52 protein-coding genes (2 of these 52 cut by a window edge) are annotated in these 56,457 nt (G+C 62.4%); 24 read left to right on the top strand and 28 right to left on the bottom strand.

Features of this window, described 5'->3' with window-relative positions; genetic code table 11:
* Nucleotides 1-145, bottom strand: partial view of a sigma-54-dependent Fis family transcriptional regulator gene (locus tag P0D87_RS04145; RefSeq protein WP_053859262.1) — the 5' end (the start) only. The gene continues 1,844 nt to the left of window position 1, outside the view; the window shows 145 of its 1,989 coding nt (coding positions 1-145); it begins with the start codon at nt 143-145; its stop codon lies off the left edge, out of view.
* A 436-nt stretch (nt 146-581) separates the two neighbouring features.
* On the opposite strand from P0D87_RS04145, the gene P0D87_RS04150 reads away from it, so the two are divergent.
* Nucleotides 582-872: a DUF1488 family protein gene (locus tag P0D87_RS04150; protein ID WP_006046718.1), complete on the top strand. Its 291-nt coding sequence runs from the start codon at nt 582-584 to the stop codon at nt 870-872.
* 30 nt (nt 873-902) lie between these two features.
* Here P0D87_RS04150 and P0D87_RS04155 read toward each other — a convergent pair whose 3' ends face one another.
* The 4 genes from P0D87_RS04155 to P0D87_RS04170 all read right to left on the bottom strand — a co-directional run bounded on the left by P0D87_RS04155 (nt 903) and on the right by P0D87_RS04170 (nt 5,956).
* Entirely contained in the window at nt 903-2,204 is a 1,302-nt protein-coding gene (locus tag P0D87_RS04155; RefSeq protein ID WP_006046719.1) for an NCS2 family permease, read from the bottom strand.
* A gap of 101 nt (nt 2,205-2,305) precedes the next feature.
* Complete coding sequence (locus tag P0D87_RS04160; RefSeq protein WP_006046720.1) at nt 2,306-3,079, bottom strand: slipin family protein; 774 nt, start codon at nt 3,077-3,079, stop codon at nt 2,306-2,308.
* Nucleotides 3,076-4,830 carry an NfeD family protein gene (locus P0D87_RS04165; protein ID WP_053859261.1) on the bottom strand — a complete coding sequence of 585 codons (1,755 nt, stop codon included), beginning with the start codon at nt 4,828-4,830 and terminating at the stop codon, nt 3,076-3,078. The genes P0D87_RS04160 and P0D87_RS04165 overlap by 4 nt, the downstream gene beginning before the upstream one ends.
* An 88-nt stretch (nt 4,831-4,918) precedes the next feature.
* The gene (locus P0D87_RS04170) at nt 4,919-5,956 is read right to left on the bottom strand and encodes an AraC family transcriptional regulator (protein ID WP_053859260.1); all 1,038 of its coding nucleotides are present in this window, start codon (nt 5,954-5,956) and stop codon (nt 4,919-4,921) included.
* A gap of 210 nt (nt 5,957-6,166) precedes the next feature.
* Between P0D87_RS04170 and P0D87_RS04175 the strand changes: the two genes are divergently transcribed.
* The 6 genes from P0D87_RS04175 to P0D87_RS04200 all read left to right on the top strand — a co-directional run bounded on the left by P0D87_RS04175 (nt 6,167) and on the right by P0D87_RS04200 (nt 13,642).
* The gene (locus tag P0D87_RS04175; protein WP_053859259.1) at nt 6,167-7,300 is read left to right on the top strand and encodes an acyl-CoA dehydrogenase family protein; all 1,134 of its coding nucleotides are present in this window, start codon (nt 6,167-6,169) and stop codon (nt 7,298-7,300) included.
* A gap of 95 nt (nt 7,301-7,395) precedes the next feature.
* A complete protein-coding gene (locus tag P0D87_RS04180) occupies nt 7,396-9,099 on the top strand; it encodes an AMP-binding protein (RefSeq protein ID WP_053859258.1) in 1,704 nt (567 codons plus the stop codon).
* A 105-nt stretch (nt 9,100-9,204) separates the two neighbouring features.
* Nucleotides 9,205-10,713, top strand: a complete 1,509-nt coding sequence (locus tag P0D87_RS04185) for a CoA-acylating methylmalonate-semialdehyde dehydrogenase (protein ID WP_006046725.1) — start codon at nt 9,205-9,207, stop codon at nt 10,711-10,713.
* 27 nt (nt 10,714-10,740) lie between these two features.
* Nucleotides 10,741-11,667: a 3-hydroxyisobutyrate dehydrogenase gene (gene mmsB, locus P0D87_RS04190; protein WP_053859257.1), complete on the top strand. Its 927-nt coding sequence runs from the start codon at nt 10,741-10,743 to the stop codon at nt 11,665-11,667.
* Nucleotides 11,667-12,485 carry an enoyl-CoA hydratase gene (locus P0D87_RS04195; protein ID WP_029965826.1) on the top strand — a complete coding sequence of 273 codons (819 nt, stop codon included), beginning with the start codon at nt 11,667-11,669 and terminating at the stop codon, nt 12,483-12,485. Before mmsB ends, P0D87_RS04195 begins: the two co-directional genes overlap by 1 nt.
* A complete protein-coding gene (locus P0D87_RS04200) occupies nt 12,482-13,642 on the top strand; it encodes an enoyl-CoA hydratase/isomerase family protein (protein ID WP_053859256.1) in 1,161 nt (386 codons plus the stop codon). Before P0D87_RS04195 ends, P0D87_RS04200 begins: the two co-directional genes overlap by 4 nt.
* Nucleotides 13,643-13,722: 80 nt before the next feature.
* Here the strand turns inward: P0D87_RS04200 and P0D87_RS04205 are convergent, their stop codons facing one another.
* The 3 genes from P0D87_RS04205 to P0D87_RS04215 form a co-directional block, all read right to left on the bottom strand.
* Nucleotides 13,723-14,550 (bottom strand): hypothetical protein, encoded by an 828-nt coding sequence (locus P0D87_RS04205; protein ID WP_006046729.1) that lies wholly within the window; start codon nt 14,548-14,550, stop codon nt 13,723-13,725.
* Nucleotides 14,551-14,634: 84 nt separating this feature from the next.
* Nucleotides 14,635-15,231, bottom strand: coding sequence for a tetratricopeptide repeat protein (locus P0D87_RS04210; protein WP_006046730.1), 597 nt, complete (start codon nt 15,229-15,231; stop codon nt 14,635-14,637).
* A gap of 176 nt (nt 15,232-15,407) precedes the next feature.
* Nucleotides 15,408-16,376 carry a helix-turn-helix domain-containing protein gene (locus tag P0D87_RS04215; protein ID WP_310074973.1) on the bottom strand — a complete coding sequence of 323 codons (969 nt, stop codon included), beginning with the start codon at nt 16,374-16,376 and terminating at the stop codon, nt 15,408-15,410.
* Nucleotides 16,377-16,928: 552 nt separating this feature from the next.
* Here P0D87_RS04215 and P0D87_RS04220 point away from each other — a divergent pair.
* The 5 genes from P0D87_RS04220 to P0D87_RS04240 all read left to right on the top strand — a co-directional run bounded on the left by P0D87_RS04220 (nt 16,929) and on the right by P0D87_RS04240 (nt 22,092).
* A complete protein-coding gene (locus P0D87_RS04220) occupies nt 16,929-17,900 on the top strand; it encodes an ABC transporter substrate-binding protein (RefSeq protein ID WP_053859254.1) in 972 nt (323 codons plus the stop codon).
* A gap of 70 nt (nt 17,901-17,970) precedes the next feature.
* Nucleotides 17,971-19,005 carry an aromatic ring-hydroxylating dioxygenase subunit alpha gene (locus tag P0D87_RS04225; RefSeq protein WP_006046733.1) on the top strand — a complete coding sequence of 345 codons (1,035 nt, stop codon included), beginning with the start codon at nt 17,971-17,973 and terminating at the stop codon, nt 19,003-19,005.
* A 3-nt stretch (nt 19,006-19,008) separates the two neighbouring features.
* Entirely contained in the window at nt 19,009-19,806 is a 798-nt protein-coding gene (locus P0D87_RS04230) for an ABC transporter ATP-binding protein (protein ID WP_029965821.1), read from the top strand.
* A gap of 2 nt (nt 19,807-19,808) precedes the next feature.
* The gene (locus P0D87_RS04235; RefSeq protein ID WP_006046735.1) at nt 19,809-20,657 is read left to right on the top strand and encodes an ABC transporter permease; all 849 of its coding nucleotides are present in this window, start codon (nt 19,809-19,811) and stop codon (nt 20,655-20,657) included.
* A gap of 13 nt (nt 20,658-20,670) precedes the next feature.
* A complete protein-coding gene (locus tag P0D87_RS04240; protein WP_053859253.1) occupies nt 20,671-22,092 on the top strand; it encodes an amidohydrolase family protein in 1,422 nt (473 codons plus the stop codon).
* A gap of 92 nt (nt 22,093-22,184) precedes the next feature.
* Here the strand turns inward: P0D87_RS04240 and P0D87_RS04245 are convergent, their stop codons facing one another.
* The 4 genes from P0D87_RS04245 to P0D87_RS04260 all read right to left on the bottom strand — a co-directional run bounded on the left by P0D87_RS04245 (nt 22,185) and on the right by P0D87_RS04260 (nt 25,645).
* Nucleotides 22,185-22,760: a DUF308 domain-containing protein gene (locus tag P0D87_RS04245; RefSeq protein ID WP_053859252.1), complete on the bottom strand. Its 576-nt coding sequence runs from the start codon at nt 22,758-22,760 to the stop codon at nt 22,185-22,187.
* A 101-nt stretch (nt 22,761-22,861) separates the two neighbouring features.
* Nucleotides 22,862-23,476, bottom strand: coding sequence for a hypothetical protein (locus P0D87_RS04250; RefSeq protein WP_053859251.1), 615 nt, complete (start codon nt 23,474-23,476; stop codon nt 22,862-22,864).
* A 132-nt stretch (nt 23,477-23,608) separates the two neighbouring features.
* Nucleotides 23,609-24,724 carry an NADH:flavin oxidoreductase gene (locus P0D87_RS04255; protein WP_171799968.1) on the bottom strand — a complete coding sequence of 372 codons (1,116 nt, stop codon included), beginning with the start codon at nt 24,722-24,724 and terminating at the stop codon, nt 23,609-23,611.
* A 36-nt stretch (nt 24,725-24,760) separates the two neighbouring features.
* Entirely contained in the window at nt 24,761-25,645 is an 885-nt protein-coding gene (locus P0D87_RS04260; protein ID WP_053859249.1) for an alpha/beta fold hydrolase, read from the bottom strand.
* On the opposite strand from P0D87_RS04260, the gene P0D87_RS04265 reads away from it, so the two are divergent.
* The gene (locus P0D87_RS04265; protein WP_321175863.1) at nt 25,628-26,179 is read left to right on the top strand and encodes a winged helix-turn-helix transcriptional regulator; all 552 of its coding nucleotides are present in this window, start codon (nt 25,628-25,630) and stop codon (nt 26,177-26,179) included. The genes P0D87_RS04260 and P0D87_RS04265 overlap by 18 nt on opposite strands.
* Before the next feature lie 168 nt (nt 26,180-26,347).
* On the opposite strand, the gene P0D87_RS04270 is transcribed toward P0D87_RS04265, so the two are convergent.
* Both P0D87_RS04270 and P0D87_RS04275 read right to left on the bottom strand, forming a co-directional pair.
* Nucleotides 26,348-27,196, bottom strand: coding sequence for a siderophore-interacting protein (locus P0D87_RS04270; RefSeq protein ID WP_006046742.1), 849 nt, complete (start codon nt 27,194-27,196; stop codon nt 26,348-26,350).
* Between the two features lie 41 nt (nt 27,197-27,237).
* On the bottom strand, nt 27,238-28,059 hold the full coding sequence (locus P0D87_RS04275) for a PadR family transcriptional regulator (protein ID WP_029965811.1): 822 nt from the start codon (nt 28,057-28,059) through the stop codon (nt 27,238-27,240).
* A gap of 216 nt (nt 28,060-28,275) precedes the next feature.
* Here P0D87_RS04275 and P0D87_RS04280 point away from each other — a divergent pair, with 216 nt between their 5' ends.
* Nucleotides 28,276-28,545 carry a hypothetical protein gene (locus P0D87_RS04280; protein WP_006046744.1) on the top strand — a complete coding sequence of 90 codons (270 nt, stop codon included), beginning with the start codon at nt 28,276-28,278 and terminating at the stop codon, nt 28,543-28,545.
* Between the two features lie 86 nt (nt 28,546-28,631).
* Here P0D87_RS04280 and dld read toward each other — a convergent pair whose 3' ends face one another.
* The 5 genes from dld to P0D87_RS04305 form a co-directional block, all read right to left on the bottom strand.
* The gene (dld, locus tag P0D87_RS04285) at nt 28,632-30,371 is read right to left on the bottom strand and encodes a D-lactate dehydrogenase (protein WP_053859248.1); all 1,740 of its coding nucleotides are present in this window, start codon (nt 30,369-30,371) and stop codon (nt 28,632-28,634) included.
* A 361-nt stretch (nt 30,372-30,732) separates the two neighbouring features.
* Nucleotides 30,733-31,770 (bottom strand): porin, encoded by a 1,038-nt coding sequence (locus P0D87_RS04290; RefSeq protein ID WP_006046746.1) that lies wholly within the window; start codon nt 31,768-31,770, stop codon nt 30,733-30,735.
* 136 nt (nt 31,771-31,906) lie between these two features.
* Nucleotides 31,907-33,259 carry a C4-dicarboxylate transporter DctA gene (gene dctA, locus P0D87_RS04295; protein WP_053859247.1) on the bottom strand — a complete coding sequence of 451 codons (1,353 nt, stop codon included), beginning with the start codon at nt 33,257-33,259 and terminating at the stop codon, nt 31,907-31,909.
* Between the two features lie 90 nt (nt 33,260-33,349).
* Nucleotides 33,350-34,282 carry a substrate-binding domain-containing protein gene (locus P0D87_RS04300; protein ID WP_171799967.1) on the bottom strand — a complete coding sequence of 311 codons (933 nt, stop codon included), beginning with the start codon at nt 34,280-34,282 and terminating at the stop codon, nt 33,350-33,352.
* Nucleotides 34,283-34,293: 11 nt separating this feature from the next.
* Nucleotides 34,294-35,145, bottom strand: coding sequence for an amidohydrolase family protein (locus P0D87_RS04305; RefSeq protein WP_053859246.1), 852 nt, complete (start codon nt 35,143-35,145; stop codon nt 34,294-34,296).
* 140 nt (nt 35,146-35,285) lie between these two features.
* Here P0D87_RS04305 and P0D87_RS04310 point away from each other — a divergent pair, with 140 nt between their 5' ends.
* Nucleotides 35,286-36,545, top strand: a complete 1,260-nt coding sequence (locus tag P0D87_RS04310) for a LysR family transcriptional regulator (protein ID WP_053860722.1) — start codon at nt 35,286-35,288, stop codon at nt 36,543-36,545.
* 2 nt (nt 36,546-36,547) lie between these two features.
* Here P0D87_RS04310 and P0D87_RS04315 read toward each other — a convergent pair whose 3' ends face one another.
* Nucleotides 36,548-37,462: a LysR family transcriptional regulator gene (locus P0D87_RS04315; RefSeq protein ID WP_053859245.1), complete on the bottom strand. Its 915-nt coding sequence runs from the start codon at nt 37,460-37,462 to the stop codon at nt 36,548-36,550.
* A 130-nt stretch (nt 37,463-37,592) separates the two neighbouring features.
* Between P0D87_RS04315 and P0D87_RS04320 the strand changes: the two genes are divergently transcribed.
* The gene (locus P0D87_RS04320; protein WP_053859244.1) at nt 37,593-38,987 is read left to right on the top strand and encodes an MFS transporter; all 1,395 of its coding nucleotides are present in this window, start codon (nt 37,593-37,595) and stop codon (nt 38,985-38,987) included.
* Nucleotides 38,988-39,079: 92 nt separating this feature from the next.
* On the opposite strand, the gene argC is transcribed toward P0D87_RS04320, so the two are convergent.
* Nucleotides 39,080-39,808, bottom strand: a complete 729-nt coding sequence (gene argC / locus P0D87_RS04325; RefSeq protein ID WP_053859243.1) for an N-acetyl-gamma-glutamyl-phosphate reductase — start codon at nt 39,806-39,808, stop codon at nt 39,080-39,082.
* Between the two features lie 122 nt (nt 39,809-39,930).
* On the opposite strand from argC, the gene P0D87_RS04330 reads away from it, so the two are divergent.
* The 5 genes from P0D87_RS04330 (at nt 39,931) to P0D87_RS04350 (ending at nt 45,350) form a co-directional block, all read left to right on the top strand.
* Nucleotides 39,931-40,815, top strand: a complete 885-nt coding sequence (locus tag P0D87_RS04330; RefSeq protein ID WP_029965792.1) for a LysR family transcriptional regulator — start codon at nt 39,931-39,933, stop codon at nt 40,813-40,815.
* A gap of 364 nt (nt 40,816-41,179) precedes the next feature.
* Complete coding sequence (locus tag P0D87_RS04335) at nt 41,180-42,217, top strand: amino acid ABC transporter substrate-binding protein (RefSeq protein WP_053859242.1); 1,038 nt, start codon at nt 41,180-41,182, stop codon at nt 42,215-42,217.
* A gap of 17 nt (nt 42,218-42,234) precedes the next feature.
* Nucleotides 42,235-43,575, top strand: coding sequence for an ArsB/NhaD family transporter (locus P0D87_RS04340; RefSeq protein WP_006046761.1), 1,341 nt, complete (start codon nt 42,235-42,237; stop codon nt 43,573-43,575).
* Nucleotides 43,576-43,739: 164 nt separating this feature from the next.
* Nucleotides 43,740-44,012, top strand: coding sequence for a hypothetical protein (locus tag P0D87_RS04345; RefSeq protein WP_006046762.1), 273 nt, complete (start codon nt 43,740-43,742; stop codon nt 44,010-44,012).
* A gap of 192 nt (nt 44,013-44,204) precedes the next feature.
* Nucleotides 44,205-45,350 carry an AI-2E family transporter gene (locus P0D87_RS04350; RefSeq protein WP_053859241.1) on the top strand — a complete coding sequence of 382 codons (1,146 nt, stop codon included), beginning with the start codon at nt 44,205-44,207 and terminating at the stop codon, nt 45,348-45,350.
* Nucleotides 45,351-45,395: 45 nt separating this feature from the next.
* Here the strand turns inward: P0D87_RS04350 and gad are convergent, their stop codons facing one another.
* The 5 genes from gad to P0D87_RS04375 form a co-directional block, all read right to left on the bottom strand.
* Nucleotides 45,396-46,775 carry a glutamate decarboxylase gene (gene gad / locus P0D87_RS04355; RefSeq protein WP_006046764.1) on the bottom strand — a complete coding sequence of 460 codons (1,380 nt, stop codon included), beginning with the start codon at nt 46,773-46,775 and terminating at the stop codon, nt 45,396-45,398.
* 85 nt (nt 46,776-46,860) lie between these two features.
* A complete protein-coding gene (locus P0D87_RS04360; protein ID WP_006046765.1) occupies nt 46,861-48,516 on the bottom strand; it encodes a bifunctional aspartate transaminase/aspartate 4-decarboxylase in 1,656 nt (551 codons plus the stop codon).
* Nucleotides 48,517-48,572: 56 nt separating this feature from the next.
* Nucleotides 48,573-50,264 (bottom strand): aspartate-alanine antiporter, encoded by a 1,692-nt coding sequence (gene aspT / locus P0D87_RS04365; RefSeq protein ID WP_006046766.1) that lies wholly within the window; start codon nt 50,262-50,264, stop codon nt 48,573-48,575.
* Nucleotides 50,265-50,459: 195 nt separating this feature from the next.
* Nucleotides 50,460-51,047 (bottom strand): hypothetical protein, encoded by a 588-nt coding sequence (locus P0D87_RS04370; RefSeq protein ID WP_006046767.1) that lies wholly within the window; start codon nt 51,045-51,047, stop codon nt 50,460-50,462.
* A gap of 163 nt (nt 51,048-51,210) precedes the next feature.
* The gene (locus tag P0D87_RS04375) at nt 51,211-52,962 is read right to left on the bottom strand and encodes a SulP family inorganic anion transporter (protein ID WP_053859240.1); all 1,752 of its coding nucleotides are present in this window, start codon (nt 52,960-52,962) and stop codon (nt 51,211-51,213) included.
* Between the two features lie 522 nt (nt 52,963-53,484).
* Between P0D87_RS04375 and P0D87_RS04380 the strand changes: the two genes are divergently transcribed.
* Together P0D87_RS04380 and P0D87_RS04385 are read left to right on the top strand one after the other, a co-directional pair.
* A complete protein-coding gene (locus tag P0D87_RS04380) occupies nt 53,485-53,925 on the top strand; it encodes a glycine zipper family protein (protein WP_044020158.1) in 441 nt (146 codons plus the stop codon).
* A gap of 161 nt (nt 53,926-54,086) precedes the next feature.
* Nucleotides 54,087-54,674: a BPSL1445 family SYLF domain-containing lipoprotein gene (locus P0D87_RS04385; protein WP_006046770.1), complete on the top strand. Its 588-nt coding sequence runs from the start codon at nt 54,087-54,089 to the stop codon at nt 54,672-54,674.
* A gap of 28 nt (nt 54,675-54,702) precedes the next feature.
* Here the strand turns inward: P0D87_RS04385 and P0D87_RS04390 are convergent, their stop codons facing one another.
* Both P0D87_RS04390 and P0D87_RS04395 read right to left on the bottom strand, forming a co-directional pair.
* Nucleotides 54,703-54,960 (bottom strand): RNA recognition motif domain-containing protein, encoded by a 258-nt coding sequence (locus P0D87_RS04390; protein WP_006046771.1) that lies wholly within the window; start codon nt 54,958-54,960, stop codon nt 54,703-54,705.
* Between the two features lie 229 nt (nt 54,961-55,189).
* The gene (locus P0D87_RS04395; RefSeq protein WP_053859239.1) at nt 55,190-55,840 is read right to left on the bottom strand and encodes a VIT1/CCC1 transporter family protein; all 651 of its coding nucleotides are present in this window, start codon (nt 55,838-55,840) and stop codon (nt 55,190-55,192) included.
* Between the two features lie 227 nt (nt 55,841-56,067).
* On the opposite strand from P0D87_RS04395, the gene ppk2 reads away from it, so the two are divergent.
* On the top strand, nt 56,068-56,457 hold the start of the coding sequence (gene ppk2, locus P0D87_RS04400; protein WP_053859238.1) for a polyphosphate kinase 2. Its footprint extends 432 nt past the window's final position; only the first 390 of its 822 coding nucleotides appear in the window; it begins with the start codon at nt 56,068-56,070; its stop codon lies beyond the right edge, outside the window.

The raw sequence follows: 56,457 nt of genomic DNA on the forward strand, positions 1-56,457 counted from the left end.
CCAGTTCGCGCAGCGCAGGCCGGCGCAGCGGCTGAAAATCCGGCATTTCCGACGCGCGCAGCCCGAGTTCGAGCGAGCGCGCATGAGCTTGCGCGATGACATCGGGCCGACCGATGCGGGACGGCGTGGCGGGGCGATGGCTCAAGGCATGTCTCCGGTATTCGGATGCGGCGGATGCGTTGCCCGCCGTTCGATGCCGCAGCGCAGCATGCGCGCTTGCGGGCGAATACCGATATTACAGGAGCCGAAGCCGCGCGCGTCGCAGGGAAAACACCCGGCGCGGGTCGGTAGGAACGCAAGCGCCATGCACGCTTCGTGCGCAATCGCGTGCGCAATTCGCGGGCAACTTCGCACCTGGATCAAGCGGCGGAAAGGAAAACTTGCGCCGCGCACGAACTCGTCTAAAGTGAATCAAATCATCCTCGCGACGCGCGAATGGCGCGTTTCCGCATGCGACGGATGACGAGCCCGCGTCGCCGGCATTGGACAAGGAGGAGGCAGCCCGGGGCGCGATCAGATGTAACCGGCGTGCGCATTACCCATGCGAATCATGCGCGGCGCCTAACTTCCAGGTGATTCCCATGCAGATCCTTTTCCCGAATGAAAATCCTGAGTATTCAGGTCGCGAACTCACCCTGGCGTTTCCGGCGCTGGTCGATGGGCAGAGGGTGGAGTGCATGATCACCGCGGAAGCGCTCGAAGATCATTTCGGCGCCGCGTCGCCGCGTCTGGAAGACATGGTCGGCGCGTTCGACACGCACCGCGAGCGCATCGAAGCCGCCACGCGTCGTCTGCTCTCTGAGACGAGCGCGCAATGCGTTGTGCTGCGCAGCGGCTATGTGCGCTTTTATGAAGCGAACTGGCGTGCCTGAGCGCATCGGCACGCCGCGACTCGCAAGAACTTACTCGCTGCCGAGGTAGAAATAGCGGAACAGGAAGATCGCCGCGATGATCCATACGACGAGCTTCACCTGGCGCGCGCGGCCGGTCAGCAACTTCAGTCCCGCATACGAGATGAAGCCGAACGCGACGCCATTCGCGATCGAGTAAGTGAACGGCATCAGCAGAGCCGTGAGCGCGGCCGGCACGACTTCGGTTGCGTCGTCCCACGGCAGGTCGAGCATTTCGCGCAGCATCAGGCACGACACGTAGAGCAGCGCCGGCGCCGTCGCGTAGCCGGGCACCACACCCGCGAGCGGCGCGAAGAACAGCGCGGCAAGGAACAGCACGGCCACCGTGACCGCCGTCACGCCGGTGCGCCCGCCTGCCTGCACGCCCGACGCGCTTTCGATATACGCGGTCGTCGACGACGTCCCGAGCATCGAGCCCGCCAGAATGGCGGTGCTGTCCGCAAGCAGCGCGCGGTTCAGCCGATGCATCTTGCCTTCCACCAGCAGACCCGCGCGATTGGCCACGCCCATCAGCGTGCCCGTTGCATCGAACAGTTCAACGAGGAAGAACACCAGGATCACGTTCAGCACGCCGGTGGACAGCGCGCCGCGAATGTCGAGCTGGAACAGCGTCGGCGAAATCGACGGCGGCGCGGACACGATGCCGTGGAACTGATTGCCGCCGAAGAAAAAGCTCAATACGGTCACGCCGACAATGCCGATCAGGATCGCGCCGCGCACGCGCAGATAGTCGAGCGTGACGATCGCGAAAAAGCCGATGATCGCGAGCACCACATGCGGGTTATGCAGATCGCCGAGCGTGACGAGCGTAGCCGGATTGCCGACCACGACGCCCGCCGTCTTCAGCGAAATGATCGCGAGAAAGAGGCCGATGCCGCCGGTGATGGCGATGCGTATCGAGTGCGGAATGCCGGTGACAATGACCTCGCGCACGCGAAACAGCGTAACGACGAGAAACAGGCACCCGGAGATGAACACCGCGCCGAGCGCGGCTTGCCACGTAAAGCCCATGCCCTTGACGACCGTGTACGCGAAGTACGCGTTCAGGCCCATGCCCGGCGCAAGCGCGATCGGATAGTTCGCATACAGACCCATGATCAGCGAGGCCAGCGCGGCGACGAGGCAGGTCGCGACGAACACGGCGTCTTTCGGCATCCCCGCGTCGCCCAGAATCGCCGGGTTCACGAAGATGATGTAGGCCATCGTCAGAAAAGTGGTCAGGCCGGCCAGCACTTCCGTGCGCAGATTGGTGCCGGCGGCGTCGAGGCCGAAATAGCGTTTTATGGAATCCATATGGCGGGTCTCTCGTCGTAGGGGCGAGATGATACCTTGCCAGCGCGTGGGGCGCAGCCGCAAGCGAATTTACGATGTCGCCAGGCAACGGTGCGCGCGGCTTACGGCTCGCGTGGCTTCGTCAGACGGTCCACCACGGCGTTCAGCATATCGACCGGCAGCGGAAACACGATGGTCGAGTTCTTGTCGGCGGCAATCGTCGTCAGCGTTTGCAGGTAGCGCAACTGCATGGCTTGCGGCTCGCGCGCGAGCGTCTGCGCGGCCTGCAGCAATTGCTGCGACGCCTGCAATTCGCCTTCCGCATGAATCACCTTCGCGCGACGTTCGCGCTCGGCTTCGGCCTGACGGGCAATCGCGCGGATCATCGTTTCGTTGATGTCCACATGCTTGATCTCGACGATGGCGACCTTGATGCCCCACGCATCGGTCTGCGCATCGAGCACTTTCTGGATGTCGGCGTTGAGCTGTTCGCGATCGGCGAGCAGTTCATCGAGTTCATGCTTGCCGAGCACCGCGCGCAGCGTGGTCTGCGATAGCTGGCTGGTCGCCTCGAAATAGCGCGCCACCTGGATCACGGCCTTCTCCGGATCGACCACGCGAAAGTACACCACCGCGTTGACCTTGACCGAAACGTTGTCGCGCGTGATTACGTCCTGCGGCGGCACGTCGAACACGACCGTGCGCAGGTCGATGCGCACCACCTGCTGCACGACCGGAATAATCAGCACGAGCCCAGGCCCCTTGACCTTCCAGAAGCGCCCGAGCATGAACACGACGCCGCGTTCGTACTCGCGAAAGATCTTTATCGACGATGCAATCAGCGCGGCGATGAGCAGAATCAGAATGCTGCTGAAGCCGAATGTGAAACCGATCATGAGGTTTTTCCTCCGAGAGAGGGGTGTTGTTGCTGTGGTTGCTGTGCTTGCTGTTGTTGCAGCGCCTGGGCGGCGGCGATGGGCTCGACCGTGAGCGTCAGCCCCTGGCGCGCGGTCACGCGAACCGCGTCGCCGGCCGCGAGCGGAACCGCGCTCGACACCTGCCAGCGCTCGCCGTTGATCCGCGCCCAGCCGGCCAGGCTGCTGTTTGCCGCGCCTGGGTCCGCGGCCGCGTCTGAGGCGGCGACGAGACCGCCTTCGAGCACCACGCCGACGCTGCCGATCAACCCTTCGGAACCGGTCACGACCGGCCTGCGCCGCGCCCGCAGCGCGAGCTGCGATACGCCCAGCACGAACAGCACGCTGAATACGGTGACGGCGGCGATCATCGGCAGCGGGATGCCGTAGCCGGGCACGTCCGTGTCGATCAGCATCAACGCGCCGATCACGAACGCGACAATGCCGCCGAAGCCGAGCGAACCGAAGGTCGGCAGAAACGCCTCGCCGATCAGAAACGCGATGCCGAGAAAGATCAGGCCGAGGCCGACGTAGTTGACCGGCAGCATCTGCATGGCGAACAGCCCGATAAGCAGACTGATCGCGCCGACCACGCCGGGCAGCACGAAACCGGGGTTCGCGAATTCGAAAAAGAGGCCGTACATGCCGAGCATCAGCAGCATCAGCGCGACGTTCGGGTCGGTGATGACCGCGAGGAAGTGGCTGCGCCAGTCGGCTTCGAGCGTGACGACGGGCGCATGCGCCGTCGCGAGCTTGACGTTGCCCGCGCTGGTCGCGACGGTGCGGCCGTCGAGCTGACGCAGCAGATCGGGCACGTCGCGCGCGTTGAGGTCGACGACGTGCTGCGCGAGCGCGTCGGCGGCGGTGAGGCTCACTGCCTCGCGCACCGCGCGCTCGGCCCAGTCGGCGTTGCGCCCGCGCATTTGCGCGAGGCCGCGGATATAGGCGGCGGCGTCGTGAACCTGCTTGCGCAGTTCCGTCGATTGGGTGTCGAGCGGGAGTGTGGTGGGGGAGCTGGTTGATGCGGCGCTTGTTGCGTTGCCTGATGCCGCGCTTGTTGCACCTCTGGCGCCACCAACGCCACTAGCCGAACCGCCGGCCCCCGGCGCCGGCGCTTGCGGCGTGCGATCGCCCGTGCCCGGCAGGCGCGGCGTGCCGCCTCCCGGAGGCTCCGTGCCGCCGATGCCCATCTGGATCGGCGTGGCCGCGCCGAGGTTGGTGCCCGGCGCCATCGCCGCAATATGACTCGCGTAGACGATGTAGGTCCCCGCGCTCGCGGCCCGCGCGCCGCTCGGGGCGATGAACGTCGCGACCGGCACCGGCGAGCCGAGGATCGCCTTGATGATCTGCCGCATCGACGTATCGAGCCCGCCCGGCGTGTCCAGTTGCAGCACCGCGAGTTGCGCGTGACTGTCGGCGGCGCGTTGCAGACTGCGCGCGATGAAGTCGGCGCTCGCCGGTCCGATCGCGCCGCTGACGGGAATCACGACCACGCTGTTGAGCGCTTGCGCAACGGCGTTCTGTCCACCGACGGGCGCGGCCTGAGCCACAGCCGCATCTTCGCCCGACGCGAAGCCAGGTACGAACCCAGGCCCAAACAGACCCCCAACCGCGAACGTCAAAAGCATCCCGAACGCGGTCATGCCGCGCAGGAACCGGCGCGCGACACCGCCGCGGATAAACGGCCGGCGCGCGCCAGACTGCCGGAACGGGCGACGTGAAGACGTGCTCATGGCTAACGGGCGCCGCGTGCCGTCGACGGATACGAAGACGGACCGGCGCGGGCCGACCCTCCAGGAAGACTGGCCTGCTTCTTACAGCTTAGTCCGATTCCGCGCGCCGCGTGAGGTCCGCGCGCGCCGGACGATAGTCGGTGGGCCGCATGCCGGTCCATTTGCGGAACGCGCGATGAAACGCGCTCGGCTCCGCAAAGCCCACCGACGCCGCGATGTCCGCAATCGTGCGGCGGGACTGCTGCAGCTCGCCAATCGCAATGTCGCGCCGCAGGTCGTCCTTGATCGACTGATACGTATGGCCTTCCTGCTTCAGACGGCGCCGCATGGTCGCCTCGGCGACGTTCAGGCGCGCGGCCATCTGGTCGGCGGCGGGCCAGCTCGCCATCGGCAACGCGCGCAGCGTTTTGCGCACGCGCGCGGCCAGCGAACCCGGATTGCGGTATTTGACGACGAAGCTCGCCGGCGCATCGCGCAGAAACGGCCTCGCCGAGTTCGCCGTTTGAATCACCGGCAGCTCGAGAAACGCCGGCGAGAGGTCCACGTAAGACTCCGGTTGATCGAACGCCATGTCGTCGCAAAACATCAGCCGGTATTCATGCGCGGCGGGCGGCTCGGCGCAGCGAAAGCGCGCTTCGATCAGCGGAATGCGGCGTCCGACCAGCCAGCACAACAGCCCATAAACGACGATGAAATACGTCGCGTACGCAAACATCGCGGGCGGCCGGGTTCCCTCGCGTTCGACGAACGTGAGACGCACGCGCTCCGCGTCGGTCTCGACGCGCGCGCCGAGATCGTCCAGCACGAGCCGCATGAAACCGATTGCGCGCGACAGCGCCTGCGCACCGTTGCGCGCCGTGAGCGCCGTCTGCGTCATCGCGATGAAGCTGCCGAATTTCATGCGATGCGAGTCCTGACCGAAAAATTCATCGTCGAGCGCGCGTGCGATGCCGACCCACAACGCGCCGTATTGCGCCGACGACACGCGGCTTTTCGGCGACGCCAGCATCGGCGCGGCGATGCCGGCGGCTTCCGCGAGCTGCAGCGCATCCACACCGCGGGCCGCCGCGAGCGCGAGTGTTTCGTTGACCAGCGCAACGGAGATAGTGCCTTTTTCGGTTTTCATCGGCGATGGTTCGGCAGGGTAGTTGAAGTGGCAATCGCGCTCAACGTTTTGCTTATCAGAGAAGCTCTAATGCGGCAAAAACGCTGCCGTTGCCGCACTGCATGGTATCAGTATGGCAAATGCGCTCACACATAATGATCGCGCTGAGCATCGAAGCCGGCGGCCGGCTTGCCTACACTTGCTTCGAACGCAAGCACAGGACTCACGCTCATGGACAGTTTCTACACCGAAGAACAACGCATGATCTGCGACGCGGCGCGCGACTTCGCCAGCGAGCGCCTCGCGCCGAACGCCGCTCAATGGGATCGCGACGCGCAACTGCCCGCGGACGTCGTGAGACAAATGGGCGAGCTCGGCTTTCTCGGCATGATCGTGCCGCCGCAGTGGGGCGGCTCATACACCGACTACGTGGCCTACGCGCTCGCGCTCGAAGAAATCGCCGCGGGCTGCGCCGCGTGTGCGACGCTGATGAGCGTGCACAACTCCGTCGGCTGCGGACCGATTCTGAATTTCGGCAGCGACGCGCAGAAAGACCGCTATTTGCAGGACCTTGCGAGCGGCCGGCGCATCGGCGCATTCTGTCTGACCGAGCCGCAGGCGGGCTCCGAGGCGAACAATCTGCGCACGCGTGCGGTGCTGCGCGACGGCAAGTGGATACTCAACGGCAGCAAGCAGTTCGTGACCAACGGTGCGCGCGCCGACATCGCCATCGTATTCGCGGTCACGGACCCGGATCGCGGCAAGCGCGGCCTGTCCGCGTTTATCGTGCCGACCGATACGCCGGGCTTCAACGTCGGCAAGCCCGAACACAAGCTCGGCATTCGCGCATCCGACACCTGTCCGATTTCGCTCGACGACTGCGCGGTGCCCGAAGCGAATCTGCTCGGCGAACCGGGCGAGGGCTTGCGTATCGCGCTGTCGAATCTGGAGGGCGGACGCATCGGCATCGCGGCGCAAGCCGTGGGCATCGCGCGCGCCGCGTTCGATGCCGCGCGCGCCTATGCCAGCGAGCGCATGCAATTCGGCAAGGCGCTGAAGGATCATCAGACCATCGCCAACATGCTCGCCGACATGGCCACGCGCCTGAACGCCGCGCGCCTGCTCGTGCATCACGCAGCGCGGCTGCGCTCGGCGGGCGAGCCGTGTTTGTCGGAGGCATCGCAGGCGAAACTGTTCGCGTCGGAAATGGCCGAGCAGATCTGCTCGAACGCGATCCAGATTCACGGCGGCTACGGTTATCTCGAGGACTACGCGGTGGAGCGCCATTACCGCGACGCCCGCATCACGCAGATTTACGAAGGAACCAGCGAAGTGCAGCGCATGGTGATCGCGCGTCACGTTTGAACGCTGCGCGAGCCGAGTTTGAGCGCAAAATAGCTTGCGGATAAAACTAAACCCGAGCAAACGCGGACCGATACCGCGCCCATCAGGAGACGACCATGACTGCAGCGAAAGCATTTTTCGACGCACGCGATCTGTTATTGCGCCATCGAACCGACTATGAGCGCGCATACCGCGAGTTCGCGTGGCCGGTGGTGGACGAGTTCAACTGGGCGCTGGATTACTTCGACGTCATCGCGCGCGATAACGACAACCCGGCGTTGTGGATCGTCGACGATCCGGCAGGCGAGGGCTTGCGTTTGTCGTACGCGCAAATGTCGGAGCGCTCCGCGCGCATGGCCAACTTTCTGCGCGGCGTGGGCGTGCAACGCGGCGACCGCGTGCTGCTGATGCTGCCGAACCGCGTCGAACTGTGGGACGTGATGCTCGCCGCGATGAAGCTCGGCGCGATCGTGCTGCCCGCCACCACGCAGCTTTCCGCCGACGACGTGCGCGACCGCGTGCAGATAGGCGGCGCGAACTTCGTCGTGGTGGACAGCGCGGAGCTTTCCAAATTCGATTCGCTCGATGTGCCGTTGACGCGTCTATCCGTCGGCACGCCGCGCGACGGCTGGATCGATCTTGCGGCCGCGTATGACGCATCGCCGCAATTCACTCCGCAAGGCGTCACGCGCGCCACCGATCCGCTGCTGCTTTACTTCACGTCCGGCACCACGTCGAAGCCCAAGCTCGTCGAGCATACGCATCAGAGCTATCCGGTTGGCCATCTGTCGACGATGTACTGGATCGGCCTGCAACCGAACGACATCCATTGGAATATAAGCTCTCCGGGCTGGGCGAAACACGCGTGGAGCTGCTTCTTTGCGCCGTGGAATGCGCAGGCCTGTGTGTTCGTTTACAACTTCGCGCGCTTCGTGCCGAAAGACACGCTGAACGTGCTGGTGCGTTTCAACGTGAGCACCGTGTGCGCGCCGCCGACCGTCTGGCGCATGCTCGTGCAGGAGCCGCTCGCGGATTATCCGGTGAAGCTGCGCGAGATTGTCGGCGCGGGCGAGCCGCTCAATCCGGAGATTATCGAGCGCGTGAAGCACGCATGGGGCATCACGATACGCGACGGTTTTGGGCAAACCGAGACCACTTGCCAGATCGGCAATTCGCCGGGCCAACCGGTTGTCGCGGGTTCGATGGGACGTCCGTTGCCGGGCTACAAAATCGAACTGATCGACGCCGACGATCACGCAGTCACCGAAGGCGAAATCGCATTGCCGATCGGCGCCGATGGCAAGGACCGTCCGCTCGGTCTGATGACCGGCTACGCGAACAACGCGAAGGCGACCGCCGAGGCCATGCGCAACGGTTTCTACCGCACGTCAGATGTCGCACTGCGACGCGATGACGGCTACTACGTGTACGTCGGCCGCGCCGACGACGTTTTCAAATCGTCCGATTACCGGCTCAGTCCGTTCGAACTCGAAAGCGTGTTGATCGAGCACGAGGCCATCGGCGAGGCGGCGGTCGTGCCGAGCGCCGACGCGCTGCGCCTGTCGGTGCCGAAGGCTTTCGTCACCGTGCGCCAGGGCTACGAAGCCGGCCCCGAACTCGCGCGCGCCGTGTTCGCATTCTCGCGCGAAAAGCTCGCACCGTATAAGCGGATTCGCCGTCTGCAATTCAGCGAGCTGCCGAAAACCATCTCCGGAAAGATCCGCCGCGTCGAGTTGCGGCGCCGTGAAATGGAGCGGCAAGCCGAGCCGGCACGCTTGCCCGACGAGTACTGGGAAGAAGATTTCCCCGATCTGCGCTAGGCGTCATTAAGCACTTTTATTCGACCGTACTTACTGTGCGTCGGTCACTGAGCCACGACGCACACCACAGAGCCACCACCGATTCACCGCATAGGAGTTTCCAGCATGAGCGCAATTGCCCCGGATACCGTCAAGCTGCTGATCAACGGCGAATTCGTCGAATCGACAACCACCGAATGGCGCGACATCGTCAATCCGGCGACGCAACAGGTGCTGGCGCGCGTGCCGTTTGCGACCGCCGACGAAGTCAACGAAGCGATCCGCTCGGCGCATGCCGCGTTCAGCACATGGAAGAACACGCCGATCGGCGCGCGCATGCGCATCATGCTGAAGTACCAGGCGCTGATTCGCGAGCATCTGCCGCGCATTGCAAAGACACTGAGCGCCGAGCAGGGCAAGACGATTGCCGACGCCGAAGGCGACGTCTTTCGCGGACTCGAAGTCGTCGAGCATGCGTGTTCGATCGGCACCTTGCAGCAGGGCGAATTCGCGGAAAACGTCGCGGGCGGCGTGGACACTTACACGCTGCGCCAGCCGCTCGGCGTATGCGCGGGCATCACGCCGTTCAACTTCCCCGCGATGATCCCGCTATGGATGTTCCCGATGGCGATCGTCTGCGGCAATACGTTCGTGCTGAAGCCTTCGGAGCAGGACCCGTTATCGACGATGCAACTGGTCGAACTCGCGTTGGAGGCAGGCGTGCCCAAGGGCGTGCTGAACGTCGTGCACGGCGGCAAGGACGTGGTCGACGCGCTCTGCACACATGAACTCGTGAAGGCGATTTCGTTTGTCGGCTCGACGGCGGTCGGCACGCACGTGTATCGCCTCGGCAGCGAGCACGGCAAACGCGTGCAGTCGATGATGGGCGCAAAAAACCACGCCGTCGTGCTGCCCGACGCGAATCGCGAGCAAACGTTGAATGCGCTCGCGGGTGCGGGCTTCGGCGCGGCGGGGCAGCGTTGCATGGCGACCTCGGTGGTCGTGCTGGTGGGCGCGGCGCAGCAATGGCTGCCGGACATCGTCGCCAGGGCGAAGACGCTCAAGGTCAACGCGGGCCACGAGCCGAACACCGATGTCGGTCCGGTAGTGTCGCGCGCCGCGAAGCAGCGCATTCTCGGGCTGATCGAAGCGGGCGTGAAGGAAGGCGCGACGCTCGCGCTCGACGGCCGCGACGTGAAAGTGCCTGGCTACGAGCAGGGCAATTTCATCGGCCCCACGATTTTCAGCGACGTCAGCACGGAGATGGAAATCTATCGCACGGAGATTTTCGGGCCGGTGCTGCTGGTGCTCAACGCCGCGACGCTCGACGACGCGATCGCGCTCGTCAACCGCAATCCGTTTGGCAACGGCGTCGGACTGTTCACGCAAAGCGGCGCGGCGGCGCGCAAATTCCAGAGCGAAATCGACGTCGGCCAGGTCGGCATCAACATTCCGATTCCGGTGCCCGTGCCGTTCTTCAGCTTCACGGGTTCGCGCGGTTCGAAGCTCGGCGATCTCGGTCCGTACGGTAAACAGGTCGTGCAGTTCTACACGCAAACCAAGACCGTCACCGCGCGCTGGTTTGACGACGACACGATCAACGACGGCGTGAACACCACGATCAGCCTGCGCTGAGCGAGCCGCAAACAGGGAGACGGCATCATGAAAATAGGCTTTATCGGACTCGGCAACATGGGCGCGCCGATGGCGCACAACCTCTTGAAGGCGGGCCATGCGGTCAACGTTTTCGACCTGAATGCACAAGCCCTGCAGGCGCTTGTCGATGCGGGTGCTAAGGCGGCCGCTTCGCCGAAAGCGGCGGTCGCCGACGTTGAATGCGTGATCACGATGCTGCCCGCGGCGGCGCATGTGCGCAGTGTGCTCACGGCAGAAGACGGCGTCTTGGCCGGCATTCCCAAAGGCGTGACCATCGTCGATTCGAGCACGATCGATCCCGCCAGCGTGAAAGCGTTCGCGGAACTCGCGCGGCAGCACGGCAACACGTTTGTCGATGCACCCGTGTCCGGCGGCACCGGCGGCGCGGCCGCGGGCACGCTGACCTTCATGGTCGGCGGCAGCGCGAGCGCGTATGAAGCGGTGAAGCCGGTATTGTCGGCGATGGGCAAGAATATCGTGCATTGCGGCGACACGGGCACGGGCCAGGTCGCGAAGATCTGCAACAACCTCGTGCTCGGCATCACGATGGCGGGCGTGGCCGAGGCCATGTCGCTCGGCGAAGCGCTCGGCATCGACGTGAAGGTGCTTGCCGGCATCGTCAATACGTCGACGGGGCGCTGCTGGAGTTCGGACACGTATAACCCGGTGCCGGGCGTGATCGACAGCGCGCCGTCCTCGCGTGGATACAGCGGCGGTTTCGGCACGGATCTCATGCTCAAGGATCTCGGCCTCGCGACGGATGCGGCCAAATTCGCGCGTCAACCCGTCTATCTCGGCGCGCTCGCGCAGCAGCTTTATCAAACGATGAGCGCAAAAGGCGCGGGACGTCTGGACTTTTCGGTGGTCATCAAGCTTTATCGTCAAGGGAGCTTGAGTGACAACGGCAGCGACAGCACGAAGGGAGACGCGTAATGATCGAACTCGACTACGCGCACAACGGAACCGTCGCACAACTCACCCTCAAGCGCCCGCCCGCGAATGCGTTCACGCCCGAAGGCTTGCTGCAATTGCAGCAGACGGTGGAGCGGCTGAACGGCGACGCGCGCGTTCGTGCAATCGTCATCACTGGCGAGGGGCCGAAGTTCTTCAGCGCGGGCGCCGACCTCAACACCTTCGCCGACGGCAATCGCGACGTGGCGCGTGTCGCGGCGGCCCGCTTCGGCGCCGCGTTCGAAACGTTGCAGAATGCGCGGCCCGTGGTGATCGCCGCGATCAACGGTTATGCAATGGGCGGCGGGCTCGAATGCGCGCTCGCTTGCGACATCCGTATCGCCGAGCAGCACGCGGTGATGGCGCTGCCCGAGACCGCGGTCGGCTTGCTGCCCTGCGGTTGCGGCACGCAGACGCTGCCGTGGCTCGTCGGCGAAGGCTGGGCGAAGCGCATGATTCTCACCGGCGAACGCGTGGACGCGTCGACTGCGCTGCGCATCGGTCTCGTCGAAGAGGTCGTGGAAAAGGGCGCTGCGCGCGAGGCCGCTCTGATTATGGCGGCGCGCGTCGCAGGGCTGAGCCCGCAGGCGGTCGGCTTCAGCAAGACGCTGATTCATCAGGCGCGCAACGGCGTGCCGCGTTCGGCTGCGCTGGCGCTGGAGCGCGAACGTTTCGTCGATCTGTTCGATGGAGCCGATCAGCGCGAAGGCGTCAATGCGTTCCTCGAAAAACGCGCGCCGCGCTGGGAGGTTATGCAAAGCGTAGATGCCGCCCGCGCAAACGAGGAGACGCAACGATGAGCGCCTTGCAAAGCGTCGCATCAGAATTCGCATCCGAAGCCGGCGCAGAGCCGGAACGCGAGATCCTGTTTCGCGTCGTCAACCGCGTCGCGATCATCACGCTAAACCGGCCCGCTGCGCTGAATGCGCTATCGCACGCGATGATTCGCGAGCTTGCGATGCTGGTCGAACATTGCCGCAACGACGACGGCATCGTCGCGCTCGTGATGAAAGGTGCTGGAAACAAGGGCTTTTGTGCGGGCGGCGATGTGCGCGAGGTGCATCGGCTCGCGAAGAACGGCGACAACCGCTGGCTTGCATTTTTCATCGACGAATACCGGCTCGATTACACGCTGCATACTTTTACGAAGCCGGTCGTCGCTCTGCTCGACGGCATTGCGATGGGCGGCGGCATGGGGCTCGGCCAGGCAGCGCGGCTGCGCATCGTCACCGAGCGCAGCAAGATCGCGATGCCGGAGACGCGCATCGGCTTTCTGCCCGACGTTGGCGCGACGCGCTTTCTCGCCGCGATGTCCGCGGAACTGGAATTGTATGTCGGCCTGACCGGCGCGACCCTGTCCGGCGCCGATGCGTTGCGGCTGCAACTCGCCGATCTGTGCGTGCCGGCCGACTGGCTCGCTTCCTTCGAAGAGCGCTTGCGGCGCATGCCGCATGACGGCGATCTGATGAGCGCATTGCGCGGCGTGTTCGAGCCGCCGTGCAACATCGTGCCGCACGCCGCGTTGGCGCAGTTGACGCCGCAGGTTCTGCGGCATTTCGACCGGCGCTCGGGCGTCGACAGAATCGTGGCGACGTTGCGGCACGATCTCGACCGCGACTTGCCGCGTGAAGTGAAGCAATGGCTGCAATCCACCTACGATGCGCTCGTCGCGCACTCGCCGACCATGCTTTACGTGACGCGCGAGGCGTTGTTGCGCGGCCGGCAGATGACACTCGCCGAATGCTTCCGGATGGAGCTCGGCATCGTCAAGCGCGCGATCGAGGAGGGCGATTTCTGCGAAGGCGTGCGCGCGCAGTTGATCGACAAGGACCGCAAGGGACGCTGGGCGCCGGCCACGCTCGCCGAAGTCCGGCCCGAGCGGGTCAGGCATTTTCTGACTTCGCCGTGGAAGCGGGAAGCGCATCCGCTGGGCGATCTGGGTGTCGATACGAACTGATGCACCAGCCAGATTCACGACCAACCATGAGCCGCGATGACCGGAGCGGCGAACGCGGCATAACGGAACGGAAAACGCGATCAGTTCACCTGCAACTGTCCGCCTCTTCCCAGGCCGCCCTTGACGTCCTGTGCCTTGTAGCTACGGAGCGCGACGACCATCTTGTTGTATGCGTCGATGAACGCCGCGACCGTCGCCTTGCCTTCCGGCGTCCTTGAGAATCCGCTCAGTCCGCCTCCTGCGCCGCCGCCGAGGCCGGCCAACGCCGCGCCATAGTTGGTCGCGGTCGAGTTGCCTTCGGCCGCCGATATTTGCAGCGCCGAACGCACATCGAAGAGCGTCAGCGTGACCACCGACGCCTTCGACTGCATGCCGCCCGCGATCTTGCCCAACGCATTGCCGCCGATCAACCCGCCCAGCACGCCGCTGACGCCGCCAATCGCCGAGTCGTTGATAATGATCTGCGGTTCCATGTAGTAGTCTGCCGCGACCCGTTGACCTTTCTGCTGTTTCGATCCGGCGCGGTACTCGCCGGAATTGCGCTGCAAACCCGTGATGCGCGACAGCCGTGCATCGGTCTTCTGATTGCCGATCGACGTGATCACAAAACAGTTCGATTGTTGTACTGCAAGACGCAGCAGCGGTTCGATCGTCGTGACCTGAGTCGCGCTGCCGAATGGACCGAACCAGTCTGCATTGCGTCCGTCGTCGACTGCAATCGTGCCGAGCGGCGCCTTGCAGCGCTCGAGCGTTTCGTCGGCGCCCGCGCTTGTCGAGCCACCGGCTGCACCGGAGACACCCGCGCTTTGTCCGCCAGTGGATACCATGCCCCCGCAGGCGCTTAGAGATCCGATCAAAATGATCGAGAAGACGCCCTTGGCGCTCCGATATGTCGAATTGAGCTTCATGTTTTGATGTTCTTGGAGGATGCGTGATGCAGTTGACGGAATATCAATGAGATGGCCGAGCGGATATGTTCTTTTCCAGATGCGTCAATACCAGTACCAGCCCCGGCCTTGCCAATAGCCCTGGTAGGGATAATCGGCATACCAGTTGCCGTAAAGCGCACGCGCCTCTGTCTGCCACCGGTAGTAATCCTGATCGGATTGCTTGGCCGCTCGCGCTTGCGCGAGTAGTTTTCCCGACTCCTTATCGCCGCGTTCCGATGCGATCATCAGCCACTTCTCGGCCTCACGAGGATCGGGTCCCATCTCTTCGAGACCGAACAGATAAAAACGGCCCAGTGCTTTCTGTGCTTGCAGGTCGCCGCCTTCGGCCGCCTTGCGCATCCATTTGAGCGCCTGATAACTGTCCTGACGCACGCCGTCGCCGCGAAAATAACGCAGGCCCAGGTCGTAAGCTGCACGCGGGTTGGTCTCCCCGGCTTTTACCAGCGCGGCGATGCGCCGGTCCGAATCTGTTTCGGCCGAATCGTGGCCGTTGCGCGAAGCGTCTAAGGCAATCTGACTTTTTGGCCGCTCGGCACATCCACTGTCGTCGCAAATGCGCACGAACTGACTCGCCGACTGATCATGCGCACAGGCCGCCAGAATCAGGACGGCCGATGGCGCCAATTGGCGATACCCCATTTGTGATCCCCGGTTCTGATTGTGAACTCGCGCCAGGAAACGCAAGCCGAGGTTAGCGTTGGGTCTTCCTGACGCGTATCTTCATAACTAAGACAGGCGGAAAAATAGTAGCAGTTGCGCGTTGCGCGCTTTTGCCTGAGCGTCTCTATTACTTGTCTGTGCGTCTCAGTGCATGTTCACTTGTCGAGCTTGTCCAGCACGTCGCGCAGCGAGCCTGGCGAGTGGCCGCCGCGGCGCGACGCGGCTGGCTGCGCAGGTTCCGCTGCGCCCCGCTCGCGGGCGTCGCTCGGCGAGCAGCCGAACGCCTGGCGAAAGCTACGGCTGAAGTGCGACTCGCTCTTGAAACCGTACTGGAACGCCAGCGTGGAAAGCCGCTGTTTCCGGCCCTTCGGGCTTTCCAGTATCTCGCGGATTTTTGCCAGCCTGCGCTGCTGGATATACGCGGCGACGCCGGACTCGCGCGCGAACAGCCGGTACAGATGAGCGCGCGAAATGCCCACGTCGCGGCAGATCTGCTGCGGAGAAAGCTGCGCGGCCGTCAGATTCGCATCGATATAGCGGCGCACGCGGACCAGCAGCGCGTGGTTGATCTCGTTTTCGGCATCGGCGAGCGTTTGTGCCGATGGCGCCAGCGCCGCCGAGACCATCGCCAGCGTCGCCTGCTCGATATAGGGCATGTCGGCGGGCGACAGGTACGGCAACTGGCGCCGCAGCGAAATCATGTGGTCGCCGAGCAGGGCGCTCATCGGGCCTTGCAGCACGGCGCCATGCAGATTCGCCGAGCGGATGCGCGGCTCGAGCAGATCGCGGGCGATCGTCAGAATAACCGTGTCACCGGCTACGATTTCGGAATCGAGTTCGCGGGCCAGATCGAGTACATAGATTTTCGACGGCTCTGCTTCGATCGGCGTGCGAGCCGCATATCCGGATAGAGAATGAGTAATGCCGAGGCAGAGATAAAAATGATCGAGGCCGTCCCTGCGGATCATTTGCGCTGACCGCTTTACGCCATAGGCGACCGGTTCCTGCTGCCCGGCCCAGGTGCCGCAACCCATCAATAGAGAGCCGATATAGCCAGTGGAAAGATCGTAATTGAAACTGGAAGAAACCGACTTTTCGATATCGACGTCGAATATCGCGTTCACCTCGTCACGCCATACTTCAAATCGTTGCTCATTCGGGTACGGTTCAGTACAAAAGCGATAGAAATATGGATTCAATCTCGAACTCCGGGAGTGAAGGGTCATATTGCCGGATCTTTTGATTCAGTGTTGCACGCGTTTTCGACAATCATGCCTTATATGGAGAAGAGGTGTGATTCGTCTAAGCGCCTATTAATGTTTTGCGTGAGTCCCGATTAAATCCACACTCACGGTGCTGTCGTGCGCGATCGCGGGGCGCGGATGCCCCGCGACGACGCATGCGGCCATGCATTCGGCCAGGCGTAAGCCCACATTTCATGGCCTCGATCGCCTGGCACGCTTCTCGCATAACCGTCGTGCGGAGTATAAGCGGCTAGCGCCGGGCGAACGGTTCGCTTCGGCGTGGGGCATTGCTCCTGGGGTGCATCGCGCACCCACGTCGACTATGTCGGCGTTCGAATGAAATCGCCCGATTTCAACGACAGGACACGCAGTATCGCCCCTGACTTTCGAACGTCCTCATGGTCTTCCAATGTCCTCATTCGGGAGCCATTCATGCGTTTCATTCGTCGCCTGTTTTGCACCGCTGTTCTCGGTCTCGCCACGCTTGCCGCTCACGCCGACGACCACATCACCGTCCTCACAAGCTGGTACGCGCAGGCCGAGCACGGCGGCTTCTATCAGGCTGTCGCCACCGGCCTCTACAAGAGAGCCGGACTCGACGTCACCATCAGGATGGGCGGCCCGCAGGTCAACGGCATGCAACTGCTGGTGGGCGGGCAGGCGGATTTCATCCTCGGCTATGACTTTCAGGTGCTGTCCTCGATCGAGGCAGGCATTCCTGTCGAGACCGTCGCCGCTTCGTTCCAGTTCGACCCGCAAGGCATGCTCACACACGACGACGTGAAAGGCCTCGGCGACCTCAAAGGCAAGACGATCCTGGTCGCCGGCTCGGGCCGCACCTCGTGGTGGCCGTGGCTCAAGGAAAAGTACGGCTACACCGACGGCCAGACGCGTCCTTACACCTTCAACCTGCAACCGTTCTTTGTCGACAGGAACGTCGCGATGCAGGCTTATCCGTCTTCCGAGCCGTTTCAGGCGGAACGCGCCAACGTCAAGACGCACTTTTTCCTGTTCGCCGACGACGGCTATCCGCCCTACAACACGACCATCGTCGGCATGAAGAAGAGCATCGACGCGAAGCCGGACGTGGTCGCGCGTTTCGTGAAGGCCTCGATGGAAGGGTGGAAGAGCTATCTGTCCAATCCTGCGCCGGGCAACGAACTCATCAGAAAGGACAACCCGGAGATGACCGATGCGCAACTCGCGTTCGGCGTCGCGCAACTGAAGACGCTCAAGCTCGTGACCGGCGGCGATGCGGCCACGCTCGGCATCGGCGCGATGACCGATGCGCGCTGGAAGAAGACCTATGACTACATGGTGTCAGCGAAGCTGCTCAAGCCGGGCACGGACTATAAAAGCGCCTACACGCTGAAGTATGTGCAGAACGCGAAGGTGATGCCTTAAAGGTGATGCCTTGAAGGTGATGCCTTAAGCGCATCCGGCAAAGCGCCCACACAAATCGAGGAACAACATTATGCTGGTCACCCGTCAAAAAGTGCTGCGCCGCTTCTGGTACGCAGTGGTTCCCATGTCCCATCTCGACGATGGCCCCAAGCCGTTCACGCTGCTCGGCGAAAACATCGTGCTGTGGAAAGGAGCGGGCGGCAAGCCGCACGCCTTGCGCGACCGCTGCTGCCATCGCACGGCGAAGCTCTCCAAGGGCTTCGTGGATTCAGACGGCAACATCGCCTGTGGCTATCACGGCTGGACCTATGACTGCACCGGCCAGTGCGTGAAGATTCCGCAGAACGGCGCGGGCGAGATTCCCTCGCGTGCCGTCGTGCAGTCGTACCGCTGCGAGGAACGCTACGGTTATGCGTGGGTCGCGCTTGACGAGCCGCTGCAGCCCATTCCCGAGTTTCCCGAAGAGACGGCGCCCGGTTACCGCCGCATTTTGCAGTTCTACGAGCAGTGGAACACGAGCCCCTTGCGCATGATGGAGAACTCGTTCGACAACGCGCACTTCAGCTTCGTGCATAAGTCGAACTTCGGCCTGTTCGATCAGCCCAGGCCGTCGAAATACGAATTCCGTCCAGGCGAATGGGGCTTCGAAGCGGAGACGCGCGTGCCTATCCGCAATCCGCAGGCGAGCTTTCGCATTACCGGCACGACCGACGACATCACCGAGCGGCATCTCGTGAACCGCTGGTTCATGCCCTTCGCGCGGCGCTTCGGCTGCATGTATCCGGCGAGTGGGATTCACCACATCATCTATAACTGCGCGACGCCCATCGACGATAAAACGATGATGCTCGTGCAATGGCTCTATCGCAACGACACCGAAGAGCAATGCTCGACACAGGCGCTGATCGACTGGGACCGCCCGATCACCGACGAAGACCGCGAGATTCTCGAAGCCACCGATTACGACGCCTGCATCGACGTGAGCCGTCAGCAGGAATGCCACATGGTCTCCGACCAGCCCGGCCTGCTGATGCGCCGCATGCTGCTCAAGCTGCTGGAAGATCACGGCGAGAAGGAAGTGTTTCGTATCGATGCGGAGGCGTGAGCCATGAACGAACAGCACAATCCGGCGCTCTCGGTGCAGCGCGTCGACAAGATCTATGCGAACGGCACCACCGCGCTTACCGACGTGCGGCTCGATATCGGCGCGGGCGAGTTCGTCTCGCTGCTCGGTCCGTCGGGCTGCGGCAAGAGCACGCTGCTCAAGATGTTCGCGGGCATCGAAAGCCCCACGCACGGCCACATGCGCTGGTGGGGCCAGCCGCTCGCCATGACCGGCACGGTGCGCACGAAGGGGCGCCGCATGTCGATGGTGTTCCAGGAAGCCACGCTGATGCCGTGGGCCAGCATTGCCGCGAACGTCCGGTTGCCGCTCGATCTGTCACACGTGCCGCGCAAGGAAGCCGACGCGCGCGTGGCCGATGCGCTCGCCAACGTGGGTCTGGCGGGCTTCGGCGATGCGCGTCCGCGCGAGTTGTCGGGCGGCATGCAGATGCGCGCGTCGCTGGCGCGTGCGCTCGTCACCGAGCCCGACCTGTTGCTCCTCGACGAACCGTTTGGCGCACTCGACGAATTCACGCGCAACAAGCTCGATGCCGATCTGCGCAAGCTCTGGCAGTCGCGCGGCATGACGGTGGTGTTCGTCACGCACAGCATTTACGAAGCGGTGTATCTATCGAGCCGCGTGGTGGTGATGCAGGCGCGCCCGGGGCGCGTGATCGCCGACGTGCCCATTGACGGCAAGGAGGCACGCGACGAAGCGTATCGCGTGTCCGCGCCGTTTCTGGCGCACTGCAAGACGCTATCGGATCTGATCTCCGACGCGCATCAACTGCAAGGAGCGTAACGATGACGAGCGAAACCATTGTCAACCGGGCCGCCGCGAACGAGCGGAAAGCCGTCAACCCGCGCAGGCCCTTGTTGCAGCGTCCCGGCGCGATGAAGGCGCTCGCGCCGTGGGTGGTCGGCGTGCTGATGCTGTCGATGTGGGAGGCGGCGTGCGCCGTCTTCGACGTGCCCGTCTATCTGGTGCCCGCGCCGCATGACATTGCGCGGCAACTTGTTGTCGATGCACCGATGCTGTTCGCCGCGCTGTTTGCCACGCTCAGGATCACGCTGCTGGCCTTTGCACTCGCAACGGTGCTCGGCGTGGCGATCGCACTCGTGTTCGCGCAGAGTCCGCTGATCGAGGCGAGCTTTTTTCCGTATGCGATCCTGCTGCAGGTGACGCCGATTGTCGCCATCGCACCGCTCATCATTATCTGGGTGAAGGACACGACCTTCGCGCTGGTGATCTGCGCAACGCTGGTCGCGCTGTTTCCGATCATCTCGAACACGGCGCTGGGTTTGCGCAGCGTCAATCCGGGGCTCGTCAACCTGTTCCGTATCAATCGCGCGACGCGCTGGCAGACGCTCACGCGCCTGCGCGTTCCGAGCGCGCTGCCGTATTTTTTCGGCGGACTGCGCATATCGAGCGGCTTGTCGCTGATCGGCGCGGTGGTGGCGGAATTCGTCGCGGGCACGGGCGGCACCGGCTCCGGGCTCGCGTATCAGATCTTGCAGGCAGGCTTCCAGTTGAACATTCCGCGCCTCTTTGCCGCGCTGATGCTGATTACCGTCACGGGCGTAGTGCTGTTCGGCATCACCGTCTGGGTCTCGCGCCTGGGCTTGCGCGGCTGGCATGAAAGCGAACTATGAGGAACGACACCGCATGACGACTACTCTGATTCGAAACGCGGCGGCCATCATGACGGGCGGCGGCGCAAACGAACCGGCGCGCGCGGCCGGCCCGGATATCCGTATCGAAGGCACGCGCATTCGGGCCGTCGGCGCGCTTGCCCCGATGCCCGGCGAAGCGATCGTCGACGCCACCGACTGCGTCGTCTATCCCGCGTGGGTCAACACTCATCATCATCTGTTTCAGGCGCTGCTGAAGGGCGACCCGGCGGGCATCAACGCATCGCTCACGCCGTGGCTCGCGGCTACGCCATACCGGTATCGCGCCCGCTTCGACGAAAAGCGCTTCCGGCTCGCTGCGCGCATCGGCATGATCGAGTTGGTCCGCTCGGGCTGCACGACCATCGCGGACCACAACTACGTGTACTACCCGGACATGCCGTTCGACAGCTCGGCCATTCTGTTCGAGGAAGCGCAGAAGCTCGGCGTGCGCTTCGTGCTGCTGCGCGGCGGCGCGACGCGCACGCGTCAGCTCGAAGCCGGACTGCCCACCGCGATGCGTCCCGAATCGATCGATGCCTTCATGAGCGATCTCCAACGTCTCGCCTCCAGTTTTCACGACGCCTCGCCGCATTCGATGCGCCGCGTGGTCGCCGCGCCGACCACGGTGTTGTTTTCCGTCTCTCCTGCCGAGATGCGCTCGATTGCGGGCGAGGCGCGCAGGCTCGGATTGCGTCTGCACAGCCATCTCTCGGAGACCGTCAACTATCAGGACAGTGCGCAGGCGATGCACCGGCTCACGCCGGTCGAGTTTTGCCGCGAGCACGGCTGGCTCGGCGAAGACGTGTGGTATGCGCATCTGGTCAAGCTCGATGCCAGCGAGATCGATCTGCTCGCCGCGACCGGAACCGGCATTGCGCATTGTCCGCAATCGAACGGACGGCTAGGCAGCGGGATTGCGCCGGTACGTGAACTGGCGGATGCGGGCGTGCCGGTTTCGATCGGCGTGGATGGCGCGGCCTCAAACGAAGCCGCCGACATGATCTCCGAAGTCCACATGGCGTGGCTTGCGCAACGGGCCCGGCGCGGCATGGCGGCACAGCCCGAATATCGGGGAGGGCGCTTCGAAGGCGGAGCGGATGCGGCGTCGGTGGAGGAGGTCGTGCACTGGGGCACGGCGGGCGGCGCGCGCGTGCTCGGGCTCGAAGGCGTCGGCAGGATCGAGGTGGGCGCGCAAGCGGATATCGCCGTCTACCGGCTCGACGATCCGCGCTACTTCGGCCTGCATGACGTGGCGATAGGGCCGGTGGTTTCGGGCGGGCGCCCCGAACTCGCCGCGCTCTTCTGCGCGGGTCAATGCATCGTGCGAAACGACGTGCTGCCGGATGTCGACCTCGGCGCACTGCGCCGCGAGGCGGCTCGGGAAGTCAGGGCGATGATCGCGGAGGTGGCCTGACGCCGGCGCATGTCGCGCGGCGTCTGAACCGGCGGGGCCCGTCGCGTCGATCACGCGAAGCCGGCGGCAGCATGCGGGGATCGACGACACAGTCACGCGGTCTCGCGGCGCAGTCGACGCACGTATAGCCATAACGCCGACACCAGAAAGTAGATCGCGCCCACCGCGGCATACGCAGCCACCCGCGAGATTGCCGGCGGCGTGGGCGCGCGAGCCTGCACGATGAAATACGCGCCTGCCAGCGCCGACTGCGCACCGCTGAGAGCCATCGCCCATTGCGCGGCAAAGCGATTCCAGCGCCGCATAGCGGTGCCGAGTTGCAGGAGCCCGGAGAGTATCGCCCATACCCCGAAGACGCCGAGCACCCACTGCATGCGCGCATTCAGGGCCACGATGACCGCCACCGCCGCGGCCACGCTGATGACGGCGTTGATTGCCTGAGTGCGGCCCTCGGTCATTCCGCCGCTGCGCGACATATCGAAGTAATTGGCAAGCGCATCCCACGCGGGATAGACGAACAGCAGCACTGCCGTCGCCTCCGGAGAACGCTGCCCGACCGAAAAAGCGAGCGCGACCCACAGCGCGGAAAACGCAGTCCGAACGAAGTAATAGCGCATGAGCCACCATTCGTCGCGAGCGGCTATGCCACTCATCTGGCGTTCATTCATAGCAACTTCTCCTGATTGTCACGATCGCACCCGTCGACCGGCGATGCGCGAGCCGCTGGTTGACCGCCGCAATCGGCGGGCGAACCGCGGCTCGAACCGCCTTACATCGGCGGAGCCACGCCATCCTTTTCGACGATGATCTGCACAGCGTTGTACGCACCGCTCTTGCCGTGCGTTGCCACCACGAACACCCGCTTGCCCGCAGTCAGTTCGTCGCGCGTCGCGGGAATGAGCGTCACTACCGGTGCGTTCGCAGGCACGGTGACCGTGTTGGTGCCACCCTTGTACGAGAGCTTCAGGTCACGGCCGCTTGTACCTTGCACGATGGTGTCGACGTTGGCGTTCGTCATCGAGCTGCCAGCGCCGAGGTCCCATGCAAAATGGCCCTCTGCCATCCCGCGTGCGGCTTCGGGAAATACCAGAACCTCCTTCGCTTCCAGCTTGCCGTCCGCGCGGGGCATCGCAGCGGCTCCGACATAGGCGCCGGGTTTGATATCGGAAAGCTGTATGGCTTTCACCGCATTCAGTCCGCTTGCATCGACTACTGCAATGCCGACCGTTTCGCCGCTACGCCGGTGCACCTGGAGCACGCCGCCGGAGTACGACTGAATGGTGCCCCTGATCCGTTCAGGCTTGTCAGCGGAAGTCTGTGCGAACGATGCGTTGGCGAACGCCAGCGCGATTAGTGAAACGACAACTTGGAAACGAAATGACATGGATGCTCCGTCTGGTTAGGATCGGTGGTAAGCATCGCATCTTGCTCGTTCCGGCGGCATCGGTCAGATGACCGACCCCCTGCAACTCCGCCCGATTGAGTATGGTTCCAGGCCGGTGCCATCAGCGGTTTCCTAGGCCAAGGTCGAGAAAGCGTCCGGGGTGAAGTTCCCAATCTCGTCGACGCGCCCTTGCCGGATCTTCTCGAGCCATGCCGCGTCCTTTAGCAACGCGCGTCCGACCGCTACCAGATCGAACTCTCCTCGTTCCAGTCGCGCTAACAGGTCGTCCAGCGGAGCGGATTGCGCGTCCTTGCCCGCAAAGGAGTCGTAGACGTCGCTTCCAAGTCCCACCGATCCCACTGTAATGGTTGTGACGCCCGTGACTTTTTTCGCCCAGCCGGCCAGGTTCAGGTTTGCGTCGGCTTCGGGAAACGCGGGCTGCCAGTAGGCCGGCTGGGAGAGGTGCAAAGCATCCGCGCCGGCATCCACAAGCAGGCCAAGCCACTCTTCGAGCACTGCTGGCGTCCCCGCGAGCCGTGCGCGGAAGTCCTTCGGCTTCCATTGCGAGAGGCGAAGAATCACTGGAAACCCCGGTGTCACCACCGACCTGATCGCCTTCAGCACTTCCACAGCGAAGCGTGAGCGTTCGACGAGCGTCGCTCCGCCATATCGGTCGCCGCGCTGGTTGAGATCCTCCGAGAAAAACTGATTGATCAGGTAGCCATGCCCGCCGTGCAGTTCGACGCCGTCGAAGCCGAGCCGTTCTGCATCCGCTGCGGCTCGCGCGTATGCGTCGATTGTGTCCGCGACGTCTGACTCGCTCATCGGCTGAGCCACGCGTTCGCCGGTTATGGAGAGGCCCGATGGGCTCTCGTAGCGATGAGCGGACAACGCCCGCTCGCCCGCTCCATTCGAAGGTTTATGTCCCACGTGCCACAGTTGCGGCGCAATGCGTCCACCAGCCGCGTGGACCTCGTCGACTACTTTCTTCCAGCCGGCCAGCGCCGCCTCGCCATGAAAGCGCGGGACGTCCGGATCGTCGAGCGCGGCCGCGCGACCAACACCGGTTCCTTCGGTGATGATGAGACCGACGCCGTGCGCCGCACGTCGCCGATAGTACGCGGCGACGTCGGCGCCCGGTATGCCGCCTGGGGAGAAAGACCGTGTCATCGGAGCCATGACTACCCGGTTAGGCACGGTGAGGGCATTGAGTCGATAAGAGGTGAGCAGAATGTCGAGATCGGGCATCGGGTTCTCCGGATTCGAGTTGGCAAAGGCCGTTGGCTATAGGGCGTCGATCCATGCGGTAATCGCGGTGTTCACGTCGTCCGCGCGATCCTGCATGATCCAATGGCCTGTGCTGGTCCATACATCCACCTTCGATTTCGGATGCGAGAACCAGGAGCGCATGCGGTTCGCCTGCTCGGGGTCGCGGCACATCTGATAGAAGGGAACGGTAAGGCTCTTGCACAACGTTGCGCTCGCTTCTCCAATGCCGACCTGATCGTTGCCGAAGAACAGCGGACCGAACGACTCGCGCACGACATGCACTGGCATGCCCTGGACGCGCCTCGCGTGCCAACGCTTGAATGCCGGCTCAGTGATGCGGTCATAGACAAGCTGGAACAAGGCCGGGACCACGATGCCAGGATCGCCCGCATTCAAATCATGCGTGGTTTTCGCAAAAAGTTCGGCGGCGGCGCCGGAAAAACCGAGCGCGCCATCGACGGACACCACCGCGCTGACCAGATCCGGGCGCTTCGCGGCAAGTCGGGCTGCGATCTGGCCACCCATCGAATGCCCGACGAGAACGAACTTCTGTCCGGGATACCTCGTTGCGATAAATGCCTCGATGTCCGCGACGTAGTCGGCGGGCGTATAAGCGCCGGGCGGCATCAGCTCCGATCTGCCATGCCCGCGCAGATCGACAGCGACGACGCGATACCTGCTTTCGAAGAGCGGCAGTTGCCAGCTCCAGTCATGCGAATCGCAAGTCCAGCCGTGGAGAAACATGACGTTCTTTCCCGTACCTACCTCGGTCGCGAACAGTGTGGCCGGCGATTTCGTTGCAGCAAAGGCTTCATGGTTCCCGAGAGTGGTCGCAATCGCTGCCGCACCGGCGACCTTCAGCATGTCGCGTCGAGACAGTTCGTGTTCCATCATTTTCATTCGCTATCCTTATTTATCACGAGTACATCAAACGCCTGGCTCGCTGGGCTGTGTGACGCCGAGCTCCAAGCAATTGACCGGACTCCATGTTATACATTGGATATCTACGGTCAATTACGCACCTTCAGGTGCGCAGATATACAGGAAGATACCGACATGACTTGCGAGGTTGACGAGGTTTTCTTTGCGGATTGCGCCGCACGCTCGTTTTTCGATCAGGTGGCGAACAAGTGGTCAGTGATGATTCTCACGCTGCTGACCAGGAAGCCAACTCGCTTCAACGAGATCAAGCGCAGGCTGGAAGGAATCACGCATAAGGCGCTTACGCAGGCGTTGAGGCGTCTCGAACGCAATGGCCTCGTCGCGCGGAATGTGCTCAATACTTCGCCGGTCGCGGTGGAATACTCGATCACAGAACTCGGGCGTACCCTGCAGGTTCCGTTCGGAGCGGTCTATGAATGGTCGATCAAGCATTTGCATGAGATCGATCAGGCGCAAAAAGCCTACGATCAACAGATGCCGGCAGAGCAATAGGGAGAGAAGATCGGCGCGCTTATTCGATGATTGAGGCGCCGTTGTGAGTTGAGTGGCGACCTGTTTCTAGTGCAGTTTTCGTTCGATCGCGAAGTCGAGAAAAGCACGGGTCTTTGCCGGCACGTGGTGCCGGGATCGTCTCCTGGTCGTCTTTTAGTCGCCGATGGCCTAGTCGTCGATGGTTTCATGCACCGCTACGGCGCCCTGTTTCCAGTAGCTTGCCGCGCGAATCCGCGACTTGTCGACGCCGCGTTCGGTGCACAGGTGATAGCGAATCGCGCGAATCGTCGCGGATTCGCCCGCGGCCCACACATAACCTTCGCCGTCATCCGGCAGATAGGTTGCGCGCACCGCTTGCAGCAACGCCTCGCCGCGCGCGCAGTGTTCGCTTCCGCTTCCGCTTTCGCGTTCGCTTCGATAACACCACACGAGGTGCAGTTCGGCTTCGGTTCTGAATTCGATGCGAGCCGACGGATCGGCCACTTCGATCACTGCGGCCACGCGCTTGCCGGCCGGCAATTCCTCGAGGCGGCGCGCGATGGCGGGCAGGGCGGTGTCGTCGCCGATCAGCAGGTGCCAGTCGAAAGCGGTGGGGATCACGAGCGAGCCGCGCGGCCCGCCGATGCCCAGGTACTGGCCGGCTTTCGCCTGCGCCGCCCACGTTGCCGCGGGACCGGCTTCGTGCATCGCAAATTCGATATCGAGTTCGCGCGCGTCGCGATCGAAGCGGCGCGGCGTGAAATCGCGCGCCGTCGGGCGACGTCCTTCGGGGAACACGGGACCGTCCGGGCCGGCTTGCGGCAGCACCGGTTTGTCGGCGCCCGGTTCGGGGAAGAAGACCTTGATGTGATCGTCGAACGAAGCGGACACGAAGTCGTGCAGGTCTTCGCCCGTGAAGGTCACGCGGATCAGATGCGGCGTGAGCGCCTGCACTTTCTTCACTTGCAGCAGACGGAACCTGAGCGGATGGCGCACGCGCTCTACGGCGAGGTCGGGTCGTTTTTCTTGAGTCGGCATTGAGTTGTTACTCCTGTCTGGTCGAAGTGTCGATGTCGATGTCACGCAGTGGCCGCATCACCGCTTTTGCCGCTGCCCGAATCCTGTTCGCCTTCGATTTCCTTCGCGGCTCGCATCAGGATCGCGGCGATGCGGCGCTGTTCTTCCGCCGATGCGTTGTCCCGGCGCAGCAGCGCATTTTTCAGCGCGCGGCGCGCGGCGTTCAGCTCGGGCAGCCAGCCGCCTTCGCTCACGTCGGCCGGTTCTTCACCGGCAAACGCGCGGCGCACCGAGTCCATCTTGCGCGCGATGTGGCTCAGCTTCGCGAGCATCAACTCGACGCGCTCGCGGTTGGCCGCGAGGTACTCGCGTCCGGCTTGCGCGAGTTCGTAGCGCTTGCGGTTGCCTTCGAGCTGCACGGTGACGTAGCCGAGTTCTTCGAGGTACGTGAGCGCCGGGTACACCATGCCGGGGCTCGGGCTATAGAAGCCGTTAGAACGCGTTTCCAGCGCCTTGATGAGCTCGTAGCCGTGGCTCGGTTGCGCGTCGATCAGCGAGAGCAGCAGCAGTTGCAGATCGTCGGAACTGAACTTGCGGCCGCGCGGGAAGCCATCGCCTTCGCCGCCGAAGCCGCCAGGGCTGCCGCCGAACGGACCGCGCCCGCCGCGTCCGCCGCGATGCTCGTGATGACGTCCGATTGCATGCCAGAACGCCCAGGGCGAAAAGCGATGCGCGCTGCCGACGCGCTCGGCGTCTTCGCTGCGAACTGCGTGGTGATGAGCGAACGCGTGCCACAGCGCATGGAGCGAGGGGCGCTCGAAGCCGGCGTCGAAAGAAGCGTGATCCGCGCCGTGACGGCGGTCAAAACGATGGTGATGACGCATCTTGCGTCCTCCATTTATGTCTTAAGATGTGTCGTAAGATATATATCTAAAGATGGTTTGTCAAACTTTCTTTTGGGCGCTTATCGGCATGCAAGGACGCAACAAGGTCCGCGCGCGTCGCCGGCGTGACGGGTCGCGAGACTGTACGACCAGGCGCGCGCCTTGCGTGCGAACGCTCATTCCGGCAACGCTGCACCTGACCTTCTGGAGAAAAGCATGGCAGACGTCGAACAGTTCAAGGACGACCTGGAAAACAACGCGGATGGCCTGATCGGAGGAAGTCGCGGCGATTTCATGGAGGCGCTTGGCGAGGCCGTCTACGCCCGGGCCGCGAGCGACCAGTTGGACAGCATCATCGCGGCTTACCTGAGCCTGCAGGAGGTGATCGACGAGAACGTCGACAACCTCGACGACGAGGCCGACCAGGCGATCGCTGATGCCACGGCCGAATTTAACGAAACGGTCGGCAGGATTCTGGGTGTGTGAGCGACTTGCGCACGCAAGGGCCGGCGCAAGGTCGGCAGCACCGTCCTTGCGCGCAAAAAATCTGGTGGTCTTCGCGTAACGCTACGCTAGAGCGTCTGCTGACTTACTGCGGGCCGATCCTCGCAACCGCAGCGATACGGCGATCTTCCCCAGTTGAAGAGCCGCGAGGTTTTCCCGATACCGGGATTGAAGGAGTTAGTCGGATCCAGTTCCTCGTAGAACTGCTTGAGCGACTCCTTCGCCTCATACAGATGGCCGACGTTGTGCTCGGCCGGATACTCCGCACCGCGCGCGGCGAGTAGGGCGAGAATGTCGTCCTTGATGCGGTCGCAGTCCACACCCTTCTTCACCAGATATTCCTGATGCAGCACATGGCAGAAGAAGTGGCCGCAATACATGGTGAATTCGATGTCCTTCGAAATATGCTGCGGCAACTGTTCGAACCAGTCGGTTGCATTACGCGGCAGCGCGATGTCGAGCGCCACGATGTCCTCGACGGTTCGAGAATGAACGGCCCGATAGCGGACCACTGCGCCACCAATCGTGAAGCGGTTGAGAAACGCCGCGTCGCCTTCTTCTCGCGTGCATTCGAAGTAGTTGCCCTGAGCCGTCGGAAAGCGCGACTTCAGATAAGTACGCGCTTCGTCTACACCTTCATTGCCCATCTTCAATAACAGGTGATGCTCGAAGCGATCGCGGTACTCGATGAGTCGCCGCGGCAGATGCTCGGGCAAAAGCCGGCTCGCTGCCTGCAGCAGTCTGTCACTGATGGCCGTACCAAGACCCATCTTCTCGGTCATGGCGTCGAAGCGGCTCTTCGCCGCAAAGGCTAGCGGCACTTTGTCGGTGCCGAAAGCCCGAATGTAAAGGTACATGTCCTTCCCGTAGCGGCGACTGATATCGAACGCGCCACGGTGCATATACTCGCCTGCTATCGGCAGACTCTGGAAACCGCCCAGAATATCGCGGCGGATTGATTCGAGCTCGGCCGGATCATTGCTGCCGATGTAGAACACCTGGGTGCGCTCGTCCGCCGCGAATGTGTCCAGCCGAAGGGCAAAAACCGCGAGGTGTCCGGCCGAGCCCGACGCTTCGTAAAGGCGGCGCGGGTCTGCGTTAAAGCGCGCGGGAGTCGATGCCGAGATATCCCGCACGTGGGTGCTGTATTCGTGGTCGGACGCGAGAAGTCCCATCGCTGGCGGAACATCGTGCGGCAGTTCGCCTGCGTCGAGGCGGCCAAGTATGGCTTCGGCGGAATCGCCCAAATCGATTCCCAGGTGGTTTACCAGCTTCAGTTCGCCGTCGGCTGTGACGCGGGCATGTATCGAAAGCTGGGTAAACGCGGGACCGCGGCGAATGAGAGACCCGCCCGAGTTGTTGCAAACGCCTCCCGTCACGGACGCGCCGATGCAACTCGATCCGATCACAGAATGGGGTTCGCGTTTGAGCGGTGCGAGACGCCTTTCCAGTTGGTCCAGGGTAACGCCCGGCTGACAAACGACCTGTTCGCCATTGCGAATCACGTCGAGCCGGCGCAACCGCATCGTATTGATCACGACTACCGGACGATCGTAGCCGTCCGCAGCCGGCGTCGATCCGCCGGTCAAGCCGGTGTTGGCGGCCTGACAAATGACGATGACATTCGCATCATGGCACGCCTTTAGCGCCTGCCACATCTGGACCAATGTGCCAGGCTGCACAGCAGCCAATAGTGGACCGCTGCCATAGCGATATCCCTGGCGGAAGCGCCGCGTTTCAGCCGAGCCCGTAAAGACGAACTGGCTACCGACGATGTCGCCGAGCAGACGGACAAGATCGTGCTTCATGGCGCTTCTCCGCTGATGCTTGCACGGATATACGAGTCCTCCGTGCTTCGAATGTGGTTGCGCAGTTCGGTGCAGGCTTTGCGCACATTGCCGTCGCGAATGAGTTGCATGATCTCGTAGTGCGTGTCGTGGCACGCCTGAATCGACGATTGCTCGTATGACCGGAACGGCGCGCTGCATGCCTGCGCCTATGGTTGAGATAGATATTAACAGGCGGCAGCCACAGAGCCTGCATTGATATCCACGATATCAATAGTCGATATCTCGAGGCATTGAACAATCCGATCGAATGGAAGCGAGTAGGTCTGAGTCAGCAGCGTCTTGGGCGCCTCCGAAGAAAGCACTCGGTGAAGCAGATCATTTAAAACAAATGGTCGATGCCGATGGTGAACGCGGTCTGACTCTTCACGCCGGCCGGGTTGAGCGTGCTCACCACCCCATGCTTGTACGAGGTGTAGTCGAGTTCACTGTAGAGCGTGGTGCGCTTGGACAGCAGGTAGCCAAGCGAGAGCACCGAGAGTCCGCGCCGGCTGGACTTGTCGTTCGTTACCGTGGTCTGGTAGTAGCTGCCGCGGAAAACCAGAGTCGGCGTGATGGTCCACGAGAGGCCGCCGAACCCATTGTTCGTTACCTGGTGGGGCGTGGCTGGATTCTGCAAGTCCTCGGACATGAAACCGCCCGACAAACGCACCGGCCCGATCTTGTAGCTGGCGCCGACCATGTAGTAGCTGTCGCCCAGATAGGTCGAGCCAGTCAGTACACTGCGATGCCCATAGACGCCGCCGATCGCAACAGGACCTGTCGCATAGCTCACGCCCACGGCGCGCGCTGCGCCGCTGCTGAAATTGCCTGCCACGCCGCCGAAGGAGTTGTCCACTTCGAACAGCAGCGGCCCGAACGTGTTCTTGTATTTGAGGTCATTATTGTTGCGAGTACCGTCCGAGGCCGTGGTCAGCGGAATGATCGGCGTGAAATGAAAGCCGAACGGATCGTAAATGCTGATGATGTCATGCGCAATGGTGTACTGCCGGCCGAGATCGAGCGAGCCGAATTTCGTATGGCCGATGCCGACAAACGCCTGGCGATTGAATTCGGTGCCTGTCGTGTTATCGAACTGGCCATTGCCGACGTTAAAGCCGCTTTCCAGCAGAAAATGCGCGTTCCAGCCGTCGCCAAGGTCTTCCTTCGCGCGAAAGTCGAGCTTGTTCGAACTGTAGTAGCCGTTCGAGTTCATTGTCGTCACCGAGCCGCCGCCTTTTGCGGCGTTGGTCTGATGACGTATCCCGCCATCCACCGTTCCGTATAACTGCACGCTCGTTTGCGCGTGTGCGGGATTCGTTGCCAATGCGCCCGCAGTGGCCGAGATGCCCAATCCGATGATTTTCCAAACCTTGTCCATCGCTTGTCTCCTGATTTTCGTTGTGTTTTTAATGTACTGCTTGATACGTAACCCTAATTAAATTGCCTATTGGGATTACTTTTGATCTACTCGCCGGGACCGGCCGGCACAACGCGGACGTACCGCCGGTCCTGCGTTAGTGGCCGGCTGAAGTGCTGCCCGGCTGTTCGAGCGAGTGCGCGGTTTCGGCGGGGTTGAAGCCCGTCTTCAGTTCATGGCGCAAGGCGACGCGGTCGAGTGCCTTTTCCCAATTCGCCACTACGATAGTGGCTACGCTGTTCCCTACGATGTTGGTGAAGACGAACGCGCTGGACATGGCCTTGTGAACGCCGAGAATCAGCGCGATGGATTCAACCGGAATCGTGTTCGACGCAGCCAGCGTTGCAGCGAGCACTGCGATTGCAGCGCCCGACACGCCGGCGGCTCCCTTCGACGTGAGCAGCAGCACCGCGAGCAACACCAACTGATCGTGCCAGTTCATCGGTGTATTGGTTGCCTGAGCGAGAAACACGGCGGCTGCGGCGAAGTAAAGGCACGTGCCGTCATGATTGAACGTATAGGCAGTTGGCAGCACCAGGCCAACCACCGACTTCTCGCAGCCAAGGCGTTCGAGCTTGTCGATCAGTTGTGGGAACACGGTTTCTGAAGAACTCGTACCGATTACGAGAAGCAGTTCTGCGCCGATATAGCGCATCAGGCGCAAAAGGCTGAAGCCGTTTACCTTTGCGATGGGCCACAGGATCAGCAGGAAAAAAAGCGCGCACGTCAGATAGAACTCCAGCACTAGCTTGCCGAGCGAGAGCAGCGTGCCGAAACCGAATTTGCTCACCGTGAAGGCGATGGCGCCGAACGCTGCGAGTGGTGCGATCTTCATGGTCAGGCCGATAACCCAGAACAGCGCACCGGATACCGAATCGATGAAGTCGAGCGCGGGCTGCGCGCGTTCCCCGATTGCGGCCAGCCCAAAGGCGAATAGCACCGAAAAGAACAGTACTTGCAGGACGTCACCGCCAGCAAATGCGCTGATCGCCGTGTGCGGAATGACGTTGAGCAGAAAGTCGCTCGTGGTGACAACGTGATGAGCTTTCGCGACATAGGCATCGACGGCGGCCGAGTGCACGCTATGCATGTCGACGTTCATGCCGACGCCCGGCTTCAGCACGTTGATCGTTACAAGCCCCAGCACCAGCGCGAGAGAAGTCACCACCTCGAAATAGAAGAGGGCCTTGATCGCGACGCGGCCGACCTTCCCGAAGTCTTTGACGCCCGCAATGCCGCTGCATACGGTGCAGAAAATGATCGGCCCGATCAGCATCTGGATGATGCGGATAAAGGCGTCGCCGACGGGCTGCAGATTAATGCCGAACTTCGGAAAGAAGTAGCCCGTGGCGATTCCAAGCGCCATGCCGGCCAGCACCTGGAATGACAGGTCGCGATAGAACGGCGGACGTGGCTTCGGTTTCATGGCGCCCGTGCGAGGCAAGCTCATGGTGTCTCCTTGCTTAGGCCCATCCACGATGGGCTGCGGTGAAGCTTTGGCGAACTGGAGTCCGCTCGAAAACGTTGAAAGAGCCGTTATTCAGCTCGCGATGCGGCCGAGAATATCGATGCTGTCAGCGAAAATTTCGTCGATGCTCAGCTTACGCGGCAGCAGTTGCTGTTGCTCGCAGAACGCGATTGTTTCCTCAAGCGGGCCTCGCAACGCGTCGTAGCCGAACAGCAGCTTGTCGGGTTTGCCCGCGTTGTGCGAGGCCACTGACGCTTTGCCGCGGCACAGCAGGTCGTAGACTGCGCGCACCGCTCGCGGATGTGTATCCGCAAGCGATTGCGTCACTACCACGACGTGGTTCAGAGGCACGTAGCGATGAATCGCGTACCACGCGAGATCGGCGCTGGCCGCATCGTCGATCACGGGTTCAAGGCCGGCTTCGTCGGGCAGATCGTTGCCGAGGATGGCGGCGTCGATCTCGCCCGCGCGCAGCATCGGCAATAGCTGCTTGCCCGGCTCCGCGCGACGCACGAAGGACGGATCGCGATACTCTTCCAGATGCGCGCCCTCGGTCGTGACCCAGTCGATTTCCTCGAGCGGCACGCCATAGGTGTTCGCGAGAATCGCGCGCACCCACATTGCGGTGGTCTGCGAATACGAGCGCACGCCGACTGTCTTGCCCACCAGGTTGCTCACGCCGAGCTTGCCGCGTTGAGCATTATAAATAATGCAGCCTTGCTGAAAGCGCGCGGCGACTACAGCGGGCAGCAGTACGACGGGCTTGTTATAAGCTTTCGCCTGCAAATACGTGACGATTGCCATTTCGCTAACGTCATACGCCTGGCGGCGCGCCATCGGTGCGAAGGCGCGGTGAATCGGTTCGATATCCTCGAACATCAGTTGCACGTTGGGATCGGTCAGTTCGCCATCTTTCAGCGGCCGCGTGTGCGGATAAGTCTTCAATGCAATTTTCAATTCAAGCGGTGGCATCTCAGTGCTCGCGTCCGTATATTCTTGTGTCATTGAGTCGATCCTCACGCGGCGAGAACCGGATACACCGCGCGCGCGGTGCCGCCGAAGATTGCGTCGCGCGCGTCGGCGGGCAGCATCGCAAGGCTATTGCGCGCATCGGCAAGCAGTTGCGGCAGCGTGCCTTCGGCGGCCGGGAAATTCGAGCCCCATGCGATGCGATGCGCACCGAACGCGTCGAGCACACGCGGAAAGAATGCGTCGGGCGTCGACGCGCCGCGGGATGCTTCGGCGATCGTGCGGTTTGTGAGCTTCAGATAAACGCCCTCGTGCGAAGCGAGGCTAAAGAGCGGCGCGGCGGCTTCATACGGCGGGCCGCCCGCCAAGTCGGGCCGCGCAAGGTGATCGAGCAGCACGCGGATATCCGGAAAGCGCGCCAGCATATTCAGCAGCGCCGGAATGCCCTGTGCCGTCATCTGCAAACAGATCGACACGTTATGGCGCTGCGCATAGTCCCACACCGGGAAGGAGCGCTCGTCGTCGAGCCAGCCTGCTTGCCCCGGCATCGTGCTGCCGGTCGTGAACAGGCGCAGGCCGGAGAGGCCCGCGTCGAGCCAGCGCTGCATCTGCGTCACGGCGTCGCTTGCCAGCACGTCGATCGAAAACACGCCCGCGAAGCGGTCCGGGTGGTTTCTCACCGCGTCGACCACATAACTATTGTCGTTGCCATAAACCGTCGATGCCTGCACGACGACCGCCCGGTCAATGCCGGCCTCGTCGAGCGACGCAAGCAAGCCTTCGAAGCTGACAGGGCGTTTGGCCGACCATTCCGACTGGTGACCGCCGACGGGCGCGAGCGGATAGCGCTGCTTATCCGGGGAAATGGCGTGCGTGTGAGTGTCGATAACGACGGACATAAACGGGCTCCTTGCTGAAAACGTCTCGATCCAATGGCCTCAACTGTAAGCCTGCTGAAGCAAAACCCCTTAATACGAACTTCGGCATAAGGCATAAATTCCAGTTAAGCTGATGGCTTTCACGGGGCATGGGGAAGGCGATGGCGAAGCACCCGGACGAATCGCCCGACGACGATCTGACGCGGCTGAGGCGCTTATTTCTGTTCGATGCAGTGTGCGAGGCAGGCGGCATCGGCCAGGCTGCGACGCGCGCTGGCCGCACGCAGCCGGCCGTCAGCCTGGCAATCAGCAAGCTGGAGGCGAGTTTCGGCGGCGTGCTTTTCGAGCGGGGTTTTGGCGGCTGCGAATTGACTGCGCAAGGCGCGATACTGCAACGGCGCGTACGGCGCATGCTCGATCAGATGGAGCGCGCGGTCATGGGCCTGACGGGGCAAAATTCGTCGGCCATGAATGCGCGCAACGTCTGCCGCCATCTGACCGATACGCAAGTCCGTTGTCATATCGCGATCGCACGCGCCGGATCGGCGTCGGAAGCGGCACAGCAGCTTGGCATTTCGCAGCCCGCCGTGCATCGCGCGGCGCGGCAGATTGAGCAGACGGTCGGCGTGTCGTTATATCGGCGACGCGTGCATAGCGTGTCGGCCAATGCCGCTGGACTCGAATTCGCTCGCTGCCTGAGCCTCGCGCTCTATGAAATTGCGCAGGCGCGCGAGGAGATCGCATACGCCCGGGGACAATTGAGCGGCAAGGTGGCGATCGGCGTGTTGCCGCTGATGCCGCCGCGTCTCGTCGCACGTGTGATCCAGCGGTTGCGCGAGCGCTATCCGTCCGCGCACGTCACTGTCGATGAGGGCTCGCACGCGGCGCTGCTTCGTGATCTGCGGATGGGCACGATCGACATCATCGTCGGCGGGTTGCGTGAGCCACGTCTCACCGGAGCCGTGCGGGAGACCGAGCTGTTTGCCGATCCGTATGTGGTCGCGGTGCGTAAGGGGCATCGCCTCGCGCGTAAAAAGTCTATCGCGCCTCGAGACATCGCCAATTACGAGTGGGTCGTCCCGCAGCAGAATGTACCGCGCCGCTCGGTGATCGATTCGATCTTCGCGCGGTTGCCGATCAGGCCGCCGGTCGTCGTCGAGACGAGTTCTCTTGCGATGATGATGGCGATGCTGGTGGAAAGCGATTGCATCACACTGCTATCGCGTTCGCAGATTCGCGAGGCCTATCCGGGCAGCGAGATCGTTGCGCTCGAGTTGAAAACGCCGGAAGCCGATCGTGCGGTCGGCTACACGGTGCGGGCGGACTGGCTCGGCACAGCGGTGCAGTCGGGCTTCATCGAGTATCTGCGGCAGGAGTGCTCCGTCGATAAGGCGGAAGGACTGCGACACTCCGCAACGTAGACTCAGCGGTCCTCATCCGCGCCAAACCGTTCGACCACAAAATCGATGAAGCTTCGCAGCTTGAGCGACATCTGCCGCTCGCGCAGATAAAGCAGACTCAGCTGTCGCTCGGGCGCCGAATACTCAGGCAGTACTTTGCGCAACCGCTTCGCGCGCAGATCTTCGTCGATGAGAATTGCCGGCAGCATCGCGATACCGAGGCCACGCAAAACAGCCTTGCGCAACGCCTCGGCGTTGTCGATTTTCAGGCGGCCATCTACTGGCACGCTCGCGCGACCGTCCCGTCCATGCAAGATCCATTCGGCCTGTGCCGCGTGCCATTCCGAACGCGGCGGATACGCATACGTCAGGCACTGATGCGCCGCGAGTTCATCGGGCGTCGCGGGACTGCCATGCGCCTTCAGATAAGCCGGCGACGCGCACAGCACCAGCCTGTACGGCGTGAGAGGCCGTGCGACCAGGTCCGGGTTGGCCAGCGCACCGATACGGATCGCCGCTTCAAAGCCATCGTCCATAAGATCGGAGAGTGCGTCCGTGGCGACAATGTCGAGCTTCACCTCGGGATAACGCGCGCAGTAATCCGCGATCGCCGGAATCAGGCATTCGTTGCTGAACACGATGGGTGCGGTGACGCGCAGGCGGCCGCGCGGCGTCGCAAGATGGTCGAGCGCGAGCTGCTCCGAATCGTCGATCAACCCGAGAATCTCGACGCAACGTTGGTAATACGCCTGCCCGAACGCGCTGACCTGCTGCTTGCGAGTCGTGCGATGGATGAGGCGCGTGCCGAGCCGCGTCTCCAGTGCCTGCAGGTGGTTGCCGACCATGGTCGGCGAGAGCTCGCACGCTACCGCGGCTGCCGTCAGACTGCCGGTTTCCACCACCCGCACGAATACGGTCATCGCTTTGAGAAGATCCATTCCCCCATAATAATTGGTTCTGTTGCCATTCGCCGTGCGTTTATCAATTTTTGCGAAGGTAATAGAGTGTGTCCACGCTCGACGCGCGGGCCAGTCCGGCTCGCTTCGCGCCATTCCATGCACGGACATCATGCGCACACACATCCACTCATCCAACCGGTCTCCAAGACTCGCGCTGCTCGCGACCAGCCTTGGCTTCGTCATCATCTGTCTCGACGTCACGGTCGTGAACGTTGCGCTAGCGAGGATGCGCGACGGCCTGCAGATCGACTCGACCGCGCTCGAATGGGTCGTCAACGCATATACGCTCGCGTTCGCGAGCTTGCTGCTCACGGCCGGTGCGCTGGCGGATCGCCTGGGAGCGCGGCGCGTCTTCGTTGGCGGCTTCGCGGTTTTCATGTGTGCGTCGATCGGCTGCGCGCTATCGGATGGCGCGGGCATGCTCGTGGCGTCGCGTGCAGTGCAGGGCGTGGGCGCGGCGCTGTGCGTGCCGTCGTCGATGGCGCTGCTGGGCGCGGCGTTTCCGGACGCGGATGCGCGCGCCAAGGCCGTCAGCATCTGGGCGGGCACGGCGGCGTTAGCGCTCGGTGCCGGGCCGCTGGTGGGCGGGTTGCTGGTCGACCGGTTCGGTTGGCCTTCCATCTTTCTGATCAACGTGCCGATTGGCGTGGCGGGCATCTGGCTGACGCTCGCGCATGCGCCCGAAACGCTGCGTCATGCAGCGCGTCGGATCGATCTGGCCGGGCAGACGCTCGCCGTTGTCACACTGGCCGCGCTGACGTATGCGGTCGTCGAGAGTGGCCGGCTTGGATGGACGAGCACGATTGTGCTGTCGGGGCTCACGATATCGGTCGTCATGGCTGCGCTGTTCATCACCGTCGAGGCGCGATCTGCGCAACCGCTGTTGCCGCTCGCGCTGTTTCGCAGCGCCGCGGTGAGTGTGAGCGCGCTGACGGGGTGGTCGCTGAACTTCGGGTACTACGGCCTGATGTTTGCGATGAGTTTGTTTTTCCAGAGCGTGCGCCACGACACGCCGCTTGAAACCGGCCTCGCGTTCCTGCCGATGACTGCCGTAGTGACAGTCGCGAACCTTGTATCCGGCAGGCTCACCGCGCGCTTCGGCTATCGCCTGCCGATGCTCTATGGTCAAGCATTGGCGGCGCTCGGCTACCTTGCGCTCGTGTTCGTGCACGCGGACAGCAGCGCGCTGGCGATAGCGTTGCCGTTACTGGCGGTGGGCAGTGGAGTTGCGCTCGCGGTTCCATCGATCAACACGGCGGTGCTGACGCATGTGGGGCCGTCCCGCGTCGGGATCGCGTCGGGGGTGCTGAACAGCGCACGCCAGATCGGCGGCGTGGTCGGAGTCGGAGTGTTCGGCTCGCTGGTCAGGCCCGAGTCCAACGATATCGTTGCAGGGCTGCATATCGCGGTGACCCTCGCGTTTGCGACGACGCTCTTAAGCCTCGTGGTGGCCAGGACGCGGCTTGAACAACGCCAATCTGCCATCGCGAAATGTGCTGGTTGAAGCTGCGTCATGACAATGCGAGCGCGAGATTCCCGACACTCGTTGAACGCAATTGCGGCCGACCGACCGTTAGCTCGAGCCATCGGCGACTATTACCGGCCCAGCATCAGATTCAGATTCTGAACCGCAGCGCCGGATGCGCCTTTGCCAAGATTGTCGAAAACCGCGGACAGCAGAACATGTCCGTGTTCCATGTTAGGAAATACGCTTAAGCGCATGTCGTTCGTACCGTTCAACGCTCGCGGATCCAGGTGCGTCAAGACCCCCGATTCATGCAGCGGCGAAACATGGACGTGCGCTGCGTCCGCATAGTGTCGTGCGAGGCATGCGTGCAACTTCGCGCCGTCCACATCGGGTCCGAGCAGCCGCAACTGGAGCGGCACCGTCAGCACAATGCCCTGGCGAAACGCGCCATACGCGGGGACGAAGATGGGCCGCTGCGCGAGTCCTGCGTGCGTCTGGATTTCCGGAGTGTGCTTGTGCGCGAGCTCCAGGCCGTACACCTGGAACGGAGGCGCGTCGACGGCATCTTGTCCCTCGTGTTGCTCCACGCCGGCACGACCGCGTCCGGAGTAGCCGGACACTGCATGAATGCCGATGGGGTAGCTGTCTGGTATGAGCCCAGCCTGCAACAGCGGACGAAGCAATCCGATTGCCCCCGTCGGATAGCAGCCGGGATTGGTGACCCGGCGGGCGCTCGCGATGCGGTCGGCGGCGGGGAGCGTGAACAGCGAGATGTCGGTCCGATCGCGCAGCCGTTCGTGGATCTGCAGTCCGGTAGTGCCTTGGTCGCCGTCGATGAAAACAAGGGGAGCGCTCATACGCGGAATACTCCGGGTGGTGGCTAAGGGAAGAATGAGCCCTATGTTCCCTGAGCAGCTAGAATAGGGAAAGTTGAATTTGATGACCATAAAGTTCAGTTTTCCTGAATCGGGACGCCGACATGCGAGAGATCAGCCTGGACCGCCTGCGCACTTTGATTGCGATAACCGAGCGTGGCTCATTTGCCGACGCAGCGCGTGCATTGAATCTCGCCCCTCCGACGGTCAGCCTCCATATCGCCGAACTGGAGGACCGCATCGGGGCGCCACTTCTGTCACGCAAGCGCGGGCAGGTAAGGCCGTCGGCGATAGGCGAGGTGCTGGTGGAGCGCGCGCGTCGATTGCTGGCCGATGCGGAGCAGGCGCTGGACGATATTCAACGCCAGGTGCAGGGGCTCGAAGGGCGCGTGCGGCTCGGTGCGTCGACCGGCGTGATCGCGTACCTGTTGCCGCAAGCGCTGGAGGCGCTGCGCCAGCGCAATCCCGCGATCGATATTCAGCTTGCGGTGCTCACATCGCGTGAGACGCTGTCCCGATTGGCGGATGGAACGCTGGATGTCGGGCTGGTCGCACTGCCTCAGCCCCCCGTGGCCGGACTCGCGATAAAGGCCTGGCGGCGCGACCCCGTGATGGCCTTCGTGCCGGCGCATTGGCGCTGCCCCGCCCGTGTAACGCCTGCATGGCTTGCCGCACAGCCTCTCATTCTCAATGACGCGACTACGCGGCTCTCGCGCTTAACGGCGGAGTGGTTTGCGACCGCGGGGCATCATCCTGCGCCGCGCATTCAGCTCAACTTCAACGACGCAATCAAGAGTCTGGTAGCGGCAGGTTACGGCGCAGCGCTTTTGCCCCACGAGGCGACCACGCCATTACCCGACAGGCGCGTTGTCATGCGTCCGCTGCGCCCGGCGTTGTGGCGCCGACTCGGCATTGCACACCGTGCCGGGCACGTTGAGCGTGCCACTCAACACGTGCTCGATGTCTTGTGGGATCTGCGATTAGCGTAGGCGGTTGTCAGTGCCGTTTCGGTTCGGCCGCGCCGGGACAGCACGCGACTATCCCGTCATCGGACCAAAGTCCGATACAACATTCGTATAGACCCATATAGGCTGGAAGCACATCTGCTTTCGCACTGTCGTCGCACGCAGTTTGCTCAACGTACAGGACCAGACCGCCGGCTCGCGCCAGTCATGCACGCTCCGGAAGGAATCCGCATGCGCGTCCATCTCGCTGCGCCCTCAGTTGCTTTGTCGATTGCTTTGTCACTCGCGGTGTCCGGCTGCAATACGCCGCCGATTACACATAGTCAGCGGTTGCCGTCGGACCGCATCTGCATTGATGGTCTCTTACAGGCAGCAAGAGGACACAATCATGTTGGCCGCGAGTCCGATTGCCGGTGCAGTACTGCTGGGTCTGTGGCTCTCGCTGGCGAGCGTGCCTTCAATTTCGAATGCCGCCGATGGCGAAGCCCTGGCGAGCGTGAAGACTCGTGGCGTCCTGCGTTGCGGTGTTAGCGAAGGCGTCGCGGGTTTCTCCGCTCAGGACGCCGCCGGGCAATGGTCGGGTATCGATGTCGACTTCTGCCGGGCGTTGGCAGCAGCAGCGCTTGGCGATAGCCGCAAGGTCGCGTTCGTGCCGTTGAAGGCGTCGGAGCGGTTTCCCGCACTCGAGACGCGGCGAATCGACGTACTGTCCCGCAACACCACCTGGACTTTGCTGCGCGAAGGCGCACTCAAGGCGCAGTTCGCAGGCGTGCTGTTCTACGACAACCAGGCTTTCATGGTTCCGGCCGCAAGCGCATCGCAATCGGCTGGCGCGTTGAAAGGGGCAACGGTGTGCGTACAGAAGGACACGTCTACCCTTAGCCATCTCATCGCGTATTCGGATGCAAGCGGGGCGGACATCAAGCCTCTCGTGGCGGGTTCCGCGGACGAGGCGAGGCGGGCATTCTTCGCGGGCCGCTGCGCCGCCTACACAGCGGACGCATCGTACCTTGCCGCGCTGCTTCTGCACGCACCGGGCGGCTCGCAGGCCTTCGCGATCCTTCCCGAGCGGATCTCGAAAGAGCCGCTTGGGCCCGTCGTGCGCGGGGGCGATCAGGCATGGCTCACGCTCGTGCGTTGGGTGCTGCTGACGTTGATAGCCGCCGAAGAGATGGACGTGACGCGGGAGAACCTTGAGATTCGCCTGCGCAATCCATCGGTATCCAGGGCTCTCGTGCCGGACGACACGGTGACCCGCTCAATCGGCGTTGAGCCTGGCTGGACCGTGCGAGCTCTCGAAAGCGTGGGCAATTACGGGCAGATGTTCGATCGCAACGTCGGCGCGCACAGTCCTCTCGGTCTCGCGCGCGGAACGAACGACTTATGGACCCGTGGCGGCCTGATGTACGCGCCGCCCATTCGTTGAATCGCGCGAGGGCTGGCATGAGCGCAATGCAGGTCTATATCGTGGTGGGCGTGTTCGCGGCAGTGATACTCGCGATCGCGTTCAATGTAATCGACATGGCCGTGGCGGCGCTCGTCGGCATGTGCGTGCTGATCGTGCTGAACATTCTCGACGAGCAGGATCTTCTCGCTGCGGTGCGAATCGCCGCCGGGCCGATCAGTCTTCTGTTCGGCGGCATGGTCGTCGCGCGCATCCTCTCGACCACCGGAGTGTTCGATCTGATCGGCGATGTGTATCTGCGGGCGACGGGCGGCAGCGGCAGGCGTTTTCTCCTGCTTCTCATCGTTGTCGTCGCGCCCTTGTGCGCGTTGCTGCCAAATGCCACGACGGTGATCCTCCTCGCACCCATCATCATTCGCGTGGCGGTGGCACTCGAAGTGGACATCGTGCTGCCGATGATCCTCACGGCGATCGTCAGCAATGCCGCCGGACTGCTGACGCTGGTCGGCGATCCCGCGACGTTTCTGGTCGGCAGCTCGATCGGCATGACGTTCGGCAACTATCTGAAGCACGTAAGTCTTGGCGGCCTGCTGGCGCTCGCCGTCGTGGTGCCGTTGTTGCCGTTCCTGATGCCCGACATCTGGCGAGTGCGGCGGACCTTGCCGCCTGCGGAACAGCGCGCGCGCATCGCGAGGCCCGCATACGCCGGTCTGTCGCTCGCGGTGCTGGCCGCAATGATGGTGCTGTTCGTGTTCGGCGAAGCGCTGCCGACGCGCCTCCTCCCGCCCATGGTCGCGCTGATTGCCAGTGCGCTGGCGCTACTCGTCGGTTACGCGGCGAAAGTCGAACCGACCGACAACGTGCTGCGCGATGTCGACTGGAAAACGCTGCTGTTCCTCGCCTGCATTTTCTGTCTGGTTCAGGCGATGGCGAAGACGGGGCTTCTTCAGGTCATGTCGGTCAAGCTATACGAGTTGTTCGGCACGCGCCTTACGCTCGTCGCGCTCGCGATGATCGCGGGCATCGGGCTGCTTTCGTCACTGCTTGCCAACGTGCCCGTAGCGGCGGCGTCTATCGTGATGGTGAAGGGCTACCTGGTGGCGGCGGAATTCGTGCCCGAAGTCGCGCTCTCGGATCAGTTCACGCAGTGGCCTGCGCCTACGATTGCAGTGTTCGTCGGCATGATGTTCGGTGCGACGCTCGGCGGCAATGCGACACTTGTCGGAGCCGCGGCCAACATAGTGGCAGCGGGAATCTGCGCACGCGAAGGCAAGCCCATTACGTTTGTCCGCTTTCTGCGCTACGGGCTGCCTGTCACCGTTGCGCAACTGGCGGCGTCGGCGGTCTATGTGTTCGCACTCGCGCATTTCATGCGGTGACGCGCACACGCACCGCCGCGTGCCAGGAAGACGAATGCGCAGCCAGGCAGCCCGATCATGGGACCAAAGTCCAATACAACTTTCGTCTGGACGTGTATAGGCTGGAAGCTCGCCGGCTTTAATCGGCAGATTCAACGATGCGAGCATAACGTCTGGAGTCCGTCATGAAACACCTGATCGCGGTCGCGGCGGCCGCTTCTCTTGCACTGGCATCCGTTCCTGGTGTCTGGGCGCAAGGCGCTTCTGGAACAACTGCACCGTCAGCGGCTGACCATCCCGATGAAATCGTGAAAATGCACCAGCAGGTCGCTGCGGCGAATCGCGAGTACGACAGGGAAGTCGCGGCTGCCAAAAAGGTCTTTGACCATAAGAAAAGCGACGCCAAAAAGAAACGCGACGTGGCTGTAGCCGCTGCGCGTCAGGGCGTGGACCAGTAGTAGCGGCAGTGCAGAGCGACGGCCCGACGCTGCGCTACAGCGTCGCGTATTGCCTTCGCTGTGGCAGCGAGCGACGCTTGCGCCTGTTCCGCTGGACGATGCCGCTTTCGGCCAATCCCGTGCTGCGATCCTGAACCTGACGCTTCTTCTCGCGCACGCGTGCATTGCGCTATTCCTGCGCGGAGATAACCGATGCTGCCCACACCGACCGTTCACAGAACGCTATCCCGGGAAATGCTCGACGTATTGATTCGCGCCGGGCTGATCACCGTTCTTGCCGTATTTTGCTTCCGGATCGTCGTTCCGTTCCTCGACCTGATGGTCTGGGGGCTGATCCTCGCGATCACGCTTTATCCGTTGCACATCCGGTTGCGCAGGAGCTTGCGCAACCGGGACGGTCTCATTGCCACGCTGATCGTCCTCGTCGCGTTCGGCGTCATTCTGGTGCCGAGCTATCTGCTGGGCGTCGCGGTCGCCGATTCGATCGAGCATGTGATGGCGGTGGTGAAAAGCGGCAGCTTCCACATTCCGCCGCCGGCCGAATCGGTTGCAGGCTGGCCGCTGGTCGGCCAGCACGTGCACGACTTCTGGCAGCAGGCCTCGACAGACCTGACGGGCCTCGCGCAGCGGTTCGCGCCGCAACTCAAAGAAGCCGGCCGTGCGTTGCTCGGCACCGTCACTGGCTTAGGCGCGGGACTGCTCGTTTTCTTCGTCGCGCTGATCGTCGCGGGAATTCTCATGGCGTATGGCGAAAGAGGGCACCGCAGCGCGCAGCAGATTGCGTCGCGCATCTCCGGCCCTGAGCGGGGCGCGCAGATCACGGATCTCTGTACGGCGACGATTCGCGCGGTCGCTCAAGGCGTGGTGGGCATCGCGTTCATCCAGATGTTGCTGATCGGCGGCGGGTTCGTGGTGATGGGTATTCCGGCTGCGGGCTTGCTGGCGCTCGGCGTACTGCTTATCGGCATCATGCAATTGCCTGCCACGCTGATTACGCTTCCGGTGATCGCGTTCGTGATGCTCACGGAAGGCGTCAGCGCGGCGACGATCGCCTTCTCCGCGTATGTGTTCGTCGCGGGCCTGGCCGATAACGTGCTCAAGCCGTTGCTGCTGGGCCGCGGCGTCGCGGTGCCGATGCCCGTGGTGCTGATCGGCGCGCTGGGCGGCATGGTGACAGGCGGCGTCATTGGGCTGTTCATCGGCCCCGTCATGCTTGCTGTCGGTTACGAGTTGTTCTGGCGATGGGTAAAAGACCAGCCGCAGGCCGAGCGGATCGACGAGAACGAGCCCGCGCGCCTCGCGCAGACAGAGGGAGCCGAAGTACCGAAGCATTCGTGACGCTGCCACACGGCGCCGGCTCGCGTCCACGTCGCGATAAGCACTTCAGCATTTCACTGTAGAGGACGTTTCCACGCTGTGCGTGTGCAGCCTGGGCGGGGTCGCGTTTCCGCCGTGTTCCGCGAGGAATCTGCAGGCGCGAATGATATCGCCGCCGAGCAGTAAAGCGGAGTTGCGGTTGATGTGAGGCCGCACCACGATCCGAAGGCTCTTCACCTCTTCTGCATCGGGCGGCATTGAATAGGCGGACAGCACCCAGCCTTTTTCGCGAACCTTGTTCGAAACGTCGAATTCGTTGAAGTTCGTGATTCGTTTGTCCAACGTCACGGCGACAACGGGGATGCGTTGCGTCTCGTTCATGATCGTGAAATAGCCGCTCTTCACGATCATTTCTCGCAGCGCGATGGCGTTGTTCAAGGTGTGCTTCATGATTCGTCTATAGCCGTCGAACCCAAGGCGCAAGAACATGTAGTACTGAACCGCGACCTGGAAAGCGTTGCGGCTGAAGTTCAACGTGGCGGTCGGCATTTCGCCGCCCAGGTAGTTGACGTAGAAGACCAGATCTTCGTTGAATATTTTGCGTTCCCGAAAAACCACCCAGCCGAGTCCGGGCGGCGCCAGTCCGTATTTGTGACCGGACGCGTTGATCGATTGCACGCGTGGCAGCCTGAAGTCCCATTCGTAGTCGGGATAAAGGAACGGATTAACGAATCCCCCCGACGCGCCGTCGATATGCATCGGAACCGAAATGCCGGTCTTCTGCTCATAGGCGTCGAGCCAGTCATGAATGCCCTTGATGTCGTCGTCTTCGCCAGTGAAAGTCTGGCCGGCAATGGCGACTACGGCGATCGTGTTTTCGTCGACATACTTGTCCAGTTGCTCCGCGGTTAGCCGATAGTTGCCCGGCCTGAGCGGAACGATGCGGGGCTCGACGTCGAAATAGCGCAGGAATTTTTTCCACACAATCTGCACATTGCCGCCCGTCACCATATTAGGCCGGGTCGCATCCTTGCCTTCACGCTCGCGCTTCTGGCGCCAGTTCCACTTGTGTGCGAGCCCGGCGAGCATGCAGGCTTCCGACGATCCAATGGTAGCCGTGCCGTACGGCTCGACTCCTGCCGGGCCATTCCATAGTTGATGCAGCCACTTCACCATGCGCGTTTCGGTTGCGAAAACCTGCGGGTACATGTCGTGGTCGATGTAGTTCTTGAAGATGTTGCGTTTCGCGACTTCTGCCGCTTCGGGCTCGGCCCATGTCGTCACGAACGACGACATGTTCAGCATCGGATTGGCGTCGGTCCATTCGTCGCTGATCACGAGCGCTGCTGCCGCTTTCGCCGACATGCCCTGTTGCGGAAATGCGTTTTCAGGCACCTCCAGGTTGAATTCGTCGTACGGGGTCATCTTTTCGGGCGGCGTGGTCATATGCGTCTCCTCAACAGGGATAGCGGACGCGGGTCGGCTGCTTGCCGACCCGCGCGCAGACATTGCGGTGCGGCTCGAGACGGATCTATAAGGTCTTGTTCCGGTCGAGCGTGTTGCCTGTTTCACTGTTGTATCGGTCGACATGCTCGGAAAGCATGTGCCGTACGGCCTTGCCGATCTGCCTGTAGTCCGACTCGTTGAGATTGGCGAGTGAAACGCGACCCGATGGATGCATCGTCCCAAAGCCGCGCCCCGGCAGCAGCACGACACGAGCTTCACGCGCGAGACGGAACAGCAGCTCAGTGGGCGCGGTATTCTTGAGCAGCCATTCGACGAACTCGCGACCGTACGCCCGCTCGGCGAGATACTCGAGGTCGAGAACCGCGTAGTAATCGACCTGATTGGGATCGGTATCCTCGAATGAAATGCCGATCTCGTCGTAGAGTGCTTTCTTGCGGTTGCGGATGAGCCGCTTCAATGCGTTCTTGTACGCGTCGGGCGTATCCATTAACGAAAACAGCGAGAACAGCACCATCTGAACCTGCTGCGGCGTCGACAACCCGGCCGTATGGTTGAGTGCCACAGTACGGCTATCGGCCACCAGGCGGTCAATAAACTTCAGTTGATCGGGCTCGGTCGTGATCGACTCGTATCGGTGATGCATCACTTTTTTGACGTCTTGCGGCAATTCGGCGAGCAGACGGTCCAGCACATTGTCTCGATGCGTCGCGATCGCGCCAAGCCGCCAGCCCGTCGCGCCGAAGTACTTCGAGTACGAATAGACGAGAATCGTGTTGTGAGGCGCGAGGGCAAAGAGCGACACGAAGTCATCGGCGAATGTGCCGTACACGTCGTCAGTCAGCAGAATCAGGTCGGGGCGTTCTTTCACGATGTCGGCGATATACCGGAGACTGTCGTCGCTGACCTTGACAGACGACGGGTTGCTCGGATTGACGAGAAAGAATGCCTTCACCGTTGGGTCGCGTAGTTTGTCGAGTTCCTCATTCGAGTACTGCCAGTTGTTCTCTACCGTGGCGTTCAGATTGACTACGTCGAGCTCATAGTCGTTTAGCCGTGGAATTTCGATGTAAGGCGTAAAAATCGGCATGCCGAGCGCAATCCTGTCGCCCGGTTTGATGAGCCGGTTCTCACGCATCGTGTTGAAGATATAGGTCATTGCCGCCGTCCCACCTTCAACCGCGAAGAGGTCGAATTCGCCGACGAACGGATGCTTGCCGATCATCTCGCGTCGCAGATACTGTCCGACGATGATTTCCGACAGCTTCAGCATCCTGTCGGGCACCGGATAGTTCGACGCGAGAATGCCCTCGCACATCTCATACAGAAAATCGTTGGCGGAAAGCCCGAGCTGGTCGCGCACATAGGAAACGGCGCCCGCCAGGAAGTCGATGCCCGGCGTGCCCTTGTTCTCACGCACGAATAGCTCGAAGCGTTCGGAGAGCCCATCGCGCTTCGGAAATCCGCCGACGCCCTCGGGCATGTACGCGAATGAACGTTCCGACTCGCGCATCGCAAAGAGACCGAGTTGCCAGAAACCGTGGCGCGGAATCGTCGCGAGAAAGTTCGGGTTGCCGCGGCCCGCGTTGAGCATGGCCAGATTCGCTGGGCGTTCCACCGCGCTGCCGCCAGCGGCTTTGATGAGTTCATCTTTCAGCTCGAAGGGGCTGAGTGCGGCCAGTTTGGAAGTATCGCCTGCCGCCGATTTGCGGGACTTCTCCATCACTTACCTCCAGATCGAGTATTGCGTATTCAGGTAGCCACGCACGCATTGCGCTGTCATGAAAGGACTATCACGATCACCATCCCCCAGATCGTGAGGAGTGTGTTGCCGACCGCGTAGGTGACGGTGTATCCCAGACCGGGCACCTGGCTTTTTGCAGCATCGCAGACCATGCCGAGCGCTGCCGTCGTGGTTCGGGCACCCGCACAGATGCCGAACAGCAGCGCGGGATGGAATTTGAATATGTATTTGGCGATGAACATGCCGAGGATCAGCGGGACCGATGTTGCGACGATGCCCCAAAGAAACAGACTGACGCCGAGTTGCTGCAATCCGGCGACGAAACCGGGACCGGCGGTGATGCCGACCACCGCGATAAACACGTTCAACCCCACCGAGTTCATGAACCAGATCGTCGGCTCGGGAATGCGGCCGAACGTCGGATGTATCGCACGGAACCAGCCGAATGCGATGCCGGCGATGAGCGCGCCGCCCGCCGTCGACAACGTAATTGGAATCGCGCCGACACGGATCACCACTGCACCGATCAGGGCGCCCACCGCAATGGCGAGCGAGACGAAAGCCATATCGGCTACGCTTGTCGACCGGTCCAGCACGCCGATGGCCTCGGCTGCGGCGGTTGTATCCTGCGTTCGTCCGACGACGGTGATCACATCGCCGCGGTGCAACCTGGTGTTGGGCAGTATCGGAATGGGCGTCTCAGTCGGTCCGCGCTTGATCTTCCGTAAAAACACTCCTCTTGCAGCGGGGAGTGTGCTCAGTTCCTGCAGCGTCTTGTTGTCGATTGCCTTGCTGGTCACGTAGATGTCGACGCCTTCGACGGGAACCGCGAGAAGGTCGGGATCGTCGATCTCCAGTGCCGCGGGCCCGATGGCGTTGACAAGTTGTTCACGGCGTCCCGCCACCGCGACGATGTCGTCGGGTTGTAAAACCAGGTCGAGTGTGGCGTCCCGTATCTGGCCGTCGCGTCTGATGCGTTCAATAAAAAGCCTGCTGTTTACCGCAGCCATTGTTTCGGCCTGTGCAACTGTCAACCCTGCGGCGGGCCCGTTGCTTTGAACGCGATACGCACGGAATTCGAATTTATGCCATGCCTGTCCAGCGCCGCCCAGTTCGCGCGTGGCGCCAAGGCTTGCTTCATACTCTTTGCAGGCGGCCACGAGGTCGATGCGCAATAGCCGGGGGCCGAGCGTGGCGAGTATCAGTGCAGAGCCGATCGTGCCGAATATATAGGTGACGGCATAGGCGGTCGGCATGGCATTGAGAAGCGCCTTGCTCTCGTCCGCCGGCAAGCCGAGGCGATTGATGGCGTCGGTGGCAAGGCCCATCGACGCCGAGATTGTTTGCGAGCCGGCCAACAGCCCGGCAGCGGAGCCGATGCTGTAACCCGCGACTTTTGCCGCGACCACAGGCGCCGCCAGACATAGCAGGCACTGAACCACGGAGAAAAGCGCTTGCGGAATGCCGTCCTTCGCGATGCCCCGTACGAATTGCGGACCCACGCCGTATCCCACTGCGAACAGGAACATCAGGAAGAAAACTGACTTCACATTCGGCGAAACAGTAATGCCTAGCTGGCCTATCGCTATGGCGGCGAGAAGGGTTGCCGTCACCGCGCCGAGACTAAATCCCTTGAAGCTTTTTCCGCCGACCCAATAGCCAATTCCAAGAGACAGGAAAATTGCAATTTCCGGGTAACTGCGTAGTGTTTCCGAGAGCCATGACATACGCACTCCTGATGGAAAGTACTCCGTCCAAAGGAAGCAGTTGGTCCGATACAGTTTCTCTGCGACGCCTTGTTTTCGCGACCCTATCAAGATTACATTTCCGACATTTCGCGATGTATCGGACCTTGGTCCTATTTGGTGTAGTTTCGTCGGCTTTGCCGTTTTTTTGCGAGACCCCAAGTCAGCGCAAAAGCACTATTTCTTGACGGCCGGTTCGACCGAGATGGCAAGCGCTTCGGTATATACGGCTTCCACCTGATCGCCCTTTTTTATGTTCGCGATCTGTTCCGGATCTTCGACAACGAGGTCTACTATGTTGCCCTTCGGACCCTTCAGCGTGACGGTTTTGGTTTTGGGGTGAACTGCGATCACGTCGGCGACGATTGTGACTTGTCGCCCTAATGTGCCGCCGGGTTTTTGGCCTTTGGCCGCGCGCTCCATTGAAGGCTGTTCCGAAATCGACGCGGGCTCAGTGCCGTTTTTCTTGAGACTGAGGCTTAGCGATTCGCGGTAGACCGTTGTCACCACGTCGCCTACCTTCAGTTGGTCGAAGTTGCGCGCCTCGGGGCCGACTTCGACTTCGACCATTTTTCCTTGCTGCGTTTTTAACGTGACAGTTCGGGTCGCAGCATCGATGGAGTCCACGGTCGCCGTCATCCGGCTGGTGCCTTTAATGCTGGCGTGGCCGGGAGCTTTCATCGTCTCCACATTTTCCGTCTGTGCCCACGCTGTCGGGGCGATGGCGATCATCGTGGCGATGAGTAGCGCTGTTCTGTGCTTCATTGAATTCTCCATTGGGTGAGGACACTCTTTCGTTGACAGTCCGAACATGCCGGGAATCCGCCATGCCTTGGACCACCAGGTGCAAAGCAGGGCAAGCAAGGCATTGGCATGCCGGATCGTTGGACGCCTTCTTCTGTCTGTTTGCAGTTCCTCCCTGTGGCTGTCAGTTGGGCGGCGCGGTAACGCCGGCGCTGGCAACGCCATGCCACTCATCGATGACATCGGCCACCGACACGCGCCGTCCGATATAACCCACCTGTTGTTCCACTCCCTCGGCGCGCAGGATATCGCGCGCGCTTGCATGAGCACTGACGAGCCGCAGGCGTATGCCGGCCGCTGCCAGTTCGGCGTGCAACGCCGCCAGCATGCGTGCGCCCGCAAGATCGACGAACGGCGAAGCGGAGAGATCGCATATCACGAGCGAGTGTGTCTGCGCGGAAGCGCGAATATGTGCCCACACCGTGGCGCGAACATAGTCGGCGTTGAAGTAGAGCAACGATGCTTCGACCCGGAACATCAATGCGCCAGGTACTGGCTGATTGTCGGGATTGCGCTCGATATCCGAATAGCGGCGCGTGCCGGGAATGCGGCCCAGAACCGCGACGTGCGGACAGGCAGCGCGTCTGATAAGCAGCAACATGGAAACGAGCACGGCGAAGATGACGCCTTTCAGAATGCCAAGCAGCAGCACCGCGGCAAAAGCCACCATCGCAACGAGAAATTCATAGCGGCTGACGCGCCATACGTGGCGCAGTTCGTCGATGTCGATGAGACCTTTAACCGCGATGAGCACGATCGCCGCGAGAACCACGTTAGGCAGATTGGCGAGGAGTCCTGTCAGGAACATCAGGCAAAGCCCGATCGTCACGGAAGCGAACACGAGCGAGAGGGGCGTCCTTGCGCCGGCTTTGTCGTTCACCGACGATTGGGAGAGTCCGCCGGCCACGGGGAAACCCTGAAAAAAGCCAGCCGCCAGATTTGCAGCGCCGAGGCCCAGCAATTCCTGACGCGGATCGATCTCATAGCCTCGCGTGTGCGCGATGGCGCGCGCGGCGGAGACGCTTTCTACATAAGCGAGCAGCAGACAGGCGAAGGCGAGCGGAATCACTCCGTCCACGTCGCGCAAGCGTAGGCCCGGCGCATGAAACGCGGGCAAGCCCTGTGGGATCGCACCGACGACCTTGACGCCCATCGATGCGAGCGGTGTGACCGACATCAGGATGATGGAGGCCACGACTAGCAGCAGCGCGACAGGGCGCCCCGGCAGATGCCGTTCTCCGAGCAGCAGCAGGACGATGACGGCTAGCCCGAACGCGAGCACCGTGAAATTCGTATCGGGCAGTTGCCGGGCGAGCACGACGATGCGCTCGAAGAACTGTTCGCCTCCACCCTTGACACCGAACAGCTTGGGCAACTGCGTGAGCGCGATCGTGAGCGCCGCGCCGGCCTTGAATCCAAGCAGAATCGTTTCGCTGATGAAGTTGACGAGGGAGCTGAGCCGAAGTATCCATGCGACGACGCACATCGCTCCCAGCAGTATTGCCGTCAGCGCCGCGATGGACGCGAAGCGCTCAGGGTCTCCACCTGCGAGGCCCGCGACCGTCACGCCGACGAGCATTGAAATGGCCGATGTCGGCCCGACCGCAAGCTGCCGCGAGGATCCGAAGATGGCGTAGCAGAGGCCGCCGAGCAGATAACAGTAGATGCCGTATTGGGGCGGCAACCCGGCAAGCGTTGCATACGCGAGCGACACTGGAATGCCGTAGGCCGCAAGCGTCACGCCCGCAATCGCGTCGTGCCTCAGCCACTCGGCGCGGTAGGCAGGAAGCCACTGCGCGACGGGAAATACCGCACGCCAGCCGGCGACACGCTCCGGGTTCAACATGGATGGCTGTGGGCGAGGCGGGTCGCTCATCGCGAGGTCTCCTTTCGCGGAGCCGGTTCGAGCTCGTAGCGGGGCGCGAACAGAGCCGTCCGGGCGTCACCCATTCACGGCGACGATCATGTACCGATTGTTCAGCATAGTGCGGGGGAGAACCGGTGCACATCGGACTTTGGTCCTGGTGCAGATTGCGGCTGTCCGATGGCATCGTCGAACGGATACGACCATGGTCCGATTGTGTTCGCCCGGCAGGCGACACAATCTTCGAAGCAGGACTGTGCGTTCCCAGGTTCGCGGCGCGCCTGCGCGACCTGCGCGAGTGCGTGACGGATAGGGACGAGTCGCACAGACACGCTGACGGCGGCCGACGGTCGATGGGCTTCGGCGCAGCGGTGAGGTTCGTCAGCGTCCATGACGATATGCGTCGACGGCGCCGCATGCGGGCCGCTGTATCCGACGGCGCGGCACGCACCGGCAGATGCAGCCCGATGCCGTCATCGCGCGCCCAATCGAGGAGTCGCTGTGAACACTTACAGGGAACGCTGCTTTTGCGCGGTGCTTGCGAGCGGAGTGTTGTTTGGCTCCGCCGTGCAGGCCAAGCCGGTTGCCTATCCCGCCAAAGGGCAAAGCCAGCAACAGCAGCAGAAGGACGACGGCGCATGCTATTCGTGGGCCAAGAGCAACACGGGCATCGATCCAGCGACGGTGAACACCAGCCCGCCACCACCTTCGGGACCTGCGGTCGGCGGCGGCGAGCGTGTTAGAGGCGCCGCGCGCGGCGCCGCTGGAGGCGCAGCGATAGGCGCGATTGCCGGTGACGCGGGCAAGGGCGCCGCAATCGGTGCAGCGGGTGGCACGATGGCCGGCGGCGCGCGGGCTCGCAACAATCAACGGGCTGCAGCGGCCTCCACTCAGGCTCAATCGCAAGGGGCTATCGATACTTATGATCGGGCGTGGGCCGCATGCATGCAAGGGCGAGGATATTCGGTGAAATGAGGCGAAAGAGGGATCCTAAGCGACGCAACGAGTTGCGCGCCTCCCGCGACGCGGATACGAGCGCGCTGTAAGACCAAAGTCCGATTCGCCGAGTCAGCCGCCATGACATCATGTAATCGGGCACGGAAAGTTTCGCCACGGCAACACTATGGAGGTGAACAATGAACAGACGGCATTTTGTGCTGACGACTACTGCTGCCGCGGCCGCCGGGACTCTGGTTCTTGCCGGTTGCACGATGACGTCCAGCAGCGGCAAGAGTGGCGAGACCGATGCTTCGAAGCGCCAGGCGATAGATGCGAGCGTCGATGGCACGTTGAGCCGGCTGTCATCGACGGTGCAAGGTTCGCGCGAGCTCATGTCGAAGGCTCAAGGCATCCTCGTGTTCCCGGACGTGAAGAAGGCGGCGTTTATCGTCGGCGCCGAGTATGGCGAGGGCGCATTGCGTTCCGGCGGCAAGACGGCCGGCTACTTCAGCGTGGCGGGAGCGTCGTTTGGGTTCCAGGCAGGGGCACAGTCGACCGCGGTCATTTTCCTCTTCATGACCCAGGATTCGCTCGCGGCGTTCCAAAGCTCGGCGGGCTGGTCGGCGGGTGGCGATGTGGGCGTTTCGATCGCCAAGGTCGGTGCGAACGGGGCTATCGATACGACGTCCGCGTCGTCGCAAGTCGTGGCGCTCGTGCTGACCAATGTCGGTCTGATGGCCGATGCGTCGGTCAACGGCGCCAAAGTGACCCGGCTGACGATATGAACGCGCCGCGCCACGTGCGCGGCTTCTCCTAGCTGTCGTCGTGCTCCGGCATGACCTGCGCGACGATGGTCCGGCTCTTCCAGAACATGTTGTGGATTCGGGACTGCAGGCGGCGCAATGCGTCCGGCGGAGTGTCGTGGAAGGTGAGCACGAGCGCGGGCCGTGCTCCGGTTCCGTGATAGCGCATGACCTGGTCAAACGGCGGAAATCCGTACTTGATGAGAAAGTCCCTGATTTCGTCGTCCGAAGTGCTCTCTTCGACGTTTCCTATCCAGAGATCGGCCATGATGCGCTCCTTGAGTGTCCGTCAATTCATCGGTCGGGCCATGAGGTTGACGCCGCCACTATACGGCGGCTCTCGGGCCAAGCGCGGGATCAGCGGCGGGCGGCTCGCCATCGCTTTGATCCTGAAGGCGGCAGTTGACCCTGGCAATTAGACCAAAGTCCTACACGCGCACGGCGGTCGCTCTAATGCGCCGGTTTCTCCGCATGGCCTCTGTCCCGATGCAGCCACGCTAACCTCCCAGCGCTTTCACCGCCGCGATGAGCACGACGCCGAGCAAGGCCATAGCAAGGCCCGTGCGCAGCGGCTTCAGATATTCCGCGTAGCGGCCAAGCGCGACGCCAAGCACGAACAGCATCGCGACGGTGATTACCCGTGACGTGTTCATGGCGGCCTTCACGTCGCTCAACAGCAGAAAAGGGACGACCACCGGAAAAGTGGCAATGACCACTAGCGCGAAGATGCCGGCGGCTTCGACAAAGTCCCGCGGCCCGAGTGCGTGACGACGAAGCGGCTCGATCGTCTGCAAACGCCTGCGCATACCTTCGAGTTCGTCGTCGCCCGTAATGGCCCGCACGTGCTCCGGCAATTCATCGGCAATCAGTCGGCGTGCGCCGTTCGCGTCCGCGCCGAGCGCCTTGTGTGCGATCCGGCGTATCCGCGTGCGTTCGGTCGCGGTCCGCATCAGATACATGACTGCGTCAACAAGTCCCCACGCGATATTGCAGCCGAGGGCGGCAATGCTCGCCGCACGGGCCGGGTCGCGCGAGGTGGAAGCTATCGATACGGAGCCCATAATTGTCACGGCCATGAGGAGGCCGAACAGGATTTCGGAGACGCGATCGATGAGATTGAGCAACGGCACACGCTTATCCTGCTCCATGAACACCTCTTACCGATTGTTCATTGTTCATTACCTGACGGCTTCTTCGGCGCGGCTATTTGCGCTATCGACGGATGCGCGCTGCGTTGAACCGGCTACGCCATGCATTGGATCATGGTGGCCGCTCGCCAACATCGGCCTAAGGTCCTATTGCCCGCGTCTTATCCGGCGTCGATAGTCGAGAAGGCAAGCGGTGCCGCGCGGGCACAGAATATGGAGGCGACACTATGTCCAGAATGGCCGATGCCAGCAACGTCGAAGACGCCGGACGTGCGCGCAAGCTCAACAACAAGGCGTATATGAAGGAGCTTGCGAGGCTTCATGTCGAACTGGTCCAGCTTCAGGAATGGACGAAAGCAAGCGGCGCGAAAATATGCGTGATCTTCGAGGGCCGCGATGGCGCGGGCAAGGGCGGCACCATTAAAGCGATTACAGAACGCGTCAGTCCGCGCGTCTTCCGGGTCGTCGCACTGCCTGCACCCACCGAGCGTGAAAAGAGTCAGATGTACATTCAGCGCTATCTGCCCTACCTGCCAGCAGCGGGAGAAATCATGCTGTTCGACCGAAGCTGGTACAACCGGGCGGGCGTCGAACGCGTCATGGGTTTTTGCACCGAT

The sequence above is a fragment of the Paraburkholderia sp. RL17-368-BIF-A genome, from assembly GCF_046054045.1.
GTDB lineage: Bacteria > Pseudomonadota > Gammaproteobacteria > Burkholderiales > Burkholderiaceae > Paraburkholderia > Paraburkholderia graminis.

Excerpts from the sequence above, each read along its gene's own strand:
- P0D87_RS04150 (WP_006046718.1), top strand. The coding sequence starts at position 582 with ATGCAGATCCTTTTCCCGAATGAAAATCCTGAGTATTCAGGTCGCGAA.
- P0D87_RS04155 (WP_006046719.1), bottom strand. The coding sequence starts at position 2,204 with ATGGATTCCATAAAACGCTATTTCGGCCTCGACGCCGCCGGCACCAAT.
- P0D87_RS04160 (WP_006046720.1), bottom strand. The coding sequence starts at position 3,079 with ATGATCGGTTTCACATTCGGCTTCAGCAGCATTCTGATTCTGCTCATC.
- P0D87_RS04165 (WP_053859261.1), bottom strand. The coding sequence starts at position 4,830 with ATGAGCACGTCTTCACGTCGCCCGTTCCGGCAGTCTGGCGCGCGCCGG.
- P0D87_RS04170 (WP_053859260.1), bottom strand. The coding sequence starts at position 5,956 with ATGAAAACCGAAAAAGGCACTATCTCCGTTGCGCTGGTCAACGAAACA.
- P0D87_RS04175 (WP_053859259.1), top strand. The coding sequence starts at position 6,167 with ATGGACAGTTTCTACACCGAAGAACAACGCATGATCTGCGACGCGGCG.
- P0D87_RS04180 (WP_053859258.1), top strand. The coding sequence starts at position 7,396 with ATGACTGCAGCGAAAGCATTTTTCGACGCACGCGATCTGTTATTGCGC.
- P0D87_RS04185 (WP_006046725.1), top strand. The coding sequence starts at position 9,205 with ATGAGCGCAATTGCCCCGGATACCGTCAAGCTGCTGATCAACGGCGAA.
- mmsB (WP_053859257.1), top strand. The coding sequence starts at position 10,741 with ATGAAAATAGGCTTTATCGGACTCGGCAACATGGGCGCGCCGATGGCG.
- P0D87_RS04195 (WP_029965826.1), top strand. The coding sequence starts at position 11,667 with ATGATCGAACTCGACTACGCGCACAACGGAACCGTCGCACAACTCACC.
- P0D87_RS04200 (WP_053859256.1), top strand. The coding sequence starts at position 12,482 with ATGAGCGCCTTGCAAAGCGTCGCATCAGAATTCGCATCCGAAGCCGGC.
- P0D87_RS04205 (WP_006046729.1), bottom strand. The coding sequence starts at position 14,550 with ATGAAGCTCAATTCGACATATCGGAGCGCCAAGGGCGTCTTCTCGATC.
- P0D87_RS04210 (WP_006046730.1), bottom strand. The coding sequence starts at position 15,231 with ATGGGGTATCGCCAATTGGCGCCATCGGCCGTCCTGATTCTGGCGGCC.
- P0D87_RS04220 (WP_053859254.1), top strand. The coding sequence starts at position 16,929 with ATGCGTTTCATTCGTCGCCTGTTTTGCACCGCTGTTCTCGGTCTCGCC.
- P0D87_RS04225 (WP_006046733.1), top strand. The coding sequence starts at position 17,971 with ATGCTGGTCACCCGTCAAAAAGTGCTGCGCCGCTTCTGGTACGCAGTG.
- P0D87_RS04230 (WP_029965821.1), top strand. The coding sequence starts at position 19,009 with ATGAACGAACAGCACAATCCGGCGCTCTCGGTGCAGCGCGTCGACAAG.
- P0D87_RS04235 (WP_006046735.1), top strand. The coding sequence starts at position 19,809 with ATGACGAGCGAAACCATTGTCAACCGGGCCGCCGCGAACGAGCGGAAA.
- P0D87_RS04240 (WP_053859253.1), top strand. The coding sequence starts at position 20,671 with ATGACGACTACTCTGATTCGAAACGCGGCGGCCATCATGACGGGCGGC.
- P0D87_RS04245 (WP_053859252.1), bottom strand. The coding sequence starts at position 22,760 with ATGAATGAACGCCAGATGAGTGGCATAGCCGCTCGCGACGAATGGTGG.
- P0D87_RS04250 (WP_053859251.1), bottom strand. The coding sequence starts at position 23,476 with ATGTCATTTCGTTTCCAAGTTGTCGTTTCACTAATCGCGCTGGCGTTC.
- P0D87_RS04255 (WP_171799968.1), bottom strand. The coding sequence starts at position 24,724 with ATGCCCGATCTCGACATTCTGCTCACCTCTTATCGACTCAATGCCCTC.
- P0D87_RS04260 (WP_053859249.1), bottom strand. The coding sequence starts at position 25,645 with ATGAAAATGATGGAACACGAACTGTCTCGACGCGACATGCTGAAGGTC.
- P0D87_RS04270 (WP_006046742.1), bottom strand. The coding sequence starts at position 27,196 with ATGCCGACTCAAGAAAAACGACCCGACCTCGCCGTAGAGCGCGTGCGC.
- P0D87_RS04275 (WP_029965811.1), bottom strand. The coding sequence starts at position 28,059 with ATGCGTCATCACCATCGTTTTGACCGCCGTCACGGCGCGGATCACGCT.
- P0D87_RS04280 (WP_006046744.1), top strand. The coding sequence starts at position 28,276 with ATGGCAGACGTCGAACAGTTCAAGGACGACCTGGAAAACAACGCGGAT.
- dld (WP_053859248.1), bottom strand. The coding sequence starts at position 30,371 with ATGAAGCACGATCTTGTCCGTCTGCTCGGCGACATCGTCGGTAGCCAG.
- P0D87_RS04290 (WP_006046746.1), bottom strand. The coding sequence starts at position 31,770 with ATGGACAAGGTTTGGAAAATCATCGGATTGGGCATCTCGGCCACTGCG.
- dctA (WP_053859247.1), bottom strand. The coding sequence starts at position 33,259 with ATGAGCTTGCCTCGCACGGGCGCCATGAAACCGAAGCCACGTCCGCCG.
- P0D87_RS04300 (WP_171799967.1), bottom strand. The coding sequence starts at position 34,282 with ATGACACAAGAATATACGGACGCGAGCACTGAGATGCCACCGCTTGAA.
- P0D87_RS04305 (WP_053859246.1), bottom strand. The coding sequence starts at position 35,145 with ATGTCCGTCGTTATCGACACTCACACGCACGCCATTTCCCCGGATAAG.
- P0D87_RS04310 (WP_053860722.1), top strand. The coding sequence starts at position 35,286 with ATGGCGAAGCACCCGGACGAATCGCCCGACGACGATCTGACGCGGCTG.
- P0D87_RS04315 (WP_053859245.1), bottom strand. The coding sequence starts at position 37,462 with ATGGATCTTCTCAAAGCGATGACCGTATTCGTGCGGGTGGTGGAAACC.
- P0D87_RS04320 (WP_053859244.1), top strand. The coding sequence starts at position 37,593 with ATGCGCACACACATCCACTCATCCAACCGGTCTCCAAGACTCGCGCTG.
- argC (WP_053859243.1), bottom strand. The coding sequence starts at position 39,808 with ATGAGCGCTCCCCTTGTTTTCATCGACGGCGACCAAGGCACTACCGGA.
- P0D87_RS04330 (WP_029965792.1), top strand. The coding sequence starts at position 39,931 with ATGCGAGAGATCAGCCTGGACCGCCTGCGCACTTTGATTGCGATAACC.
- P0D87_RS04335 (WP_053859242.1), top strand. The coding sequence starts at position 41,180 with ATGTTGGCCGCGAGTCCGATTGCCGGTGCAGTACTGCTGGGTCTGTGG.
- P0D87_RS04340 (WP_006046761.1), top strand. The coding sequence starts at position 42,235 with ATGAGCGCAATGCAGGTCTATATCGTGGTGGGCGTGTTCGCGGCAGTG.
- P0D87_RS04345 (WP_006046762.1), top strand. The coding sequence starts at position 43,740 with ATGAAACACCTGATCGCGGTCGCGGCGGCCGCTTCTCTTGCACTGGCA.
- P0D87_RS04350 (WP_053859241.1), top strand. The coding sequence starts at position 44,205 with ATGCTGCCCACACCGACCGTTCACAGAACGCTATCCCGGGAAATGCTC.
- gad (WP_006046764.1), bottom strand. The coding sequence starts at position 46,775 with ATGACCACGCCGCCCGAAAAGATGACCCCGTACGACGAATTCAACCTG.
- P0D87_RS04360 (WP_006046765.1), bottom strand. The coding sequence starts at position 48,516 with ATGGAGAAGTCCCGCAAATCGGCGGCAGGCGATACTTCCAAACTGGCC.
- aspT (WP_006046766.1), bottom strand. The coding sequence starts at position 50,264 with ATGTCATGGCTCTCGGAAACACTACGCAGTTACCCGGAAATTGCAATT.
- P0D87_RS04370 (WP_006046767.1), bottom strand. The coding sequence starts at position 51,047 with ATGAAGCACAGAACAGCGCTACTCATCGCCACGATGATCGCCATCGCC.
- P0D87_RS04375 (WP_053859240.1), bottom strand. The coding sequence starts at position 52,962 with ATGAGCGACCCGCCTCGCCCACAGCCATCCATGTTGAACCCGGAGCGT.
- P0D87_RS04385 (WP_006046770.1), top strand. The coding sequence starts at position 54,087 with ATGAACAGACGGCATTTTGTGCTGACGACTACTGCTGCCGCGGCCGCC.
- P0D87_RS04390 (WP_006046771.1), bottom strand. The coding sequence starts at position 54,960 with ATGGCCGATCTCTGGATAGGAAACGTCGAAGAGAGCACTTCGGACGAC.
- P0D87_RS04395 (WP_053859239.1), bottom strand. The coding sequence starts at position 55,840 with ATGGAGCAGGATAAGCGTGTGCCGTTGCTCAATCTCATCGATCGCGTC.